Genomic DNA, 56,237 nt, shown 5'->3' on the forward strand with positions numbered 1-56,237 from the left:
ACCATGTGGGCGCTGGTGCTGCCCGGTGCGATCTCCGTGTTCAACCTGCTCGTCATGAAGTCCTTCTTCGAGAACCTTCCCCGTGAGCTCGAGGAAGCGGCGCAGATCGACGGTCTGGGCTGGTTCGGGATCTTCGGACGCATCGTGCTCCCGCTGTCGAAGGCGGTCATCGCGACGATGATCCTGTTCTACTCGGTGGCGATCTGGAACGACTGGTTCCCGGCGTTCCTCTACCTGGACAAGCAAGAGCTGTTCCCGGTGACGCTGTTCCTGCGCAACCTCGTCGCTGGCGCGTCGAGCACGGCCTCCGAAGGTGCCGCAGCAGCCGGCAGCACCACCGCGGCCATCTCGGCGAACATCCAGTCCGTGACGATGATCCTCACCATCATCCCGATCCTGTGCGTCTACCCCTTCGTGCAGCGGTACTTCGTCTCGGGCGTCATGCTCGGCTCGGTCAAGGGATGACCTCGCACCACCCCGGTCCCGGGACCGGTCCTGTCGGGACCGGTCCCGACAGGACCGGCCCCACGACAGCCTGACCCGCGCTCAGCCCGTCGTCGCCCCGACCGGCTCCGGCTCCGCGCCGAGCCGGCGGGCGATGACCGCGCACACGATGAGCTGGATCTGGTGGAAGATCATGAGCGGCAGGACCATGTACCCGATGGCGGCCGCCGGGAGCAGCACCGTGGCCATGGGGACGCCGCTCGCGAGGGACTTCTTCGAGCCGCACATGAGCAGGACCACACGGTCCTCGCGGGAGAAGCCGAGGACCCGGCCGATCGACCACGTGAGCCACAGGACGACGGTGAGCACGACCGCGCTGACAGCCACGAGCGCGACGATCGACCCGACGGACACGGTCGTCCAGATGCCGTCGACGACGCCGTGGCTGAAGGCCGCGTAGACGACGAGGACGACGGACCCACGGTCCGTGAGCGTCGTGAGCCGCTTGTGCCGCAGCACCCACGGCGCGAGCCACCGGCGGAGCAGCTGACCGGCGACGAACGGCGCGAGGAGCTGCAGTGCGATCTTGCCGATGGAGTCGGCGGAGAACCCGACCGTCCCACCGAGCAGGAGCGCGACGAGCAGCGGGGTGAGGACGACCCCCGCGAGGTTGGAGAACGACGCCGCGACGACGGCTCCCGCGACGTTGCCACGGGCGATCGACGTGAACGCGATGGACGACTGCACCGTCGAGGGCAGCAGCGACAGGAACAGCAGTCCACGGGCGAGGTCGGTGGGGATGACCGTGGGCGCGAGGAGCTGGCAGGCGAGCCCCAGCAGCGGGAACACGACGAACGTCACCCCGAGGACGGCGCCGTGCAGGCGCCAGTCCCGCAGGGCCGCGAGGGCCTCCCGGGTGGGCAGCCGCACCCCGTAGAGGAAGAACAGCCAGCCGACCGCCACGACGACGACGACGTCGAGCACCTCCGCCGCGTCACCGCGGGCGGGCAGGAACGACGCGACGACGACGGCTGCGAGCAGGGCGGCGATGAACAGGTCGACCCGCGCGACGACGCGTCTCGCGCGGTTCACGCGGTGCCCGCCGGGAGGCTGGTGAGGAGGGAGCTGCTGGTCGTGGTGAATCCGAAGCACTGGCGCACGTTGTACAGGGTCGCATCCATGCAGAACTGCGGGGACGTCGTGCCCGCCGCGTCGGTGACCAGCACGACGTCGTAGCCGAGGTTCGCGCCGTCCATGAGCGTCGCCAGGACGCACTGGTCGGCGTTGACGCCGGCGAGCAGGAGGGTGTCGACGCGCAGGTTCCGCAGGACGGAGTCGAGGACGGTGTCGACGAACCCGCTCATCCGGTACTTGTCGACCTGGAGGTCGGCGGAGAAGTCTGGGTCGTCGGCGAGCTCGTCGACGACGTCCGCGCCCCAGGAGTCGAGCTCGAGGACGCGGGAGCCTCCCGGTGGGCGGGCGGTACCGATGCCCCCGCCGGTGCCGTCGGGGTCGTAGACGTGGAGCACGCCGGGCGGGAGGTTGGCGCGGTCGGGACGGTTGCCCCAGCTCACCCAGACGACGGGGACGCCCTGCTCGCGCAGCGCGGGCAGGAGCTCGGCGAGGACGGGGATGGGCGCGCGCGCGGGCGTGACGTCGACGCCGATCCCGGCGAGCCAGCCGTCGGGGTGGCAGAAGTCGTTCTGCATGTCGACGACGAGCACGGCGGTGCGGGCGAGGTCGAGCGTGAGGGTCTGCGGCAGGGCGTCGATGCGCACGGCGTGCTCCGGCGGCGCTGGTCGCCGCAGGTCGACGTGGGTGGGGCTCAGGCCCCACGCGTTCCGGGCGTGCCGTCCGTGCGCGGGCTGCGTCATGGGGTGTCCTTCGTGACGAGGGCGAGCAGGGAGCGGTCCTGGCCCCGGCCGGCGACGAGGCACAGACCGAGGGGAAGAGCGCCGACGCGCGCCGTGGGGACGGAGAGTGCGGGCAGCCCGCCGACGCCCGCGACGCAGGTGAGTCGCAGGGTGCTCGCGCGGGCGGCGTCGATCTCGGCCGGGCCGGCGTCGCGTGGCAGAGCGGGGGTGGAGGAGCTCGGGAGGGCGAGGACGGACCCTGGCGCGAGGAGCGTGTCGAGGAGGTCGCGGGCGGCAGCGATGGTGTCGCGGGCGGTCGCCTCGTCGTGGGCCGAGACGTCGCCGCCGGTGAGGAAGCGGGACTCGACGGCGGGCTCGAACCGGCCGGGGTGGGCGGTGACGAACGCGCCGTGCTCGCGCCACGCCTCGGCCTGCTGGACGGTCCGGAACGCGCCGAACCATGCCTCCACGTGGTCGGTGGTGAGGGCGTCGGTGACCTCGACCGGTGCGCCCGTGCGCAGGGACAGGGCGAGGAGCGCCGCGTCGTGAGCCGCGCGCACGTCGGGCGTCACGAGGTCGAGGAGCGGGGGAGCGACGACGAGGCGCGTCACCGGGACGGTGTCCTGGGGAGGCAGGAGCGCGTGCGCCGCGCCGACGAGGAGGTGTGGTGTCGCAGCGAGGACACCGACCGTGTCGAACGTCGGCGCGAGCCCGACGAGCCCGGTGCGTGGGACGACGTCGTGCGTGGTGCGCAGGCCGTAGAGCCCGCAGTAGGACGCGGGGACGCGGACGGAACCGCCGGTGTCCGTGCCGAGGGCCACGTCGGCGAGGCCGGCGGCGACCGCCGCGGCCGGACCGCTCGTCGAACCGCCGCTGATCCGGCCCGGGGCGGCGACGTTGGGCGGGGTGCCGTAGTGGACGTTGGTCCCGGCGAGCGAGAAGGCCAGCTCGTCCGTGTGCGCGATGCCCGCCAGGGTTGCCCCTGCGCCGACGAGGGCGTCGACCGCCCACGCGTCCTCCTGCTCGACCGGGGCGCCCGCGAGCCAGGCCGGGTTCCCCCCGCCGATGCGCTGACCCGCGACGGCGAAGAGGTCCTTCACGGCGACGCGCGCGCCCGCCAACGCGCCCGCCAACGCGCCCGCCAATGCGCCCGGTGCGGGCGGGGGCGACGGCAGGGCGCCCGGGGCGACCCGCCAGATCGCGGCGAGGTCCGCATCCTCGAGGGGCACGGGCGCCGCTGGCGCAGGGGCCAGGGACACGTGCGCCGTCGTGACGGTCCACTGCCCGCCCGAGCGCTCCCACACCTGGGTCTGGACGCCGGTCCCACCGCCCTCGCGCACGGACTCCGCGACGACGACGGCCGCCTCCGGGGTGATCGTGCGGACGTGCACGCGGGCGAGGCGGCGCTGCGGGACGGGTCCGCGTGCGGCACGGAAGGCCGCGATGGAGTCGTGGCCGACGAGGGTGGTCCCCGTGTCGCTGCGGATGGTCTCCGGACCTGCGGCGAAGAGGGCGTCGAGCTCCGGCACGTCGTCCGTCATGAGAGCGCGCTCGTACCGCCAGAAGGCATCGAGCAGACCGGGCGGGGCGGGAGTGGGGTACATGGGGTCCTCGCTCTGTGGGGCGGGCAGGGGCCGAACCGCGGGGCGGGACGGGACGCGACCGTGGGACACGGGTCGGTGTGGTCGGGCGAGCGGAGGGCTCGCGTGGCGTCCACGCACGCTATCCGTGCGATGTTTCCGGCGCTTTTCCGAAACAGCGAGATCGGTCAGGGCAGGATCTCGCTGCGGGTCCATCCGCCGTCGGGCTGCTTGTCGAACCGTGTCTTGCGTGCGGCGACGTCGAGCCCGACGCCCTCCCACACGTCGACGCGGTCCGGGACGAACGCGATGGTCGTCCACGAGTCCGGCGCCGGGAGGGTCGCCGGATCGCGGGTGGCGTGCTCCGCGACGCTCCGGTCGATCCGCTCGGCGGAGGTCGCGACGTCCGACGCGACACGGCGCTTCGACGTGCCGGGCCCGGCCTCCCGCAGCACGTCGTCGTACGCCCACGCGACGAGCTGCAGCTGGCGCGGGCGGGTCGGGTACGCGGCGCGTGATGTTGCCTCGTCGAGCTCGTGAGCCGTGCCGTGGAGGATGACCTGCCGGGCGAGCGAGGGCCAGAAGAACACCCCGCTCGCGCGGGGGTTCTCCGCGAGGTCGCGCGTCTTGGCCGTCGGCCGGGAGCTGTGGAAGCGGACGTGCTCGTCGTCGATGAGAGTGCTGAGGACGGTCCGGGCGTGCGGGGCGCCCGTGGCGTCGACGGTCGCGAACGTCAGGGTCCGCGGGCTGGGCAGGCCCGCGGACTCGGCATCCTCGGCCCACTGCGCGAGAGTGGTGAGCGGGTTGCCGGTGCGGATCTCGTGCATGGGTCTCCTCGGGGGGAAGGTGTCAGTGAGGGTGCGGAGCGTCGGAGTAGTCCTCGGGGCCGGAGTGGACGACGAGGATGACGCACTCCTGCGGACCCACGCGGCGGTGGCGGTGGCGCACCGAGCCGGGGTAGCCCATGCTCTCCCGCGGGCCGAGGCGGTGGACCTGGGTGTCCGCGTCGTCGTCGCGCGGTGCCAGCTCGATCTCGAGCTCTCCGGAGACCACGTACACGAGCTCGTGCCGTCCGTGGCAGAAGTAGTGCTCGAACGTCGGGGGGACGTTGACGAACTCGGTGACGTCGGCGCCGTCCTCGACGTGGCTGAGCAGGCGCGCGGTCCCGGAGTCCGGGGCGCCCCGCTGGCCGACATCGATGGCGGAGGAGCCCGTCGCTGACGCCGGTGCGGCCTCCGCGAGGAGGGTCTGCTGCGTGGTGCCGAGCGCCCGGGCGATGAGGAAGAGCGACCGCATGGAGGGCCGCGCACGGCCGCGCTCGAGCTGGCTGAGGAACGAGTGGGAGAGCTCGCTCGCCCGCGCGATCTGCACGAGCGTGCTGCCCTGGGCGTGGCGGCGTGCCCGCACGACGCGGCCGAGCCGGAGGTCCGCCTCGGCCTCAGGGGCGGGCGCGCGCGTGGTCACGGACTCGGCGTCCGGGCGGTCCTGGGTGGTCTGGCTCAACGGTCACACATCCGGTTCGCAAGCGTTACGTGGCGGAAACAGCAGGTCTTTAGCGTTCTCGATGTTAGTCACATCAACATTCGCCCGTCGACCCGCCCAGGGCGTCCGGCGAGCCGCACCAGCCCCGGCCCCGGCAGGGGACCGCTGGAAGGACCATCATGGCGACACCGACGCTCAGCGCCGCAGGCACCTCCTGCGCCCGCGCCGACGAGTGGTTCCACGTCGAGGACCTCGGCGACGGCGTCCACCTCATCGCCGAGCCCGGCCACGTCAACACGTTCCTCGTCCTCGGGTCACGACGTGCGCTGCTCTTCGACTCCGGGACGGGGATCGCACCCATCTCCGAGGTCGTCCGCTCGCTCACCGACCTCCCCCTCGTCGTCGTGAACTCCCACGACCACGTGGACCACCGCGGCGGCAACGCCGACCTCGTGGCGCACGCCGAGGAGCTCGACCTCGTGGGGATCGCGGCGCACATCGCCGGCGCCGAGGGGCACGGAGCCGCGGACCCCGCGTTCCTCGCCTCGTACGGCGCGGCAATGGTCCGGGTCGTCGACCAGTACGACGCCTACGCCGCCCTCGACGAGCAGGCCTTCTACGTGCTGCCCGGGCTCGCCAGGATGCGCCCCATGCCCGACCTCACGGACTGGCACGTCCCGGCGGTCGCACCGACCATCGCGCTCGTCGACGGGGACGTCGTGGACCTCGGTGGCCGCACCTTCCGGGTCCTGCACACCCCGGGTCACAGCGCCGACTCGCTCTGCCTCTTCGAGGACGCCACCGGCATCCTCCTCGCCGGCGACACGATCATCGCCGCCGCGTTCTGGCTGCACAACGGCGGCTCGAGCACCGCGGCGTTCGCGCAGTCCAGCGCCCGCCTCGCCGACCTTCCGCTGCGCCGGATCCTCACCGCCCACAACCTCCTCCCCGAGCGCCCGCCGGCGTACGCCGCGCAGGTCGCGCACGCCGCCGCCGTCGTCCACTCCGGCCACTCCCACGGCACACCCGGCACCGACATGCTCGGGAACCCCGTCGAACGCCACGACGTCGGGGCCGTGACCCTCCTGCTGCCCGCCCCGCACGGGGCATCCATCGCGACCACCGACGAGGACCCCTCATGACCCAGACCATCCTCCCGGCCGCCACGGACGTCGTGAGCCTCGGTGCCCCCGACGCCCCCGCGCACGTGGCCGGGCTCACCGTGTCCGCGCTCCGCGGGGTCCGGCTCCTCGACGGCACCCTCGCCGACGTCCTGCTCGACGCCGGGACCATCTCCGCCGTGCTGCCCGCAGGCACGGCGCACCCGGCGGGCTCCGGACCCGCGACGCCCCCGCCCCCCGGCGCCGTCGAGCTCGACGCGAGCGGGTGGCGCCTCCTGCCCGCCGCATCCGAGCCGCACGCGCACCTCGACAAGGCCCTCAGCGCCGAGCGGGTGGACACCTTCGCCGGGACCGCGCAGAACGACCTCGCCGGTGCCATCGCGCAGTGGCGCGACCTGCTCTCCTCGATCGACGAGGAGGACATCCGCGTGCGGGCCACCCGCGCCGTGGAGCGGTACGTGGCCCGCGGCATCACGAGCATCCGTACCCACGTCGACTTCCCCCTCGTTAGGGACCCCCTGCGCGGGATCCGTGCCCTGCTCGCCGTCCGGGAGGCGCTCGCCGGGGTGCTCACCCTGCAGATCACCGGTCTCGCGAGCAGCGAGACCCCGGACTCCGTCGTCGACGAGGCCGTTGCCCTCGGCCTCGACGTCCTCGGCGGGTGCCCCCACATCTCCCCGGACCCGCACCGGGAGACCAGCCGCGTGCTCGACCTCGCCGATCGCACCGGCCTGCCCGTCGACCTGCACACCGACGAGCAGGTCCCCGCGCACGAGGTCGACATCCTCGACCTCGCCCGCCAGGTCATCGCGCGCGGGCTCGAGCAGCGCGTCACGGCGAGCCACTGCGTGCGCCTCGGCTCGCTGCCGCCCGACGAGCTCCGCCCGGTGCTCGACGTCGTCGCGCGAGCCGGCGTCGGGATCGTCACCCTGCCCATCACCAACCTCTACCTCCAGGGATGGGACGCCACCCACCTCCCGCCGCGCGGGCTCACCGCGGTGCGGGCCATCCTCGACGCCGGCATCCCGCTCGCCGCCGGTGCCGACAACCTCCGGGACCCCTTCAACCCCGTCGGCCGTGCGGACCCGTTCGAGACGACGTCCCTGCTCATCACCGCGGGGCACCTCACCCCGCGCGAAGCCCTGGACGCCGTGACGAGCGGCGCCCGCACCGTCCTCGGCCTGCCGCCGGCCGGCGTCACGCTCACCAGCGGCGTCGGGAACGCCGCCGACCTCCTTCTCGTCCCCGACGTCGACCTCGGTGACGTCCTCGCCGGCGCCACCGACTCGCGCGTCGTCCTGCACGCCGGTCGCGTCCTCGCCGACACCCGGACCGTCCGCACCCTCGCGCTCCAGCCCAGCGGCGGGTCTCCCGCAGCTGCCCCGTCCGTCCGTCCCGCCACAGCCCCAGCAACCGTGAGGTGAGACCCATGACCGCACCGATCGTCGAGGACTCCCGTCCCGCCGCCGCTCCGCCGAGCGAACGCATCCAGCACGTCTCCAAGACCCGCACCCTCGTCATGGAGAACGTGTCCAAGACCTTCAGCACCGGGACCGTCGCCCTCACGGGGGTGGACCTGCAGGTCAACGCCGGTGACTTCGTGTCCGTCGTCGGACCGTCCGGCTGCGGCAAGTCGACGCTGCTGCGCCTGGCCTCCGGGCTCGACGACGCGACGTCCGGCTCCGTCGAGGTGAACACCGACTCGACGAGCTACGTCTTCCAGGACCCGACCCTGCTCCAGTGGCGTACCGCGCTGCGCAACGTCGAGCTCATCGGGGAGCTGCGCAGCGTCTCCAAGCTCGACCGGCGCCGCGCCGCCATGGAGGCGCTCGAGCTCGTCGGGCTCGGCGGGTTCGAGAAGCAGTACCCCCGCCAGCTGTCGGGCGGCATGCGGATGCGGGTGTCCCTCGCGCGGGCGCTCGTCGCCGAGCCGGACCTCTTCCTCTTCGACGAACCGTTCGGTGCCCTCGACGAGATCACCCGGCTCAACATGCAGACCGAGCTGCAGCGGCTCTTCTCGCTCAAGCAGTTCGCCGGCCTGTTCATCACCCACTCCGTCTCCGAGGCCGTGTACCTCAGCACCCGCGTCATCGTCATGAGCGGTCGCCCCGGCACCGTCGTCGCGGACCTGCCCGTCCCGTTCAGCTACCCCCGTCCCCCCGAGCTCCGGTTCGACGCCGCGTTCGCCGAGCTGGCCGGCCAGGTCTCGGCAGCCCTGGAAGGAGACCACCGATGAGCACCGACACCACCGCCGCAGAGCTGTCCGAGCCGGGCGCACGTCCCGTGACACCCGGGACCCCGGAACCCCAGGGGCGTCCGGTGGCGCAACCGGCCGACGAGGCAGCGGAACCTGCTGCCACCACGACGAGTGCGAGCACGACGCCCGCGACGCCCGCTACCCCGCCGCCCACCAGCGCGACGACCCCGACGCGGGGCGCGGCGGCACCCGCCCGGATGATTGCCGCCGTCACGAAGGTCGCATCGACCGCCTGGCCGATCCTCCTGGCCGCCGTGTCGGCGCTCGCCCTGTGGTACTTCGTCTCCTACGTCGTCATCCCCGAGGGGCGCCGCTTCCTCCTGCCGCCGCCGCACCAGGTCCTCACGGAGTCGGTGCTCGAGTGGAGCAAGGTCCAGCCGATGCTCGAGGCGCTCGCACTCACCTCCCGTGTCGCGCTCACCGGGCTCGCGATCGCCGTCGTGCTCGGCATCTCGCAGGCGATCCTCATGAGCCAGGCCGGCTGGATCGAGAAGTCCCTCTACCCCTACGCCGTCGTCATGCAGACGATCCCGATCCTCGCCCTCGTGCCCCTCATCGGGTTGTGGTTCGGCTTCGGCTTCACCTCGAGGGTCATCGTGTGCGTGATCATCGCGTTGTTCCCGATGATCTCCAACACCCTCTTCGGGCTGCACTCCGCCGACGCCGCGGCCCACGACCTGCTCACCCTCAACAAGGCCACCCGTGCCCAACGGCTGTGGAAGCTGCAGCTCCCCGCGGCGGTCCCGTCGATCTTCGCAGGGCTGAAGATCTCCGCCGGCCTGGCCGTCGTCGGCGCGATCGTCGGCGACATGTTCTTCCGCCAGGGCGCACCCGGCATCGGCAGCCTGCTCGACGTCTACCGCGCCCGGGTGGAGTCAGAGAACCTCCTCACCGCCATCGGGATCGCCAGCCTCTTCGGCGTCCTCGTGTTCGCGTTCTTCACCATCGCGGACAAGGTCGTCATGACGAAGTGGTACGGCGTGCGCCGCTAGGCCGCTCCCGCGCTCACTGACGTCCCCCACCCTCCCCACCCCACGCCCGACCGCTCTCACCCCCCAAGGAGCCACCATGAACCGCCCCCACACCCTCCGGACCCTCGGCGCCACCCTCACCCTGTTCTCGCTCGTCACGCTCACAGCGTGCTCGGGCGAGGACGAGGCGAAGTCCGCCGAGCTGGACGTCGAGGCGGCCGAGGCCGGCTCCGACCTCGACCTCTCGGACGTCTGCCCCGCGACGGTCGTCATGCAGCAGGACTGGGAGCCGGAGGCCGAGCACTCGGGCATGTACTCGCTCGTCGGGTCCGACTACTCGATCGACACCGACAAGAAGCGCGTCTCCGGGTCGCTCGTCGCCCAGGGCGTCGACACCGGCGTCGACATCGAGGTGCGCCCCGGCGGGGCCGCGATCAGCTACCAGTCGGTCGCGTCCCAGATGTACGTCGACACCGACATCATGCTCGGTGCCGCCACCACCGACGCCGGGATCGCAGCGTCCAAGGAGCAGCCCCTCACCGCCGTCATCGCACAGCTGAACATGAGCCCGCAGATCGTCATGTGGGACCCCGAGTCCTACCCGGACGCGACGACCATCAAGGAGATCGCCGACGACGGTGCGACCGTCGTCGTCGCGGGCGGGGGCAGCAACCTCGGCGCGATGCTCTCCGGGAACGGAACGGTCCCCGCCGACCAGATCGACCCGAGCTACAACGGGGACCCCTCGCGCTTCGTCGGTGACCCGACCATCGCCCAGCAGGGCTTCGCGACGGCCGAGCCGTACATCTACGAGAACGAGATCTCGGCGTGGAGCAAGCCCGTCGCCTACCAGCTCGCGTCCGAGGTCGGCTACACCGTGTACCCCGAGCCGCTCGCGGTCCGCACCGGCGATCTCGAGGAGCTGCGCCCCTGCCTCACCAAGCTCGTGCCCATCCTCCAGCAGGCGCAGATCGACTACCTCGAGGACCCGGAGAGCACGAACGCCCTCATCGTCGAGCTCGTCGAGAAGTACAACACCGGCTGGGTGTACTCCAAGGACGTCGCCGACTTCTCGCACCAGGCGATGATCGACCTCGGCATCATCCAGACCGACACGTCCGGGATCTTCGGTGGCATGGACGAGACCCGCATCCAGGGCGTCATCGACTCCTTCGGCCCGATCCTCGAGGCGGGCGGCGCGGAGCTCAAGGACGGGCTCGTCCCGGCGGACCTCTTCACCAACGAGTTCCTCGACACGTCCATCACCTTCGAGTGACGCACCGCACCCACCGGACCTCCGAACGACAGGACTGACATGACTCTCACCCCCGAGAGGGCTGCCGCCTTCGTCGAGCTCGCCACGCGCGAGCTCGGCGAGGGCGTGGTCAGCACCGACCCCGCACTCATCCTCAAGTGCTCCTCCGACTGGTCGAGGATGTCCCCGATCCTCCAGGAGAAGCTCCCCCCGGGTCGCTTCCCGGCCGACCTCGTCGTGCGGCCCACGACGTCCGAGCAGGTCCCCGCCTTCCTCAAGCTCGCCTATGAGCACGACATCCCGGTCGTGCCCCGCGGTGCGGGCACCGGCAACTACGGCCAGGCGACACCGTTCACCGGCGGTGCGATCCTCGACCTGCGCGGGCTGGACGCGATCCTCGAGGTGGGCGACGGCTACGTCGTCGCCCAGGCGGGCGCCAAGCTCACCGCGGTCGACGAGGCCGTCCGCGCCTCCGGGCAGGACCTGTGGATGTTCCCGTCGACGAAGGGCTCCACGGTCGGCGGGTTCATCGCCGGGGGGAGCGCGGGCGCCGGCTCCATCGAGTTCGGCACGACGGCCGACGGGTTCGTCGCCGCCATGACCATCGCCCCGTGCGACGGGAGCGGGACGACGTTCCACGTGGAGGGCGCCGACACCATCCCGTACGTGCACACGTACGGGGTGACCGGGGTCGCCACGGAGATCACGCTGCGCACGAGCCCGGCCCGCGAGTGGGTCGCGATGTACGCGTCGTTCGTCGACTACCGGCAGGCGCTCGCGGTGCACCGGGCGCTGCCCGGCCTGTCGGTCCTGCCGCGGCTCGCGTCGCTCGACGAGCCCGGGCTCGTCGCGACGCTCCCGGCGGCGCTCCCGCTCGACGCGACCCGCTCGAGCCTGCGGATCATCCTCGAGGCGTCGACGGTCGAGGAGGCCACGGCACTCGTCGTCGCCGGCGGCGGCGAGGTCGTCGCGACGTACGACGACTACGCCGAGTGCGACCGCCTGTCCTCCATGTCCTACAACCACCCCGTGTACTTCCTCCAGCAGTCCGGGTACCCGTGCTTCCACCTGGAGGTCGGTGGGCTGCCCCTGTGGGACGAGCCCGAGCTCGTCCGGACGGTGTACCCGCGGTCGATGATCCACATGGAGCTGCGGGTCGAGGCGCCCATGGCCATGTACGTGGCGGACTACGAGTCCGAGGAGCAGGTCCTCGCCGGCTACCCCGTGCTCGACGACCTGGGCATCGGCTTCCACAGCCCGCACCAGTGGATGGTCGACAGGCACGTCGCCGAGGCGCTCGTCACCGCACCGAAGACCGACCCCAAGGGCCTGCTCAACCAGGGCAAGCTCGACCGCGACGGTGCCGTGCCCCCGCCGGCCGACACCAGGAACGAGGTGCTCATTGCCCGCACAGCCGTACGCTCCTAGCTTCATCGACCTCACCTATGAGGAGGTCGCCGCACTCCCGGCGGACACGGTGGCGGTCCTGCCGCTCGGGGCCATCGAGCAGCACGGGGCGCACCTGCCCGTCTCGACCGACTACCTCGTCGCGACGAGCGTGGCCCAGGGGGCGGTCGCGACCGTCGCCGAGGCGGGCGCCGCGAGCGTCGTGCTCCTGCCCGGGCTCGCGTACACGAAGTCCGACGAGCACCACTGGGCACCGGGCACCATCTGGTTGTCGTGGGAGACGCTCATGAACACGCTCATCGACATCGGCCGCTCCCTCGCCACGACGCCGGTCAAGCGGCTGATGTTCATCAACGGGCACGGCGGCAACTCCGCGCTCGGGCAGGTGGCGTGCCGCGAGCTGCACCGGCGGTTCGGGCTCATGACGTTCTTCGCGCATCCCTCGATGCCCAAGGACCAGGGCGGGTCGAGCAGCACCGACGTGGAGAACGGGTTCGGGATCCACGGGGGTCACGGCGAGACGTCGATGATCCTCCACCTGCGGCCCGAGCTCGTGCACATGGACCGGGCCACCCGGCAGGTGCCCGACGCCATGGCGGCCTACGAGCACATCGGGTTCGGCAAGGCCGTGAGCTTCGGCTGGACGTCGGACGACTTCGGTCCCGGTGGCGTCATCGGCGACCCGACGGGGGCGACGGCGGACATCGGCAAGGTCCTGTTCGAGGCGGCCGTGCAGCGGTGCGCCGCGGCGATCACGGAAGCCAGCCACTTCCGCATCGGCTGAGCCGGGCGACGGGCGTGCACCAGGGGTGCACGCCCGTCGGCGTGCGGGGGAGGCTCTCGCCGGATGGTGGTCGGCACGGGCGGGCCACCTGCGGCGGCGGTCACCGCCCGGCGGGCACCGGGACGAGCTCGGCCTCGGGCATCCGGGGCCCGGGCCCGGACGAGGCGAGCGCGGGGTCCTCCTGGCGACTCTCCCGTGCCTGGCGCACCCGGGAGACGAGGCGGTCCGCGACGATCCCGAGCGTCACGCCCCCGACGACGCCGACGACGACGGCGAGCACCGGTCGTCCGGAGAGCCAGGCCCCCGCCCCGACGCCGATGAGCGTGAAGTACACCGCCCAGGCGACCGTCCCGAGGGCGGACAGGAGGACGAACTGCCGGCGGGGGTACCCGAAGGCGCCTGCGGTGAGGTTCACCGCGACCCTGCCGACCGGCACGAAGCGCGCCCCGACGATGATCGTCGCTCCCCGCGCGGTGAGCTGCGCCTCCGCGCGGTCGAGCGCGCGCTGGGTCCGCGCGCCGCGCAGCACCCGTGTGCCGCGCAGGTCGATGCGCCGCCCGAGGGTGTAGGCGAGCTGGTCGCCCGTGAACGCGCCGGCGGCGGCGACGAGGGTCACGAGCCACAGGGCCGGCTGTCCTGCCGACGTCGTGAGGGCCGCCAGGGCGATGACGAGCGACTCGCTCGGGACGGGCGGCAGGAGGCCGTCGAGTGCAGCGAAGAGATACATCGCGAGATACACGGCGGGCGACGCCGCGAGCGTGAGCACCCAGTCCTCGAGCACCTCCACCACCCCCGCCCCTCGTGCCGCCGCGGGGTTCCTCCCCGCACCGTCGACACTACGAGGCCGCCACCGCCGGACACATCAGGGATCACCCTGGCCGGACCCCGGTCCCGTACCCCACCCAGGGCTGAGGTGCGGGCGGCCCGGGCTCCGTCCTGCTGGGGAGGTGGACGGGGACGTCAGGGCAGCAGCAGCTCCGCGAGGTCCGCCTTACGGATGACCCCGTGGACGCCGCTCACCCGGTCGACGACCTGCGACACCGCGAAGTTGCCGGCCGCTGAGAGGTAGGCGTAGGCGTGCGCCGGGTGCATGCCGGCGTCGACGAGCAGCCCGACGGCCGCCCGGGTCGCACTGCGCATCGCCTCGGCGAGGTCGACGTCGAGGCCGATCGGCACGAGGAGCTCCGGGGTCTCGCCCCACAGCGGACGTGCGGCGGCGAACGACTCCCGCGGGACGACGTCGAACCGGAGGTGGGCCTGGAGGGGGGCCTCGAACGCGGTGAGCGCGACCTCGCCGTCGCCCTGCGCGTAGTGCGGGTCGCCGACGTACGCGAGGGCGCCGTCGACCTGGACGGGCAGGTGCAGGGTCGAGCCGACACCGAGGAGTGAGACGTCGAGGTTCCCGCCGTGCGGGCCGGGCGGCACGGAGTGCGCGCGCTCGGACCCGGCGACGGCGACGCCCATGGTGCCGAGGAACGGGTTGAGCGGGAAGCGCACGCGGCGCTGGTCGTCCGGGCCCGCGGACATCGACCCGTAGAGCTGCCCGCCGGGAACCGGCTCGTCGACCGTGCAGAGGATCGAGACGGTGTCCGTCGAGCCGCCGAGCGGGAACTCGGCAGGCAGGGCCCCGCGCCCGTGCCGGTTGGAGACGATCCCGTACCCGGCGCGCAGCCGGAGGTCGAGCACCGTGATGGACAGGACGTCCCCGACGCGTGCGCCGCGCACCCGGATCGGGCCGGTGACGACGTGCGGACCGTCGACCTCCGGGTCGTGGGGCACCTCGGCCGCGACGCGCACGGCGTCCGGCAGCACGTCGGCGCTGCGGATGCCCCGAGCGCCGAAGAACGTGACCGGGTCGCGGCCCTGGTCCTCGAGGATGCCCTCGTGGCTCACGGTGTCGATCCATACGCTGTCCCCGGCGTCGACGGACAGCACCGCCGCGTCGTCGGCGCAGGGCAGCCTGCCCCACAGGACGGAGGCCGGCGTGGCGGGCAGGTACCCCGCGGCGCCCGGCGCGGCGCCGGTCGCCGGGCCCGGCCTGCTCAGGCTCCGCGCCGCGGGGTGCCCGCCGGTGCTCACGCGAGCGAGCTCACGAGGACCCCGAGGTCCTCGCGCGTGAGGGGGGTGGGCGTGCCGTCGGTGACGAGCTTGGCGAACCCTCCGTCGTTCGCCATGACCGTGATCGTGTAGAGACGCTCGGTGGCGGACGTGTTGAGGATCCGGTGCTCGGAACCGGGCTGCAGGATGAGGACGTCGCCGGCGGTCAGCGGCAGCTGGGCGTCGTCGCTGTGAGCCTCGGCCTCGCCCTTGAGGACGATGAAGATCTCGGCGGAGTCCTCGTGGGAGTTGAGGGGCTGGGCGCCGCCGGGCTCCCAGATCTCGAGGAACACGCTCGCGTTCGTCCCGTGCTGGGGTCCGGCGAGCTCGGCGAGCCGGACCGTGTCGTCGGGGGAGATGAGGAACCCGGGGATGTCGGTGAGCTTGCGGACGATGGGTGCGGCGCCGGTCATGGTGGTCCTTCCGGTGGTGGGGTGGCTGCGTGGTGCGTGCTGCGTGGTGCGTGGTGGGTGGTGCGTCGTGCAGGTGCGCGGCGTCGTGCGTCAGCGCAGGGGCAGCGGGTGGAACCCGCGGTCGAGGTAGCCGAGGCCGTGCGTCGCGTCGACCGCGGGCAGGTGCACGGCCTCGACGGCACCGAGGACGATGACGTGGTCCCCGGCGGGGATGACCTCGGTGATGGTGCACTCGACGGCCCGCACGCAGTCGTCGGGCAGCCACGGCAGGCCACGGGGCGTCGTGGCGCGGGCGATGGCCCCGACGGGCGGCGCGAACTTGTCCGCGGTCCTGCTCGCAAAGCTCGCTGCGACGTGGGCCGAGTCGCCGGCCAGGACGTTCGCGACGAAGGCGCCGGTCGCGAGGAGGGCGGGCAGCGTGCGGGAGGTCGTGTCGACGCACACACCGAAGAGTGGTGGGGTCATGGACACGCTGAAGCCGGTGGTGACGGTGAGGCCGGTGGGCGTGTGCCCGTCGGTGGTCGTGATGACGCACACGCCGCCGGCGAGCCGGGCCATGGCGTCGCGGAAGGCGGGGCGGACGTCGGTCTGCTGTGGCTCTGGGAGGGAGGCCGGTGCCATCGGCGCGGTCACGTCGTGCACTGCGGGGGAGTGGGCGAGCGCTGTCACGTGAACCTCCTCGGGGTCGTGATGGCGCGGAACGGATGTTGATGCCATCAACATTCACGGTAGACGCGGAATGTTTCGCCGAGATGACCCGCCCCCGTTTCGAGCACGTAAACCTTTGCGCCTCCCTGTGTAAGACGGCGCTGGACGGACCCCGGGCGACCGTAGGGTCGCAGAGCCGTCACCGCGAGCCCCCTACGCGACACAGCGACCTCAGCGGGGACGGAGCCAGGAGTCACCATGACCACACCACCCGGCACGACAGGTCCCGACGCGGCGACGGCGACCCGGCTCACCGTCGTCAACGCTCTCCTCCTGCCCATGGCCGACCCCGCACCCGGCGAACCCGACTGCTTCCTCGGGTGGCTCACCGTCGGGACCGACGGCCGCATCACCGGCATCGGCCCCGGCGAGCCGCCAGCCCCCGGCCCGGACCGCGCCGACGACGCAGAGGTGCTCGACGCCGGTGGCGCGATGGTCGGGCCGGGTTTCGTCTCCGCGCACAGCCACCTGTTCACGTCCGGGATGCGCGGACTCTCGCACTCCCAGACCCTCTACCCCTGGGTGCGCTCAAACGCCGAGCTGCTCCTCGGCGGCGGCGCCGAGGACATGTACTGGTTCACGCTGCACGGCAGCATCGACTTCCTCAACAACGGCATCACGTCCGCCTACAACTTCACGCACTCCCGGGTCTCGTGGCTCTACGACGCCGCGGCCGGGCACAACGAGCCGGCACGGATCAACGGCACCGACTACGTGACCCGGCAGTTCGACGGTGCCGTGGACGCCGGGCTCCGCGTCGTCCACAGCTTCCGGCTCGACGACGAGGCGTTCACCGAGCCCGAGACGCTCGACACCTTCGCGGAGCTCGTCCGCGCGAGCGAGGGCCGCACGCCGGCCGACCAGCTCCTCGGCACGTCCATCATGGGGTCCGTGCAGTGGTCGAGCACGCCCCGCACCGCCCAGCTCGAGGCGCAGATGATGCGCGAGCACGGCGTGTCCAACCAGGCGCACTTCGTGGAGACCGCCGAGGGCATCGCCTTCCAGCAGTCCAAGTTCGGGTGGTACGACGACGCCGGGGCGCTCGGCCCCGACTTCCTCTTCGGCCACTTCGTCCACCCCACCGACGCCATGGTCGAGCGGGCCGTCGCGGCCGGCTGCTCCATGGTGTGGCAACCCACCTCGAACGGGCGCCTGGGGTCGGGCATCGCCGACGTCGTCCGCTTCCGCGACCTCGGCATGCCCATCGGGATGGGGCTCGACGACCAGTCGTGCACCGACATCTCCGACCCCTTCCAGAACATGCGCATCGGCATGTACACGACGCGCGCCGTGCACTCCGACGCGTCGATCATGACGCCCCGGGAGGTGCTGCGGATGCACACGCTCGGGTCCGCCGAGGTCCTCGGCGTCGCCGACCGCATCGGCAGCCTCGAGGTCGGGAAGATGGCGGACTTCCTCGTCGTCGACCACCGGCGCCCCGACACCGGACCGGTGTGGGACGTCGTCGCGACCTACGTCATGGCGTGCGGGCTGCGCAACCTCCAGCACGTGTACGTCGGCGGGGTCCGCATGAGCACCGACGGCGTCGCGGCGTCACCCCTGGCCCGCGAGGTCGATGCCGAGCTCCTCGACCGCACCCTCGCCGCGGCCCGCCGTCAGGGCATGGCGCTCGCGGACGTCCGGGCCGCCGCCGCACCGCAGGAGGTGGCACCCGCACCCCGGTGACGACGGCGTGACGACGGCGTGACGACCGCGGTGACGACGGCCGCGTCGTCACCGCGGACGCCCACCTTGCAGGGTTAGAGTTCCTTCACCACGCCTTGCCGAAGGAGCTCCCCGATGTCGATGCCGGCTCCACCCCAGCAGCACGCGTCGCCGCAACCGTTCTCACCGCTCGGGGGGTGCACCCCGGCCGCGCCGGGACGCCGCGCGGGCGCAGCGGCGCTCGACGGGGTCCTGTCCGGGCTCCCGGCCGGTCTCGCGAGCGGCGCCCTCCAGGTGGGCCTCCTCCAGGACTCCACGGCCCTCGTCGTCGTCGGAGCGGTCCTCACGCTCGCCTGGCTCGTCGGCTACCTCCTCGTGGCGGTGCAGTTCGCGCGCACGGGTGTGAGCCCGGGGAAGAAGGCCATGGGCCTGCGGCTGGTCGACGCACGCACCGGCCGGGCACCGGGCATCGGACCGGCGTGGTCGCGCGCCATCCTCGCGAGCCTCGGTGGCGCGGTCGTCGTCGGGTTCGTCGTCGCCGTCGTCCAGATCCTGCAGAACCGTACCGGGGAGCGGCGGGCGTGGTACGACACGACGACGAACCTCGTGCTGCTCGACGTCGTCGCCGGCCGGGACCCGGTGGCCTCGCAGCAGGCCGCCGCGGCTGCCACGCCGGCGCCGCAGGCAGCGCCGGCCGCGCCGGTGATGGCGGCGACACCGACGCTCGTGACGATGGACGGCGCACCGCTGCACCCGCCGGTGCCCCCACCCCCACCCGCTGCGGCGCCCGCGGACGAGGACCCGGCCGACGACGACGTCGAGTCGACGGTCGTGACGATCGAGGTCGGCGCCGACGCCACCGGGACGCCCGGCATCGTCGTGGCGACGCTCACCTTCGACTCCGGCGCTGTCGAGGAGGTCAGCGGGCGCGGCGTCGTGGGGCGCAAGCCGCACCTGACGAAGGGTGCGGAGACCGGGACGGCGATCGTCGTCGAGGACGAGACCCGCACCGTGTCCAAGACGCACCTCGAGTTCGAGGTGCAGCGCACCGGCCTGCTCGTCACCGACCTGTGGACGACGAACGGCTCGGCCATCACCGACGTCCACGGGGCACGCAGCGCCCTCGAGCCCGGTCAGCCGACGCTCGCCGCCTACGGCTCCACGGTCACGGTCGGGGACCACTGGTTCACGGTCGACCGGGTGCTGTCGCCGCAGGAGGAGTACGAGGACGCCGGCGACACCGTCCTGCGAGGCCCCCGATGACCCAGCAGCACTCCCCGGTCGTCGCGCGATGGGGTGCGGCGACCGACCGCGGCGCCGTGCGCCGCCACAACGAGGACGCCCTGCTCGCCGCTCCGCCGTTCTTCCTCGTGGCCGACGGGATGGGCGGGCACGACGCCGGGGACGTCGCGTCCGCGATGGTCGTCGACTCGTTCGCCCAGTACGTGGAGCAGACGAGCGTCTCCGAGCTGGACGTACGGACCGCGATCCTGCGGGCCCGCGAGGCCATCGTCGAGTTCTTCCGGCCGTCGGGGATGTCCGGCGGCTCGACGCTCACCGGGGTCGCGGTGAGCACCATCGGCGACGAACCCGCCCTCGTCGTGGTGAACATCGGCGACTCCCGGACGTACCGGTTCAGGGAGGGACGCCTCGAGCAGCTGAGCAAGGACCACTCGACCGTCCAGGAGCTCATCGACGCCGGGCAGATCCTGCCGCAGGACGCCCGCACGCACCCGCAGCGCAACGTCATCACGCGAGCCATCAGCCCGACGGCCGACTCCGAGGCGGACGTGTGGTCCATCCCCGTGGCGGCGGGGGACCGTTTCCTCGCCTGCTCCGACGGGCTCACGGGGGAGCTCGTCGACGACGAGATCCGCGCGATCCTCGCCGAGTGCCCCGACCCCCAGGCGGCAGCGAGCCGGCTCGTCGCCGGTGCGCTCGCCGAGCGGGGCCGGGACAACATCACCGCGGTGGTCGTCGACGTCCTGCGGGTGACGCGGCCGGTGGCAGCCGGTGCCGAGGCCTACCTCCGAGGACCCGGGGGGCTCGCAGAACGACTGGGAGCGTCGTCGGACATCGACGACCTCGAGGACACGATCCCCACCCGTCGCTGAACCGCCTCGACCGGCGGGTCGCTCGGGGACACCGGCTCGTCGGGCTGGTCGGGCTCGACGGGGTCGAGCGGGAGGGGCCGTGTCGGCCGGGTGGCCAGGACGATGCACCCGGCGAGGGCGACGACGACGGCCGCGATGCTGGCGAGCTCCCAGCCGTCGCGCACGGCGTCCCCCAGCAGCCAGACGCCGACGGCGCCCGGGATGGCGACCTGGACGACGTTGACCATCGCCCGGGCCGGCCCGACGGTCCCGCGCTCCACGGCGCGCGAGAACGTGATGCTGCTGAGGATCCCGAACCCGATGGTCAGCCACGCGGTCGGGGTGAGGAAGAAGTCGGCCCAGCTGCCGCCGTGCGCCGCTCGCCCGCACATCGCCAGGCCCGCTGACGCGAGGCCGCTGAGCAGCGCCTGGACGGGGGCGCTCCCGCGCCGGTACGTGAGGGCCGTCGCGGCCACGAGGGCGAGGAGCAGAGCCAGCATCGCCATGCCGAACCAGCTGGGCGGTGCGGAGCGGGACTGGATCCCCGTGCCGAGCGCGAGGACGACGAGCCCACCCATCACCACGGAGGCGGCGACCCGGTCGATGGGGCGCAGGCGCGTGCCGAACACGAACCGGTCGAGCAGCACCGTGATGACGAGCGACGCCGAGAGGACGGTCTGCACCGTCAGCAACGGCAGGTAGCGGAGCGCGACGAGCGAGAAACCCCAGGCCACGAGCGTGATGACGGACCCGACGGCGTAGGTGGGCTGCGCGAGGACACGGAGCCCGGCCGCCTTGTTCGACGCCATCGCCTGCACGACAGAGCCGCCGCCATAGCCTGCGGCGGCAGCGAGGGCTGCGAGCATCGAGATGGACATCGGTCGCATTCTCTCAGGTGGACCTGAGAAGAGGCCTGCGGGTGAGGTTCGCCGCGGGTGAACCTGTCACGCGAGGTCGAGCGTCGCGACCTGGGCGAGGAGGGCGTCGATGACGGCGAGCACCGCGGCGGAGGGCTCGTGCCGGTTGGAGCGGTGCCGCGCGACGATGCGACGCATGCCGAGGCCCCCGATCGTGACGACGTCGACGCCCGTGAGGTCGGTGCCCGCGAGAGCGAGAGCGGGGAGGAGGGCGACGCCCTGTCCCGCGGCGACGAGGGCGATGGCCACCTCGTAGTTGTAGTAGCTGTGGCGTGCGGCCCGCGCGGTGCCGGTGGACCCGACGACGCGTGCGAGGGCGCGGGAGGCGGCCGTGCTCGCGTCGGCTCCGATCCACACGGCGTCCACGAGGTCCTGCAGGCTCGTGGGTGTGGCCATCGTCGTGGGGACCGCGAGCCGCCACGGCTCGTCGACGAGGGGCACCTCGCGGAAGCCCCGGGGGACGGGGCGGTCGGTCGCGACGTCCTGCTCGAGGACGACGAGGTCGAGGTCGCCGCTGCGCAGACGGCGGAGGGCGTCGTCGGACTCGACCTCGTGGAGGGTGACCTCGATCCCCGGGGCCGTCTCGGCGAGCGTGGCGAGCATCGGTGCGGCGACGGCGCGGGTGACGGTCTGGAAGGAGCCGACGGCCACCCGACCGCTGACGTGCGGGCCGAGGGTCGCGATCTGCTTGCGCGCCTCGACGAGCTCGGACTCGATGCGCTCGGCGGCCTCGGCGAGCATCGCCCCGACGGCGGTGAGGGTCACGCCGCGCGGTCCGCGGTGCAGCACGGGGACGCCTTCCTCGGCCTCGAGCTTGGCGATCTGCTGGGAGACGGCTGACGGGGTCAGATGCAGAAGGTCCGCTGCCGCAACCACGCCCCCGGCCCGGTGGACGGCAAGGAGCACGGCAAGCCTTCTCGGGTCCAAGGTCATGTAGCCACGCTACATGCCGCGTGGAGTTTCATTCGATTGTGCTAAACGCAAAAGAGGCCCACCATTGGCGTGTCAGACCCTTCCGGGAGCCCGCCGGTGGCACGGCCTGATCCCACCCACACCCCCTTTCTGGAGCACTGCCATGTCCGATCTCGCCTCGCTCACCCTCACTGCCATCGGCTGGATCGGCGCGCTCGCCGCCGTCACCGCGTACGGGCTCGTCACCGCGAAGCGCATCGACTCGGACTCGTGGACCTTCCAGGGCCTCAACATCGTCGGCGCCGGCCTGCTCTCCGTCAGCGCGTCCGTGTACGGCGCCTGGCCGTCCGCGGTCGTCAACGTCGTCTGGGTGGGGATCGGACTCTTCGCGCTCCGTGCCCTGGTCCAGCACCACAAGGGGTGCGTCGCCGCGTAGGTGGAGTGCCCGTGCGTACTGTGACCGCATGAGCATCCAGCGAGTGTCGAGCGGCGAGCTCACGGCGCCGTGGCGCGCCGTCGAGCAGCGTGCCAGTCTCGTCGTCGGAGTCATCGCCCTCGGGATGCTCGTCACGGGCGCGATCGGTGCCAGCGTGCCGGTCTGGTCCTCGGTGGGGTCCTTGCGTCTCGCCGCCAGCTCCTACCGCCGCGGGACCGGGTCGACGCTCGCGTGGGACGTCGCCGCGGACAGCGCCTGGTGCGTCGGGCTCCTCGTCCTCGGTCCTCCGGCGTGTGCCGCCCTCCTGGGCTGGGCGCGGTCCCGACGCAGGCTCTCCCGGGCGGTCGACGCCCTGGCCGCACCGGCCACGGCCCTGCCTGCCGGGGGCCGTCTCTCGGACGCCCAGCGCAGGGCGCGGGAGCGTGGGCAGCAGGAGGAGCGCGCGAGGCGGCTGCGCCACTACGCCCAGCAGCACCGCCCGAGGGCGAGCGTGTGGACGGTCCTCGGTGGGGCGTTCGCGGTCCTCGGCGGGACGTGGGCAGCCTGTGCCGTCGTGCTCGCCGCGGCGGGAGCCACCACGACCCCCGTCGGTGCGTTCGTCGCCGTGTACTCCTGGCTCCTCGCGGGGGCGGGGTACGTGCTCGGCGCCGCGCTCGTCGCCGCCCTCGGCTCGCTGCGACGGGCGGTCCGCAGGGAGCGAGAGGGTTGAGCCATGTCCACTGACGGTTCATGCCCCCGCTTGCGCCGGACGCGCCCCCTGCGTCACCGGCGCGTCGTGCCCGCAGAGCTACCAGGTCGTTGTGGCTAGCCCCGACCGACACTGAGCACGACCAAGCCCGGTACCTACAGGCACGCTCGATCACGCGGCTGCAGAACTCGCGGACCTGTTCGACCCGATGAGCGTCCGCGAGGCATGGCGGCGCCTGCGCGACGTCCCCGCGGCCACCGAAGCCGCCTGCTGGGTACACACCGACCTGTCCGCGGAGAACCTCCTCGCTCACCCCGACGGCCGGCTGGCCGGAGTGATCGACTTCGGCGGCGCCGGTGTCGGCGACCGGTCCGTGGACCTGCTCTACGCGTGGAGCATCTTCGACGCCTCTGCGCGCGAGGCGCTCCAGGTCGCATCGGCAGCGGATGACGAAACGTGGACCGTGCCCGCGCGTGGGCGTTCGTCGGCCCGGGCCTGCTCACCATCGCCCACTATCGGCACACCATGCCCCGGCGAACGGAGCGCCTCACCGCGATGGTCGAGACGATCGCAGCCGAGGTAGACGTCCAGCTCCGCTGGCAGCGGAAAGATTGAGTCTGGTGCGCTCAAGTTTCGGTGCTCCGCTTGCATGCGGGACGTCCCGGGTGCAGACTTGAGTCGAACAGACTCAATGACGCCGGACGGAGCACTCGTCCGGCAAGGCCGTCCCCCGCGGCACCCGCGAGACGCCCGCAACGAAAGGCATCACTGACATGGCACGTGCAGTCGGCATCGACCTCGGTACCACCAACTCCGTCGTCTCCGTCCTCGAGGGTGGTGAACCCACCGTCATCGCGAACGCCGAGGGCGCCCGGACCACACCGTCCGTCGTCGCGTTCTCCAAGACCGGTGACGTCCTCGTCGGCGAGATCGCCAAGCGCCAGGCCGTGACGAACGTGGACCGCACCATCAGCTCGGTGAAGCGCCACATCGGCACGGACTGGTCGGTCACGATCGACGACAAGAAGTACACGGCGCAGGAGATCAGCGCCCGCATCCTCGGCAAGCTCAAGCGCGACGCCGAGGAGTACCTGGGCGAGCCCGTCACCGACGCGGTCATCACCGTGCCCGCGTACTTCAACGACGCCGAGCGCCAGGCCACGAAGGACGCCGGCCAGATCGCCGGGCTCAACGTCCTGCGCATCGTCAACGAGCCCACCGCTGCCGCGCTCGCGTACGGCCTCGAGAAGGGCAAGGAGGACGAGCTCATCCTCGTCTTCGACCTCGGTGGCGGGACGTTCGACGTGTCCCTGCTCGAGGTCGGCAAGGACGAGGACGACTTCTCGACGATCCAGGTCCGCGCAACCTCCGGCGACAACCGCCTCGGTGGCGACGACTGGGACAACCGGATCGTCGAGCACCTCATCAAGGAGGTCAAGAACTCCTCCGGTGTCGACCTGTCCAAGGACAAGATCGCGCTCCAGCGTCTGCGCGAGGCTGCTGAGCAGGCCAAGAAGGAGCTCTCCTCCGCGACGAGCACGAACATCTCGATGCAGTACCTGTCGATGAGCGAGAACGGGCCCATCCACCTGGACTCCAAGCTCACCCGCGCCCAGTTCCAGCAGATGACGCAGGACCTCATCGACCGGACGAAGGCGCCGTTCCACTCTGTCATCCGCGACGCAGGCATCTCCCTCGGCGACATCGACCACGTCGTGCTCGTCGGTGGATCGACCCGCATGCCGGCCGTCACCGAGCTCGTCAAGGAGCTCACGGGCGGCAAGGAGCCCAACAAGAGCGTCAACCCCGACGAGGTCGTCGCCATCGGTGCGGCACTCCAGGCCGGTGTCATCAAGGGCGAGCGCAAGGACGTCCTGCTCATCGACGTCACGCCGCTGTCCCTCGGCATCGAGACCAAGGGTGGCGTGATGACCAAGCTCATCGAGCGCAACACGGCCATCCCGACCAAGCGCAGCGAGATCTTCTCCACGGCGGACGACAACCAGCCCTCCGTCCTCATCCAGGTCTTCCAGGGTGAGCGGGAGTTCGCGCGGGACAACAAGCCGCTCGGTACGTTCGAGCTCACGGGGATCGCTCCGGCGCCCCGTGGGGTCCCGCAGATCGAGGTCACGTTCGACATCGACGCGAACGGCATCGTCCACGTCGGCGCCAAGGACCGCGGCACCGGCAAGGAGCAGAAGATGACCATCACCGGTGGCTCCGCGCTGCCGAAGGAGGACATCGACCGCATGGTCCGCGAGGCCGAGGAGCACGCCGCGGAGGACAAGGCGCGCCGCGAGGAGGCCGAGACCCGCAACCAGGCCGAGGGCTTCGCGTACTCCACGGAGAAGCTGCTCAAGGACAACGACGAGAAGCTGCCCGAGGACGTCAAGACCGAGGTCCAGAGCGCGATCGACGAGCTCAAGAGCGCACTCGAGGGCACGGACATCGGTGCCGTCAAGGCCAAGCAGGAGGCGCTGACGACCGTGGCGCAGAAGATCGGCGAGGTGCTCTACGCCCAGCAGGCGGAAGCGCCCGCGGCCGACGCGCCCGCCGGCGACGCCCCCGGCGCCTCGGACGAGGACGTCGTCGACGCCGAGATCGTCGACGACGAGGATGACAAGAAGTGACGGCCCCTGAGCACGGCACCCCCGAGAACCCTGAGGGTGCCGGCGAGAACGTCGACCCGCTCGAGGGCCTCGACTTCGAGCCGTCCGAGGAGGCGTTCGACACGAACGCCCCCGCGGAGGCCGCAGCCGAGCCGACCGACCTCGAGAAGGCGCAGGCCGAGTCGGCCGACCGGCTCGCGGACCTCCAGCGGCTCAACGCGGAGTACGCGAACTTCTCGAAGCGCGCCAAGCGTGAGCAGGAGCTTGCGCGGACGCGCGGCGTCGAGGACGTCCTGGTCGGGCTGCTGCCCGTCCTCGACGACATCGCTCGAGCCAAGCAGGCGGGCGAGCTCACCGGCCCGTTCGAGGCGATCTCGGACAAGCTCACGGCGGCGCTCGTGCGATTCGGCGTCGAGATGTACGGCGAGGCAGGCGAGGAGTTCGACCCGATGAAGCACGAGGCGCTCATGCACTCGACGTCGTCGGACGCCACGACGACCACGGTGCAGAGCGTCATCGAGGTCGGGTACCGGATCGGTGACCGGGTGGTCCGTGCGGCGCGCGTCGCTGTGGTCGGCCCCGAGGCCTGATCCACCTGCGGGGCCGGACCACGAGGTCCGGCCCCGCAGGGGCTCCGGCGCAGGTTGCGCGTCGTCGCCCCACCCTGTGCACCATGACGGAAGGGAGGCGCCTTGACCGGTCAGGACTGGATCGAAAAGGACTTCTATGCTGCTCTCGGCGTCCCGAAGACCGCGGACGACGCCGAGATCAAGAAGGCATACCGCAAGCTCGCTCGTAAGTACCACCCGGACCAGAACTCCGGTGACACCAGCGCTGAGGGGAAGTTCAAGGAGATCGGTGAGGCCTACTCGGTGCTCTCCGACCCCGAGCAGCGCCAGCAGTACGACGCGATCCGGGCGATGGCCGGTGGCGGCCCCCGGTTCGCGGCCGGCCCAGGCGGGCGCGGAGGCGGCGCGGGCGGCTTCGAGGACCTCTTCGGCGGGATGTTCGGTGGCGCGAGCTCCGGCAGCCGCGGAGGCTTCCGGCCTGCCGGTGGTGCCTCCAGCAGCATGCCCGACGGCTTCGAGGACATCCTCTCCTCGATGTTCGGCGGCGGCGGCGGGGGCGGACAGACCGGTTTCCGGCCCAACGCTCGGGCACAGGCAGGGCAGGACGTCGCGGCGAGGACGACGCTGAGCTTCCGCGACGCGGTCCAGGGGACCACGGTGACGCTCGGCGTCGACGGCCGCCCCCTCACCACGCGCATCCCCCCGGGTGTGCGCGACGGCCAGAAGATCCGGCTCCGGGGGAAGGGACGCCCCGGCACCGGTGGAGGACCGGCCGGCGACCTGGTCATCACGGTCACCGTCACCCCGCACCCCGTGTTCACCCTCGACGGGCAGAACCTGCGCGTGACCGTCCCGGTGACGTTCCCCGAGGCGGCGCTCGGAGCCCAGATCCAGGTCCCCACCCTCGACGGGGCGACCGTGCGGCTGAAGATCCCCGAGGGCACCCCCGCCGGCAGGGTGCTGCGCGTCAAGGGCCACGGTGTGAAGTCCGCCAAGGGCACCGGGGACCTCCTGGTCACCGTCCAGGTGGCCGTCCCGCAGAAGCTCGACAAGACCGCGCGCGAGGCCGTGGAGGCGTTCGCTGCGGCGACCGCCGACGGCGACGTCCGGCAGGAGCTCTTCGCGCGCGCGAAGGACTGATCGGGGGTGCGCATGAAGGTCGTGTTCGACGACGGGACACCGCGCGAGGACGAACCCGTCTACGTCATCTCCCGTGCTGCCGAGCTCGCGGGGATGCACCCGCAGACGCTGCGCCAGTACGACCGGCTCGGCATCGTGTCGCCGCAACGCACACCGGGCCGGGGGCGGCGGTACTCGCGCCGTGACGTCGCGCAGCTCATCGAGGTCCAGCGGCTCAGCCAGGACGAGGGGATCAACCTCGCCGGGATCAAGCGGATCCTCGACCTCGAGGCCGAGGTGCGGCGCCTCGAGCACAAGGTCGACCTCCTCGCTGCCGCGGCGGACCCGGGCTCCCGCATCTTCGCTGCCGGTGCCTCGGGCGACGTCGTCGCCGTGCGCCGGGGCCAGCGGTTCCACCGGCGCGGCTGGCGACGCCAGGACCCGCCGCCGACGAGCGACGGCGACGGAGGTTCGGCTCTCGTCCTCTGGCGCCCGCCCCGCTGAGCGGCGCCACGCGAGCAGCGCGCGCAGGTCAGAGCCGGTCGAGCTCGTCCCGCACGAGGTCGCACGCCCGGGGGACGAGGGCCCTCTCCTCCGGGTCGACCGTGGGTCGGGCTGCGCGCAGGGCGGCGGCCGCGTCGAGCTGGGTGCCCAGCCCTGGCCCGACGGCGCGCAGGAAGGCGCGCAGCATGTGGTGCGCCGGGACGGCGAAGGGATTGTCGTCCACGGCCACCTCACCGAAGACGATGGCCGTCGTCGCGAGGTCCAGCTCCGCGGGCCCCCGGCGCGCCGAGTCCCAGTCGATGAGGTAGGGCCCGTCGTCGGTCATGAAGACGTTCGCGGGGTGCAGGTCGAGGTGGACGAGCACGTCGTCCGGACCCGACCCGTCTCCCGGGAGGAGGTCTGCCGGGAGGGGCAGGGCGTGCAGGCGTGTGTGCAGGTCGACGAGGACCTGCACACCCTCGTCCATCGAGAGCTCCCGGGCGTCGAGCGCCTGCAGGAGTGTCGGCCCGTGCAGGCGGACCATGACGAGGTCGGGTCCGACCGCGCGCACGATGCGCGGGGCAGGGAAGCCGACCTCGGTGAGGTACTCGAGGACCGCGACGTTGTGGTGGGTCGCTGACGGGTCGTGGAGGTGACGGACCGCGTGCGTGTCGTCGAGGAGATAGACGTTCGCGTGCCGGCCTGCCACGAGGAGGTGCGCCTCGTCCTCGATGAGGGACGGGTCGTCCATCGGGGACGCGCGGTCCGCCGGGGAATGGTCGTCGTCCATGTTCCGACGGTAGCCCCGCGCTGTGCGCGTCGCACTGCGGGGCGGCACGGCCGCCGGTGCGCGGGCCGTTCATGCACCAGGAGAGTGCCGAAAAGAATGCGGTTGTGCGCCCGTGTAAGGAAGTCCTGGCTGCCTATACGTGAATTGTCCTCCGGGTCTACCGTGGAATATCAGCACGTCCGCGTGCACCGGAGCCAGCTGGAGGAATCATGAGCGCACTGCTTGATCTGCCCCACGTGAGCACCTGTTCGGTCGAGACCTGCGGTTACAACCACGACGGCTGCCACGCCGGAGCGGTGACGGTCGGTGGCCGCGGCGTGGCCGCTGAGTGCGCCACGTTCATCCCGCTGTCGACCAAGGGCGGTCTCGACAAGGTCATCGCTCAGGTCGGTGCGTGCCAGCGTGGCGAGTGCGTCCACAACGAGTCGCTCGAGTGCCATGCAGATTCCATCCGCGTCGGTGCAGGCTCCGCTCCCGGGGACATGGCGGACTGCCTCACCTACGCCCCTCAGTGACGTGGCGGCCCGGCTCGCACGGCGCGCCGGGCTGCTGAGCTGGTCGTCGGGTTGTGCCGGATGCGTCGATGCCCGGCGCGGACGTCAGGCGCCCGTGCCGGGTTCCACGCCCTGGAGGCGTGCGAGCAGCGCGACCGCCCCGCCCCACGTCGCGGGCATCTCGTACGTCGTGACGCGCGGGGGACACCGGGTGGCGTACCCGATGTTGCGCGCCGCGGTCGCGCGCGAGATCCGCACCCCGAGCTCCGCGAGCCGGCCCGGAAGGTCGGTGTCCACCTCGGCGAGCACGACGAACCGGCCGTGGCCGAGCGCGGCTGCGGGGTGCCCCTCACCGAACGCCGCCATGATGCTCTGGCCGACGACGGCGGACCGCGCGATGCGGACCAGCGGCGGGAGCGCCCCGAGCTCGAGGTCGACGCACACGAGCAGGTGCGAGTGGTGCACGGGCACCTGCATGTCGGCCGCGCCGTAGGTCTCCCGGAGGCGCTGCCCGAGGTACGCGACCGTCGCGAGCCCTGACTCCGCATCGACGCAGAACATCTGGGCAGGCGGCGCGGCCTGCCCCTGGGCCCACCCAGCGCACACCGCCCGGAGCACGTCGGCGGGCGGTGGCCCGCCGCGCAGCGCGTAGAGGCACGCGACGTCGTCGATGGCCTCGCCGATGCCGCACCCGGTGCGTGCTCGGGCGAGGCCCAGTGCCGCGTAGGCACGCAGGAGCGCCGCCGAGCGGGTCTCCGCAGTGCCCGCCCCAGGTGAGTGCGCGGCGTCGAGCATGACGAGCTCGTGGACGACGTCGTCGACGGCCGTGTGCTCCCAGTCGTCGGGGTGCGACCACGCGGTGCGCGCGCTCGAGCGGCGCCACTGCTCGCGCAGGGCAGCAGCCGGCGTCGCGACGCCCTCGGCGAGGATCTCCACACAGATAGGGAGCCGCGAGGGTGACGGTCATGACGGCACTTGAGCAGTTTTTTGTGATCTGCGCAGCGGCGCGCGGGGTTCTCGCCAGAGAGTCGCGGGGCAGATCACCTATTCTTGGCGTGTCCGGGGTCACAGCGTCGTGAGCCGGACGTGCGGGGCGGGGTCTGCACCGACGTGGATCGCGGGTAGTGAGGGAGCGGCGTGACGGCAGCAGATACACCTGCGTGGGGAGAGGCGTCCTCGGACGCCGAGCTCATCGCGAGCGTCCGTGGCGGCGAGACCGGTGCGTTCGGCCTGCTCTACGAGAGGCACGCGGGTGCGGCACTGTCGGTCGCCCGGCAGCACGTCACGGATCCGGCCGATGCCGACGACGTCGTGGCCGGTGCCTTCGCGAAGGTTCTCGCGGTGATGTCCCGCGGAGGCGGGCCCGACGTGGCGTTCCGCGCGTACCTGTTCACCGTGGTGCGCCGGACGGCGTTCGACCTCGTCAACGCCTCGCGGCGGACGCGCCCCACCGATGACGACGCGGCGTTCGAGTCGGCCGTCGGGCCGATGGCCTCCACCGAGGAGCCGGTGCTGCGCGGGTTCGAGCGGTCCACGGTCGCCCTCGCCTTCCATTCGCTGCCCGAGCGGTGGCAGTCGATCCTCTGGTACACCGAGGTCGAGAACCAGGCGCCGGCAGCGGTCGCCCCGCTCCTCGGGCTCACGGCCAACGGTGCCGCAGCGTTGGCGTACCGGGCCAGGGAAGGGCTTCGGCAGGCCTATCTCCAGCAGCACCTCGGCGGAGCTCCGGACGAGTCGTGCCGGACGGCCAACGCCCTGCTCGGTGCCTATGCGCGCGGTGGCCTGGGGGCACGGGAGACCGCGACCGTCGACGCGCACCTCGAGGAGTGCGGCGAGTGCCGTGAACTCTTGCTCGAGCTCGCCGACGTGTCCCACGGCATGCGGGCCGTCGTGGCTCCGCTCGTGCTCGGCGTCGCTGCGGTGGGCGTCGCGGGCACCGGTCTGCCCCTGTGGGGGACGACGGCGCTCGTGGCGGGTGGTGTGGCCGTGGGCGGGGGTGCGGCGAGCGGCGCGGGCGCGGTTGGCGACGGGACCACAGGCGGCAGCGGTGCGAACGGAGGAAGCGGCGCCGACGGTGGGAGCAGCGCGAGCGGTGCCGGGAGCGGGACGGCCAGCACCGCCGGGGCGGCGGGTGGCGCAGCGGGCGTCGGCTCGGGGGCCGCGAGCTCCGGTGGCGTGCTCGCGGCGATCAGCGGTCTGCCGACGCTGCTCGTCGCCGTCGTGGGGATCGCGATCGTCGGCTCGCTCGTTGCCGCCGCGGTCCTGCTCGGGGTGCTCGGCGACGACCGTGAGCCGCCGACGGCGTCGGGTCCGAGCGCGGGCCAGCGTGACGTCTCGCCCGACACGGCCGGTCCGGGTGCCGACGGTCTCGGTCGTGACAGTGCTGGTCCCGACAGTGCTGGTCCCGACAGTGCTGGTTCCGACAGTGCTGGTGCCGACGGTGCCGATCCTCACGGTTCGGGTCCCGACGGGCCCGGCGGGGAGCCCGATGGTGGCGTCTCCCTGCCCGCTCCGGGAGGAGGCTCGGGCGCGGCCGAGGACGCGGGGTCCGGTCAGGTGCCACCCACCCTCCCCGCAGACTCCCGGACCACACCCGTCGGCGCTGCACCGCAGACGCCGTCGCGTCCGTCCGACCAGGCGACTCCGGGAAGCCCCGCGGCCCCGCCCGGCGCCGCGAACCCGCCCGGCGCCGCGAACCCGCCTGGCACCACCACCCCCGCGAACCCGACCACCCCCACCACGCCGACCACCCCGTCCGATCCCTCCCCACCGCCGTCGGCCGTCGCGGCGCTCGCGGTCGACCTCTCGGCCCCGGGAGGACTCGTGGCGCGGCAGGCCACGTCGCTCGAGATCGCGCTCACGAACGACGGCGACGCCCTCGCCTCCGACGTCGCGCTCGAGCTCGAGGTCCCGGACGTCCTGGAGCTCCTGCCTGCGGTGCTCGGCGGAGGTGGGACCGCGGTCCCCGTCCCGCTCGTCACGAGCCTCGGCGCCACGTGCGCCGCAGCGTCTGCGGACGGGGCGCTGTCTCCGGGCGAGGTGCCGTCCTCGACCGTGGTGCGGTGCGCCGTGGACGAGATCGAGGCCGGTGAGTCGGCGGTCGTCGTCGTCGATCTCTATCCGCGGCACAGCGCGACGGTCGAGATCGCCGCACAGATGTACCTGGGCAGCGCGCCGCACGGCGACCGCATGACGTTCACGCGGACGGTCGACCCGGCGCCCGCGGCGGTGTCGGTCGAGGTGATCCCGGTCGCCGAGCTTGTCGCCGGGGTCGACGGGCACGTCGCGGTGGTGGCGTCGAACACGGGCGACGTCGGGGCGGACGACGTCGTCGTGGAGCTCCCGCTGCCCGCGGGGATCGGGTGGCCCGGTGGGAGCCGCGTGGAGACGGCGCCGGGGAGCGACCCCGGGTGGGCGTGCGCCGTCACGCCCGTCGACACCGCCAGCTGCACGCACGCGCGGATCGACCCGGGCGCGACGAGAGAGCTCGTGCTCCCCGTGCAGGTGGCCGCCGGGACGCTGACCGGGGCGGTGGTGCAGCCCCTCGCATCGGTCGCGGGGGAGTCGCCCGTGGCGTCGCCGGCGACGACGTTGCCGGTCGTGGCCCGGGGACTGTCGGCGTCCACGATGCTCGAGGGATCGCTCCGCAGCGCGCAGGTCTCGGGCCTCGTCGGGGAGGACCGGTTGCTGTCGGTGCCGGCAGGCTCGAGCGTGCGGTTCGCGGAGCTCACCTGGGCCGGGCCGCTCGCGGGCAGCACCTCCGATCTCACGCTCGACGAGCTCACCGCTCTGGACCTCACGACCGACGCAGGCGGTGCGGGCTCCTGGTCGCTCGCCGGGACCCCCGCGCTGCTCGACCCCGTGGGAACCCCGGACCGGTCGTTCTGGGCTTCGGTGGACGTCACGCACCTCGTCGCTGCCCACCCCACCCAGGGGCGTTGGGCGGTCGTCGCGGGGTCGGGGCAACGCGTGCCGGCCGATCTCGCATGGTCGTTGACCGTCGTCTATGACGTCGCGGACCAGCCGGACGCGGCGGTGACGCTGCTCTCGGGTCCCACGGCGGGGGCCGCGGCGTCACGCCATGCGCTTCCTGCCTCGGGCGCCCGGCACGTCTCGGTGAGCGCCGCGACCGGTGCGGCGGGGTCGGTCGCGATCAACGGGCGCACGGTGGCGGGTGCTGCGTCAGCCGTGCCGGGTCGGAGCGTCTCGACGTTCCGGACCGACGGTCTGGCCGACCCGGAGGCTGACGCCGCCGCGCCGCTCCTGCTCACCGTCGGGCCGTTCGCGGGCACGTCGGGTGCACCGCTCGCGGCTGTCGTCCATGCGTCGTCGGACGCCCGCGCCGCGGGGGTGCTCGACCAGCCGCAGGATGCCGTGGCGGGGCGGGGTCTCGTCGTCGTCGAGCCGCTGCCGCCCGCTGCGGACCGGGACGGCGTCCCGCTGACGCTCCGCAACACCGGGTCCACAGCAGCGCGGGACGTGCTCGCGGTGTTCAGCATCCCGCCGGGGCAGTACGTTCTGGGCGACCTGGCGGACGGCGCGCACTGCACGGCGGTGGGGAGGACGATCGCCTGCGGTGTCCACAGCATCGCTGCGGGGGCCGTGGTCGAGCTGCCCGTGCACGTCACCACACCGGACGGACTCATCCGGGCCGGGGGACTCGGGTACCTGCTCACGGGCTGGTACCCGGAGAGTGGGACCCTGTTCGCTCGGGTGGGCGCGCTCGCCCTCGCTGACGTCTGACGTCTGCGTGACGTCAGGCGCTGACGCGGGCAGCGGTCGGGCTCCCGGTCACGGCCACGTCGTCTGAGTGGTGGAAGAGGTACCCGGCGCCGCGGATGGTGACGATCTGCTCCGCGAGGCCGAGCTTGTCCCGCAGGCGCCGCACGTGGACGTCGATCGTGCGGGACGTCCCGTCCCCGTCGCGCGCTCCCCAGACGGACCGGGTGAGCTCGTCCCGGGACACCGTCCGGCCGGTGGCGCCGATGAGGTAGGCGAGGAGCCCGAACTCCTTGGCGGTGAGGTGGCGCTCGGTGCCTCCGACGCTCACGCGCCGGGCAGCGAGGTCGATCTGCACCCGGGGTGGGACGTCGTCGAACTGCGGGAGGGCCCGGGGTGCGGGGACGTGCTCGACGACGTCGAGGTGTGCGAGCCGGTCCTGGAGCGAGGCGAGGTCGAGGTGCGGCGCACCGCGCCGTCGGGCCTGGGCGAGGGACAGCGCGATGAACGTCTCGGCGGTCGGGAGGAGCTCACGGGCGAGCTCGCCGAGTGTCTCAGCGAGCTCGACGAGCTCTTGCGCGTGGTGCCGCCGCTGTGGGTCGACGCCGACCCACAGGAGGAATCCGGGCTGGGACGTGGGGACGGGAAGGGCAGGGGTGGGGGCCGTCATGGCACTCTCCGGGTATGCGTGGGGTCCCCAGCAGAGGGGGACGTGTCGGGTGGTCTGAGGGAGGGTCAGAGCCGACAACACGCACAGCTGCACGCGGGCATGACAAGGCGCACCGGGGCGGTGGCGTCGGTCAGGCGCGTGCAGGTCATTCCAGAACTGTCGCAGCGGTGGGGTCAGATCTCAACAACAAGACCTGAATGTCTCATTCCCTGGTCAGTCGACGACGCCGTAGAGCCGGTCGCCCGCGTCGCCGAGGCCCGGCACGATGTAGGAGTTCTCGTCGAGGCGCTCGTCGATCGCCGCGACGACGATCGTCACGTCGGCCCGGTCGCCGATCGCGCTCTCGAGGACCTTGAGCCCTTCGGGGGCGGCGAGCAGGCACACTGCGGTGACGTCCCGCGCGCCGCGCTCGAGGAGGAAGTCGATGGCGGCGACGAGCGTCCCGCCGGTCGCGAGCATCGGGTCGAGGAGGAAGCACTGACGGCCGGTGAGGTCGTCGGGCAGCCGGTTGGCGTACGTGATGGCCTCGAGCGTCTCCTCGTTGCGCTGCATGCCGAGGAAGCCGACCTCGGCCGTGGGCAGCAGGCGGGTCATGCCGTCGAGCATGCCGAGGCCGGCGCGCAGGATCGGCACGACGAGGGGGCGCGGGTCCGCGATGGCCGTCCCGACCGTCTCGGCCACCGGCGTGCGGATGGTGCGCGGCACGGTGCGCACGTCACGGGTCGCCTCGTAGGCGAGCAGCGTGACGAGCTCGTCGACGAGGAGCCGGAACGTCGGTGACGACGTCTCCTCGTTGCGGAGGACGGTGAGCTTGTGGGCGACGAGCGGGTGGTCCGCGACATGCAGGCGCATGGGCCCACCGTACCGTGCGGTAACCCGCGTCAGGCTGCAACCTGCAGTGATAATGGCGACCATGCACGACGACGGGCGGTACCGCAGCGCGATGGGTCTCGCCCTCGACGAGGCGCGGCTCGCGCTGGGCACGGGCGACGTGCCGGTCGGGGCCGTCGTGCTCGGTCCGGACGGGTCCGTCGTCGGGCGCGGGCACAACGCGCGCGAGGCCACGGGGGACCCGACGGCGCACGCCGAGGTGCTCGCGCTGCGCGAGGCGGCGGCGGCCGTGGGGGAGTGGCGGCTCGAGGGCTGCACGCTCGTCGTGACGCTCGAGCCGTGCGCGATGTGCGCGGGCGCGATCCTGCTGGCCCGCGTGCCGCGGCTCGTCCTCGGGGCGTGGGACGACAAGGCGGGCGCGACCGGGTCGGTGTGGGACATCGTCCGGGACCGCCGGATGAACCACCGCGTCGAGGTGCTCGGGGGAGTCCGGGAGGACGAGTGCGCGGCGCTGCTCAGGGAGTTCTTCGGAGCGCACCGCGCAGGTACGTGAGGACCTCGGTGGCGCCGGCGTCGAGCCTCAGGGTCGCGAGCGGGTCGCCGCGGGTGGTGCCGCGGTTGACGATCACGACCGGCATCCCGGCCTTCGCGGCGTGCTTGACGAACCGCAGGCCCGAGTGGACCGTGAGCGACGAGCCCGCCACGAGCAGGGCGTCCGCGGCGTCGACCATCGCGAACGCCCGCGCGACCCGCTCCTTGGGCACGCTCTCCCCGAAGTAGACGATGTCCGGCTTGAGGATCCCACCGCACACCTCGCAGTCCACGGGGCGGAAGTGGGCGGTGGACTCGATGACGGCATCGGCGTCGGGCGCGATCTCGATGTCCGCGACGTCACCCACGGACTCGACGAACCCCGGGTTGGCCTCCTCGAGCCGGACCGCGAGGGACGCCCGGGAGACGATCCGGTGGCAGGACAGGCAGATGACGCGGTCGTACGTGCCGTGCAGGTCGACGAGGTTCCGGCTGCCCGCGTCCTGGTGGAGCCCGTCGACGTTCTGCGTGATGAGGCCGGTGAGGACACCGTCGCGCTCGAGGTCGGCGAGGGCGAGGTGCCCGGCGTTCGGCTCGGCGCGCCGTACGTGCTGCCAGCCGACGTGGTTGCGCGCCCAGTAGTGCCGGCGGAAGGAGGGGTCGCCGATGAACTGCTGGTACGTCATGGGGGTGCGCGGCGGTGAGTCGGGGCCGCGGTAGTCGGGGATGCCGGAGTCGGTCGAGACGCCCGCGCCGGTGAGCGCGGCGATCGTCCGGCCGTCGAGGAGGTCGACGAGTCGCTCGAGGTCTGCGGTGAGACCGGGAGCCAGGTCGGGGGCAGTACGGAGGCTGACGGTATCCACGTCATTCAGGCTACGACTCCCACCTGCGAGGCGCTCAGGCGTGCCGGGCGGCGCCCCGCGAGCCGCACAGCCCCGCCGATTGGGAGCTTGGGGGCACCGGCAGGTACTGTTCTCGGCGAGGTAGCGTGTCCGAGTGGCCTAAGGAGCACGCCTCGAAAGCGTGTGTGGGTGAAAGTCCACCGTGAGTTCGAATCTCACCGCTACCGCCAGTGGGTCCTGACGAAGCTCAGGACTGCGCAGTGACAGAACCCCCTGTGAGGGGCCCGGAAGGGCTCTGAGCAGGGGGTTTCGTCGTGTCGGGTGTTCTCACCTCTGCGGGTCACGCGTCGTCAGGATCCGCGACTCGTCCGCGCCGTGGCCATGTATTGACGCGGCGCTCTCCTGTGGTCGTCGTGAAGGAGACCTCGGCGTACATCTTCTTCAGTTCGCGCTTGGAGTCGAATGGCATGGCGAGTCGTCGCTTCCATGACCGATCGGAATGCGCCGCGATCACGGGGGCGTAGAGCTTGAGAGTCTGTGTCGGGGTTCCAAGACGGCCGCTGTAGCGCACGCGCCGGGCCGTCGTCGGCAGATGCACTGTTGCCTCGACTTCGTCGATGGGCAGACCGCCGGGGTTGTCGACGCGGAACTCGTAGAGCCACTGAGCGGATCCATCCTGCGCAGGGTGGTCGGGCGCCTCGAGGGTCACCCATGAGACGCTGACGCCGTCCCGCTCTCGATCGCGCTGAGCGCGACGGTCCTGAGTCGCTTGGCGCACCTGACGGCCTGTAAAAGCAAGGGCGCCAGCCGCAGCGAGCCCTCCTACCAATGACCCGAACGCGGAGATGAAATCGACTGTCCATATGGTCATGCACTGGAGTGTGGTTGCGCGGGGCGGCACAGGCAAGCGCAGTCCCGAGTCGGCCCACGCCCTCATACCGGCCAGGGAAGCCCGCCGGGCAGTGGGTCGGTGCGAGGCGCAGCGCTTCCATCTACGTGTCACATTCGTGGGCCTGCTGCGCCGCCCTCTGATGGACCTTGCGGAGTAGCACAATCGCAGGGGCAACTGCGAGCATGAGGCGCCGACCGACGACGAAGTGGGAGTCGCTCGGCCAGCCAGCGAGCCCAGCGGAGGCAGACGCACTTGGGCGTCCGCGCGCTGTCGTCTGCGCGACCCCGCTGGCCTACGGCTGGACGAACGTCACGTTCGTTGACCTTCATGGTCGAACCGCTGAGCTGGATCCTGACATCGTCACCCCGGCCCGCGTGTGGGTCGTCGAGCTCAAGGAGTGGCACGGGGCCACCGGTGGCAACCAGCAGACCTGGCGTGTAACGAGTGCGGGTGGGTGGGGGGGGCTGAGACCAATCTCCTGTGGTTGACGGAGCTGAAGGCCAAGCGGTTGAAGAGCCTGCGAGGGGCAAGGGGAAGACCCCGACGGTCGATCTAGCATTCCTGACCGATGCATGGGTGGATCGAGCGCCAGTGCTCTACATCGGCAAGGCCGGTGGCGAGGACGCGTGGCTTGCGGAATCGGCTCGACGAGTACCGCCGGCACGGCGCTGGCAAACCCGTCAGCCGCTGGGGCGGCCGCTACATCTGGCACCTCGCCGACGCAGACGAACGCGTTGTCGCGTGGCGGCCGACGCCGCAAGCAGACCCAAGGACGTCGAGTCTGCGCTGTTGACCCAGTTCGCGAATCGCTACGAATCTCGCCCGTTTACAAACCGGAAGGTGGGCCGTTCTGCCCCCGCAGGCTGATCGGGGCCGATCTCTTCCGCGTGTCGCCTGGGACGGACAGCGCGAACGTGCGCACCCGGATCCGAGCCGGTGTGGACCGGCGCCTCGCCTGCGGCTGAGCGCTCCCGTCGGTCCCGACTAGCTCGATCAGGGGGAACCCGCGCCACGATATGTGACACTCGAGACATGCACGATGTCTCCGTCGACACCGACCAGCTCGAGCTCGTCCCCGTCTACGTCAGCGTCGAACCGCGGGACCCGCGCGGTGAAGGGGCTCTCTCGGAGGACGCGATCGAGCACGTGCCTGCCGCGACGCCCGGTGAGGTCGCCGACGTCCTCACGCAGCTGGGTATCCCCGCGGAGGTCCTCGACGGCACGCTCCTCGGCGCCCCCGGGTGGATCGTCGCGCGGACCCTGGGGTGGAGCGACGGCCGGGTGCTGCGCTGGGCGCCGGACGAGAACCCCGTCAGCGGCCCGTACCCCTCCCTCACGCGCGACGACGTCGTGACGTACCTCGGGCGGGCGCTCGACGTCGCGTGCTCGATCGGGGACGAGCTCGAGCTCCCCGACGAGCCCACCCACGACGATGCCGTCGGTCTCGTCATCCATCAGCGGTCGGGTGCGGTCGTCGGACGGTGGCGCTCCACCGAGGCCCCGCACGTCGCGCGCGTCGCGGACTCGGCCCTGTGGTTCGCGACGATCGACGGAGCTGCCGTCGTGGCCGGCGTCGAGCCCGGTGCGGACCTCGGGGCTGTGGCGACCTACCCGTCGCGCAGCGCGCACGTCGGTCTCGAGCGCAACGGCGCGTGGCGCCGCCTCGGCGTCATGCGGGACGGCACGATCCTCGCCGCCCACGAGTGGGGTCCGCGCTGGATGCGCGTCGAGCCGTCGGAGGGCGTCGAGCCCGAGGCGGACGTGACGACGCTCGTCTTCGACTTCTACGACCCACCCCGTGCCGACCCCGTGCCGCTCGCGCGCGAGTTCGGGCTCGGACCCGTCGCGGCGGCGCAGCTGCGCGACGTCCTCGACGACCCGGACCGGGACGACCCGTTCACCGACGTGCTGCGCCTCCTCGGCCTGCCCGAGCAGGCGGCCGAGGTCGCCGAGGGCTGGCTCGACCCGTCGGACCTGCCCGGCGTGCGTCGGGTGGAGCCCCAGACGTTCGTGCGCAGCGTGTGGTCGTCCCTCACGACCGAGCCGGCCGAGCCGGCCGAGCGGAGCGTGCTCGACGACCTGCAGCGGATGTGGATCCACCGGCCCGCCGCCTACTGGGTGCTGTCCGGAGTGGAGCTCGTCGCGCTCGTTGCCGGCGCGGCTGCGCTGCTCCGACGGGGCGCGTCGGAAGGTCGCAGCGGACGGTCGCGGCGCGTCCTCGGGTGGACGCTCGTGGCACACGCTGTGGTGACGGTGGCCGACATGGCCGTGCCCCGCAGGTGGCGGGGGCTCGAGCGGCGTCCGGCGGAGCGCGCCTAGGCTGGTCCGATGGACCTGAGAATCTTCACCGAACCCCAGCAGGGCGCCTCGCACGCCGACCTCCTCGCCGTCGCCCGCGCGACGGAGGAGCTCGGCTACGACGCCTTCTTCCGCTCCGACCACGTGCTCACCATGAGCGGGGACGGGCTCCCCGGCCCGTCCGACGCCTGGCTCACCCTCGCAGCCCTCGCCCGCGAGACCTCCCGCATCCGCCTCGGCACCCTCGTCACGCCCGTGACGTTCCGGCACCCCGGCCTGCTCGCGATCCAGGTCGCGCAGGTCGACGACATGAGCGGCGGGCGCGTCGAGCTCGGGCTCGGCACGGGGTGGTTCCAGCGTGAGCACGAGGCGTACGGGGTGCCGTTCCCCGCGAAGCGCTTCGGCATCCTCGAGGAGCAGCTCGAGATCATCACAGGGCTGTGGGAGACGCCTGTCGCGGAGACGTACTCCTTCAGCGGGGACCACTACACGCTCACCGACGCCCCGGCATTGCCCAAGCCCGTCCAGGAGCGCGTCCCCGTGATCGTCGGCGGCGGCGGGCCCAGGCGGACGCCGGCGATCGCCGCGCGGTTCGCGACGGAGTTCAACGCCGCGTTCCCGGAGATCGACGCGATCGCCGGGCAGTTCGCGCGCGTCCGGTCGGCGTGCGACGAGATCGGCCGCGCCGCCGACGACCTCACGTACTCGGCTGCGCTCGTGCTGTGCGTCGGCAAGGACGAGGCGGAGTTCGTCCGGCGCGCCGAGGCGATCGGCCGTGAGCCCGCAGAGCTGCGGGAGCACGGGATCGCCGGCACCGTCGACGAGGCTGTCGAGCGCCTCGCCCACGTCGCCGGCCTGGGCGCGACACGCGTCTACCTCCAGGTGCTCGACCTGCACGACCTCGACCACCTCGAGCTCGTCGCCCGCGAGGTCGCTCCCCAGCTGTGACCCACGCCGCTGCCGACCCCCCCCGCGTGGTGCCTCGTGGGGGTCGGCAGCCCGGGCCGTGAGCCCCGACGCGTCCACATGATGGACGCGCTTCCACGCGCATCCGCGGCGCCATGTGCGCGTCCGGAGCACTCACGCACCGGACATACGTCGCGCGCCGGACGACGCCCGTGGGCCGCAACCCGTTCCAGGCCGCTCCCGAGCGTTCCTCAACAGTGCTGGTCAGCGTCCGAGTAAACGCTCTCATGAGGGGTTGTTGAAGAAGCCCTTATATCGCGACGCGCGGGAGGATACTGCCAGATCGCGGGTGGAATCTCTGTGACGTTTGTCACGTCCTAAAACCCTCATGGCCAACGTTATCGAGTTACGTTTCCTGCCTAGCGACGAGCCGCAGGGCTCACCGCACACAACTCAACCTCCACCGCCGAGGGTCCCGACAGGAACCGCCACCACGCACCTGTCGCCCGTCGCAACCGACGTCGCCAGAGCTGCCGCCGTCCCCCAGTCGCTGACTCGCTCAGAACGAGCCCGGACCAGTTAGGGGGCCACAGTGGCCGTCTCCGAATTCGAACGACTCGTCGTCACCCCACGCCGTACCGAGAACATCTCGGGCGACGTGCTCGCCCAGAAGCGTCTGCACAGTGCGCTCGGCGTCGCGGACGACGCGTCAGCCCTCCCCGACTCCGACGACTCCGGCGCCACCCACGTCGGGCACTCCCCGTCGCTCATGATGGTCGTGCTCCTCGCGACCCTCGGCGTCCTCGCCTACTCGATCTTCCTGCTCAACCCTGCCAACGTCGGTGACGCCCTGCCCTACGCGCTCGTCATCACGGCCGAGACGATCCTCGTCCTCCAGGCACTCCTCGCCATGTGGACGATCCTCTCCAGCGGCTACAACCCCCGGGACTTCGCGTTCTACGACGCGCAGGACCGGCTCCACGACGTCGCGGAGATCATCCGCGACAAGGCCGAGACGCGCCCGTGGGACTGGACCCTCTACCTCCACGACAAGCCGATCGTCGTCGACGTGTTCATCACGACGTACGGCGAACCCCTCGACGTCATCCGCAAGACCGTCACGGCGGCCCTGCAGATCCGCGGCCGCCACACCGTGTGGATCCTCGACGACGGCAAGTCCGACGCCGTCCGCGACCTCGCCGGGGACCTCGGGGCGCGGTACGTGCGCCGGTTGTCGAACAACGGCGCCAAGGCGGGCAACGTCAACCACGCCCTCGCCCTGAGCAAGGGCGACTTCTTCGCGATCTTCGACGCCGACTTCGTGCCCAGGCCGAACTTCCTCGTCGAGACGGTGCCGTTCTTCATCAACGACCACGTCGCGTTCGTCCAGACGCCGCAGACCTACGGCAACCTCAACAACCTCATCTCCCGCGGCGCGGGGTACATGCAGGCCGTGTTCTACAAGTTCATCCAGCCCGGTCGCAACCGCTTCAACGCGGCCTTCTGCGTGGGCACGAACGTCATCTTCCGGCGCGCCGCGATCAACGACATCGGCGGCATGCACACCGACTCCAAGTCGGAGGACGTGTGGACCTCGCTCATGCTCCACGAGCGGGGATGGCGCTCCGTCTACATCCCCATGACCCTCGCCGTCGGTGACACCCCGGAGACGATCGAGGCGTACACCAAGCAGCAGCTGCGGTGGGCGACCGGCGGGTTCGAGATCATGCTCCAGCAGAACCCGCTCGGCCTGCGCCGCAAGCTCACCATGGACCAGCGGCTGCAGTACACGGTGACCGCGACGCACTACCTGGCCGGGATCACGCCCCTGCTCCTGCTCATCGTCCCGCCGCTGCAGATCTTCTTCGACCTCACACCGATGAACCTCACCATCGGAACCGGGACCTGGTTGCTCTACTACGCCGGCTTCTACGTCATGCAGATCGCCATCGCGTTCCTCACCCTCGGGTCCTTCCGCTGGGAGGTCCTCATGCTCGCGAGCGTCTCGTTCCCCATCTACACCAAGGCCCTGTGGAACGCGATCTGCCGCAAGGAGCAGAAGTGGCACGTCACCGGCGCCGCCGGCCGCGCCAAGTCCCCGTTCAACTTCATGGTCCCGCAGGTGCTGTTCTTCTGGTTCCTCCTCCTCACGACGATCGTCGGGGCATGGAAGGACTGGAACGACGGGTCCCTCAGTCTCGCCCTCGCATGGAACGCGACCAACGCCCTCATCCTCGGTGCGTTCGTCGTCACCGCGATGAAGGAGGCGCACTCCATCGCTGCGGCCAACCGTGCCGAGAAGCGTGCCGCGAAGCCCGGCCGGGCCTCGTCGGCCGGCCGCCGCGTCGCCGCCCCCGCACAGACCGTGACCGCCCCTACCGGAGGTGCCCGATGACCTGGTCCAACCGTTTCCGTGTCCTGCTCGGCCTCGTCCTCATCCTCGCCGTCGTCGCCGCGTTCACCATCATCCTCAACCGCCGCATCACCCAGGTGAGCAGCGGCAGCGCGTCCATCGGAGCTGCGGAGGTGGAGCTCGGCACCGACTACGCGGGCACCGTCGTCGAGCGGTTCGTGGAGCCCGGCGACGTGGTCGCCGAAGGTGACGTCATCGTGTCCGTGCAGAGCCAGGCGCTGGCCCACGACCTCGCGATCGGCCTCGTGCGCGCCGACGCCGCACCCTTCAAGGTGACGCCCGACGGGACCATGATGTTCACCGCCCCCGAGGCGGGCATCGTCAAAACCATCGACGTTGCACCGGGTGCGTTCGTCCAGGCCGGCCGCGTCCTCGCCAGCATCGAGCGCGCCGACTCGCTGTTCGTCCGCGCCGAGTTCTCGCTCGACCCCACGGACTACGAGCGCCTCGAGCCCGGCGCCGACGTCACGCTCGTCCTGCCCAACCAGACCGAGATCGAGGGGAGCGTCGACACCATCGAGGTCGTGACGAACGCCAACCGTGCCGAGGCCGTCATCCAGATCGTCAGCCCCGCGCTCGAGCGCGGCGCAGAGAACGGCCTCATCACGCCGGGCGTCCCCGTCACGGCGAGCGTCCAGCTGCGCGACGACGGCGTCATGGCCGACGTGCAGCACAGCGCCGAGTCCTTCCTGCGAAAGATCGGCATCTGATGCGGGCCCTCGCGACAGCCCTCCCTGCCACCGTTCTGGCCGGAGTGCTGCTGACGATGACCGCCTGCGGCTCGGACGATGCGGAGAGCGCACCCAAGCCGCCGGACGGGCCCGTGGCTGAAGCATCGATCGACGACGTGGACGCCCTCGTCGCGGCCCTCCCGGTGCGGCAGTGGGAGGAGGAGGAGAAGGAACCACCGACGATGCGGCTCGACGACGGGCTCCTGCCGCCGACGAACAGATGGTTCTCCGGACTCGTGTTCGGCGACAAGCCGATGCCCGTGTTCCCCATGCCGCTCGCCTACACCCCCACCGCCTCCGGGTTCGCAGTGGGTCTCCCGACGCCCCTGACGAGCGAGAAGGGCATCATCGCTCCCGCTCTGGAAGACGTCGGCCTCGACGTGGGGGCGGCGTCGTTCGCGGTCACCGCGTACGACACGGCGAGCGTGACGATGACCCTGCGCGACGACGCCGGCGCCGACCTCGGCAGCGTGATCGTCGTCGAGGGGTCGCCGTTCGTCAGCTACACCGCGGCCGTCGACCAGGACGTCTCGCTCTCCGTCCCGTTCTCGGACGGGGACGTCCCGAGCGCGACCGTCGGGGAGCAGACCTACGGGCTCTCCACGACAGGCACGCTGAAGGGTTCTACCCTGGCGCTCACCGCCGGTCAGGTCGCGACGGTCGTCGTCGCGCCCGACGCCGCCGACGGAGCGTCGGACGACGAGGCGCTCGCGGCTCTCGTCGAGCTGGCGGCGAGCCCCGTCACGGGCACAGGCTCCAGCTACGGCATCGATGACGGTGCGTCGACCACGACCGTCACGTACACCACGGCGTCCGGCGACCCCACGGCGATCGTCCGGATGCCCCACCAGGAGCAGTCGACCGGCGAGGGGGACGACTGCGACCTCGGCACGTACGACACCGTCTACGGCACCGTGCAGCTGTGCTCCGGCACGGAGCTGTCGTGGGGCGTGCCCGTCGTGGAGCCGCAAGGGACCCTCGACCTCGAGGGCCTGAGCGACGAGCACCGGGCCGAGCTCGCCGAGCAGGTCCGTGCGGACATCGCCGCGATCCCCGCTGCCCCCTCCGACACCTACTTCGGCGGCAAGGCGCTGTACCGCGACACGAACCTCCTCGTCCTCGCCGAGGAGCTCGGTCTCGACGACGTCGCTGCACCCCTGCGGGAGGAGCTCGAGGCCCGCATCTCCGAGTGGGCCGAGCCCGACGGGTGCGACACACGCGAGGCGCGCTGCTTCGTCTACGACGACGTGATGCGCGGCGTCGTGGGCCTCACGCCGTCGTTCGGGTCCGAGGAGTTCAACGACCACCACTTCCACTACGGGTACTTCCTCTACTCCGCGGGCGTGCTCGCCGCGGACGACCCTGCTCTCGCGGAGCAGCTGCGACCGGTGATGGACGTCCTCGCCGCGGACATCGCGTCGCCCGTGACGTCAGCGGAGGTGCCGGCGCTGCGTGCGTTCGACGTCTACAAGGGCCACTCGTGGGCGTCCGGGACCTCGCCGTTCGCCGACGGCAACAACCAGGAGTCGAGCTCCGAGGCGGTCACCGCCTGGAACGGCCTGGGTCTGTGGGCGTCGGCCAGCGGCAACGACGGCCTCGCGGAGCAGGCCCGGTGGATGCTCTCCGCCGAGGCCGCGTCGTCGTCGGCCTACTGGACGAACTTCCCGCTCGACGAGCCCGTCTACGACGGCTTCGACTACACCGTCACGAGCCTCGTGTGGGGCGGAAAGCGTGACTACGCGACGTGGTTCAGCGCCGAGCCGGGCGCCATGCTCGGCATCGTCGTGCTCCCCATGAGCCCCGTGAGCGAGTACCTGGCGAGCGACCCGGAGCGCATCGCGGTGAACCTCGAGTCCGAGCTCGGCGGATCGGACAGCTACGAGGTCATGTTCGGCGACTTCCTCCTCATGTACTCCGCGCTCGCCGGGCCGGAGGCTGCCGAGGAGGCCCTCGTCGCAGCGCGTGGGCTGTCCGACGACACCATCGACGACGGCAACACCCGCAGCTACATGCTCGCGTCGATCATGGCCCAGCTCGGCTGACGGCGCAGCACCCGACACGGCACGGGCCGGACCGCTGAGAAGCGGTCCGGCCCGTGCCGTGTCGTGCAGGTGCCCGGTCGCGCTACATGAACCCGAAGCTCAGCCCGAAGATCACCATGCCGAGCAGGAACACGATCCCGACGACGAGGAACAGGCTCACGTAGCTGATCACCAGTCCGGCCACAGCGAAGCCCGCGCCCTGCTCGCCGCTCGTGCGCAGCTGGGAGCGCGCGATGTGCCCGAGGACGATGCCGACGATCCAGCCCAGGACAGGGACGAGCGTCCAGCCGGCGATGGACGCGACGAGCGACCCGATCGCCATGGCGTTCGTCGGCCTGCCCACGTAGCCCGGACCGCCGGCGGGGGACTGGTAGGTGGGCGGGTCATAGCTCGGCGCCTCGTACGTCGGGACCTGGGGAGCGGCCGGCTCGTCCCACGCTGACGGGCCCTGACGGTAAGGGCTGAACGCACCGCCGGTCGGGTCGGGGTACGACCCGGACGCGCCCGCACCGGGGCGGGGATCCTTGCTCAGGTTCGGCTCGGACATTGCACTCCTCGGGTCATGGGGACGGTCATGCGGCGGGCTCGCCCTCAGCTGGTGCCTCTTCTGTGGTGGGCTCCGGGGTGGGTAGCTGCTCGGGCGCGATCTGGTCGAGCGGGAGGCAGCCTTCGCGGGAGATCATCGCGATCGCGGGATCCAGGGCGACCTCCTCGCTGAGCGACTCGAACTCGTCGCCCAGCGTGACGTCGATCGTCGCGTCCGCGCGTGCGTCGTAGTAGAGGTCGCTCTCGCTGAAGTGGGCCGCGACCGTGTACGCCTGGGCGAGCCCGGCCGCCCCGAAGGAGATGCGGACGCTCGCGAGGTCGACCGAGGCGTTCCCGGTGGTCGCGACAGCGAACCCGCGCTCGGCGAGGGTCTCGGCGGCGACGGTGGCGAGGCCCGCACGGTCGGTGGCGTTCAAGACGTTGAGAGTGATGTCACCGCTGGGCACCGGCATGGTGCCGTCGGGCAGGCACGCCTGCGGGTACTGCTCGTCGGTCTGCTTCGTGGCGTAGGTGAAGTCACGCTCGAACGGTGGGTCGACGGTGCCGGTGTACACGGCGAGCGCCCCGAGGCCGGTGACGGCAAGGAAGGCGATGAGGACGCCGAATATCACAGCCTGGCGTTCCTGCTTGTGGCGTCTGCGCAGCGTGCGCGCACGCTTGACGTCGTCCGGCGTGGTCATCTGAGAAATTTACCGCCCGTCGGGATCAATCGAGCACGAGGACGCGCGCGTGCAGGAGGCCACGTTGCTGCAGCGCTGCGCGGACGGCGCGGTGCAGGCCGTCCTCGAGGTACATGACGCCCTCGTACTGCACGACGTGCGCGAAGAGGTCCCCGTAGAACGTCGAGTCCTCCGCGAGGAGGTTGTCGAGGTTGAGGGTGCGCTTGGTCGTGACGAGCTCGTCGAGGCGGACCTGCCGTGGGGCGACGGACGACCAGTCCTTCGCCGTGACGAGTCCGTGGTCGGGGTAGGGCCGGCCGTCCCCGACGCGCTTGAAGATCATGGCCGCAAGTCTAGACGGGGCGGGATGTCCCTCGTGTGGAGATCTGGTGGTCACGGCATGACCCGAGCGACCCAGGTGCGCGGCATATGACGAAGGGCCTGTCTCCTCGGTGGGAGACAGGCCCTTCGTCGCGGCGGAGGATGGGGGATTCGAACCCCCGAGGGCGTGAACCCAACCGCCTTTCCAAGACGGCGCCATAGGCCACTAGGCGAATCCTCCGTGACGCACCGGGCGGACCCAGCCTGACGAGGATACCCAAGAACCGGGCGGACACCGAATCGCCCCTGCGCGGCCGCACGTTTGGGCGGGGCCCGCGCTCCGGGTTAGTGTTTCCCCAGACCCCTCGTGCGGCGTCATCTCGCTGAACTCCCCCAGGGCCGGAAGGCAGCAAGGGCAGGTGAGCTCTGACGGGTGTGCGGGGGGTCCTTTTCATGCCCGGGGCCATCCGGGGCGCCCGCCATCGCGGTGCCCACCATGTGGCCCGCGTCACGTCCGCATGCTGGAACCGGGTGTCCGCGGAGTGGAAATGGCGGTCGAACGCCGCGCATGATGTGACTCATGGTCACCACCAGCACCCGCACGCGACGAGCCAGCACCCTGTGCCGCTCGCCGCAGGCGTGCTGCCGCCCGGGCATGATGCCCGGCGGGTGTTGTCGCTGACCCGAGCGTCACACCCGGATCGGGGGAGGACCCCGACACACGCCGCGCAGCGGCGCCCCACTGCGACGACACGGGCCGGGCCCCGGGCCCGCCGGACAGGGCCGCAGCCCTGAGTCGTCCGACGTCGTCCGCCGACAACCGCCCCGGCCCGGCCGTCGGCCACCCACCTCCGCGACCTTTGCCCCCGCGCGCACCTGCGCACACCGGAAGGAACACCATGTCCCGCACCGCCCGCACCGCCCGTTCGAAGACGTTCGCCGCCCTTGCTGCCTCCGCTCTCGTGCTCGGTCTCGCCGCCTGCGGCACCGACGAGGACGAGTCGGAGCCCATCCGCATCGGCGTCGTCAACGACTCCGACGAGCAGTGGCCGATCTTCATCGAGAAGGCGCAGGCCGAGGGCATCGAGGTCGAGCTCGTGAACTTCACGGAGTACACGCAGCCGAACCCCGCGCTCGCACAGGAGGAGCTGGACCTGAACCAGTTCCAGCACCTGCTCTACCTCGCGGACTACAACGCCACCTCGGGGGAGGACCTCACGCCCATCGGCGCCACCGCGGTCTACCCCCTCGCCCTGTACTCCACCCAGTACAGCAGCGTGGAAGACATCCCCGAGGGCGGCGAGATCGCCATCCCGAACGATCCCACCAACCTCTCCCGGGCCCTGCTCGTCCTCCAGGACGCCGGCCTCGTCGAGCTCGAGGACGGCGGGTCACCCTTCTCCGACGAGACCGAGGTCCTCGAGTCCTCACGCGTGAGCGTCATCCCCGTCGACGCCGCGCAGACCGCGATCAGCCTGCCGTCCGTCGCCGGGTCGATCATCAACAACGACTTCGTGCTCGACGCCGGGCTCACACCCGAGAACGCCCTCTACCAGGACGAGGCGGACTCCGAGGGTGCGCGCCCCTACATCAACATCTTCGTGGCGCGGGCCGAGGACAAGGACAACGAGACGTACCTCAAGCTCGTCGAGATCTTCCACGACTCCGAGGTCGAGGCCGCTCTCCTCGAGGCCTCGGGCGGCTCCGCCGTCATCGCGAACCAGAGCGCGGAGGAGCTCCAGGGCTACCTCGCGGAGATCACCGCCGACATCGAGTCCCAGGGCTGACGTCGCCGCACGGCGCAACGCACGGTCGGGGGTGGCCCGGCGGTACCGGACAGGATCCGGACCGTCCGGGCCGCCGTCGCGCACGGCTGGCAGGATGACTGGCGACGGACGAGGGATGGAGCACCGATGAGCGGCACCGCGCCCGCGATGGTGAGTTTCAAGGACGCGACGAAGATCTTCCGGACCTCGTCGGGCGAGGTGCGTGCCGTGGACGGCGTGACCCTCGACGTCGCCGCGGGGGAGATCTTCGGCGTCATCGGGTACTCCGGCGCCGGCAAGTCGACCCTCGTGCGTCTCATCAACGCCCTCGAGCCGGTGACGTCCGGCCAGGTCCTCGTCGACGGCCAGGACGTGAGCCGGTTGCCCGAGAAGGAGCTGCGGTCCGTCCGCGCGGGCATCGGCATGATCTTCCAGCAGTTCAACCTCCTGTCCTCGCGGACGGTCGCCGGGAACGTCGCCTACCCGCTCGAGGTCGCCGGGTGGCCGAGGGCCAGGCGCAAGGAACGCGTCGCGCAGCTGCTCGAGTTCGTCGGCATCTCCGACAAGGCCCGGCAGTACCCGGGGCAGCTCTCGGGTGGACAGAAGCAGCGCGTCGGCATCGCGCGCGCCCTGGCGACCGACCCCAAGATCCTCCTCGCGGACGAGTCGACGAGCGCCCTCGACCCCGAGACGACGCAGGACGTCCTCAACCTCTTGCGTCGCGTCAACCAGGAGCTGGGCGTCACGGTCGTCGTCATCACGCACGAGATGGACGTCGTGAAGTACATGTGCGACCGCGTCGCAGTCATGGAGAACGGCAAGGTCGTGGAGTCCGGCGAGGTGTACCGGGTGTTCGCCGACCCGGAGCACCCGGCGACGAAGCGCTTCGTCGGCACCTCCCTCAAGGACCGGCCCAGCCCCGCGGCGCTCGAGCGCCTGCGGCGACGCCATCCCGGGCGGATGGTCACCATCGGGGTCCGGGAGGACGGGGCGTCGAGCACCGACCTCACCCGGGCGCTGCGTGAGCACGCCGTCGACGGCACCATCGTCTACGGCGGGATCACCGAGATCTCCGAGCGGCCCTTCGGCAGTCTCACCGTCGCGCTCGAGGGGGACGACGCGCAGATCCGCGCGTTCCTCACGGACCTGCGCCGTTCGACGACGGTCATCGACCTCGGGACAGCGGCCGCGCCGCTCACCGACCCGGACGCCACAGGCCCCCGGAGCTCCGCGGCATCGACCGGGACGACCGTCGGGAAGGCGTCATGAACCTCGCCGCGCGGGAGACCGACTGGGACCGGCTGGGCCCACAGCTGCTCGAATCGGTGGGCGAGACCGCCTTCATGGTCTCCGTCAGCCTGCTCGCCGGCGGGTTCTTCGGGCTCCTGCTCGGGCTCGCGCTCTACGGGACCCGCAAGGGCAACCTCTTCAGCAACTCCCCGGTGTTCGCGGTGCTCAACATCATCGTGAACATCGTCCGACCGATCCCGTTCGTCATCTTCCTCGCGCTCGTGGGCCCGCTCACGCTCGAGGTGGTGGGGACGACGCTGGGTACGGGCGCGGCGACGTTCCCGCTGTCGATCATGACGACGTTCGCGGTCTCCCGGATCGTCGAGCAGAACCTCGTCTCGCTCGACCCGGGCGTCATCGAGGCTGCGCGCGCGATGGGCGCCTCGCGCCTGCGCATCGTGTGGTCTGTGCTCATCCCCGAGGCGCTCGCCCCGCTCATCCTCGGGTACACCTTCATCTTCGTCGCGATCGTCGACATGTCCGCGATGGCCGGCATCATCGGCGGAGGAGGGCTCGGCGACTTCGCCATCCGGTTCGGCTACCAGCGCCTCAACTGGGAGGTCGTGCTCGTCGTCGTCGTCGTCATCGTGCTCATCGTCCAGCTCGCCCAGCTGCTCGGGAACTGGCTGGCGCGCAAGGCCCTGCACCGCTGACTGGCCCAGGCTGCGGCGCAGCCTCGTCCACACCGTGCTGTTCGTCGGACTCCTCGAGGTGCACGCTCGACACGCTGCGGCACAGCCCAGTGCTGCGACCCGTGGTGCCCGGCAGGTCGGCCGAGAGGGCACCCGGGGCGCGGTGATGCTGCTTCAGCGCTGGACGATCGTGCGGACGGCACCCACGACCGCGCTGGCGCCGCCGCCGTCGGGCCGCCCGGACCTGGGGGGCTCGGCGGCCCTCTCGGCCCGGTGCCCTGTCAGCGCCGGCGTCTAGAGTGGCGTCCGTGAGCACAGCCCTGTACCGCCGCTACCGTCCCGAGAACTTCGCCGAGGTGATCGGGCAGGAGCACGTCACCGTGCCGCTCATGCAGGCGCTGCGCTCGGACCGCGTCAACCATGCCTACCTCTTCTCGGGTCCGCGCGGGTGCGGCAAGACGACCTCGGCCCGGATCCTCGCGCGCATCCTCAACTGCGCCCGCAACACGCCTGAGTCGCCGTCGGACACCCCGTGCGGGGAGTGCGAGTCGTGCGTGGAGCTCTCCCGCGGGGGCCCGGGCAGCCTCGACGTCGTCGAGATCGACGCAGCCAGCCACGGCGGGGTCGACGACGCCCGGGAGCTGCGCGAGCGGGCCACGTTCTCCCCGTCCCGGGACCGCTTCAAGATCTTCATCCTCGACGAGGCCCACATGGTCACGGCGCAGGGCTTCAACGCGCTGCTGAAGATCGTCGAGGAGCCGCCGGAGTACCTCAAGTTCATCTTCGCGACGACCGAGCCCGAGAAGGTCATCGGGACGATCCGCTCACGCACCCACCACTACCCGTTCCGGCTCGTGTCGCCGACCACGCTCCAGGAGTACCTCGGCGAGCTGTGCGAGAGCGAGGGAATCAGCGTCGGCGCAGGCGTCCTGCCCCTCGTCGTGCGCGCCGGAGGTGGCTCCGTCCGTGACTCCCTGTCCGTCCTCGACCAGCTCATGGCCGGGGCGCAGGACAGCGCGCTCGACTACGAACGCGCCGTCTCCTTGCTGGGATACACGCATGTCACGCTGCTCGACGACGTCGTGGAGGCGCTCGCGGCACGGGACGGCGCGAGCATGTTCCGTGTCGTCGACCACGTCATCGCCACCGGTCACGAGCCGCGGAGGTTCGTCGAGGACCTGCTCGAGCGGTTGCGCGACCTCATCGTCCTGTCCGTCTCGGGGGACGCCGCGCAGGCGGTGCTCCGCAACGTGCCCGCAGACCAGATGGCGCGCATGCAGGCGCAGGCGTCGAACCTCGGCGCGGGCGAGCTCTCCCGCTCGGCGGACACCGTGAACGCTGCGCTGTCCGAGATGAGCGGAGCGACCTCGCCCCGGCTGCACCTCGAGCTGTTGTGCGCCCGGCTCCTCCTGCCCGCCGTCGACGACACGACCGCGGGTCTGGCCGCCCGCCTCGACCGGCTCGAACGGGGCGCGGCAGTCCGCCAGGCCCCTGTCCCGGCCAGCACCGCGCCCGTCCCCGCCAGCACCGCGCCCGTCCCGACCAGAAGTGCACCCGCTCCGGTGACGGCGACGACCGCGGAGGTGGGCTCCGCGTCCCCCGCGCCCGCGTCTCCCGCGTCCGCCTCCTCGGCCCCTACGCCCGTCACGTCCCATGACGACCCGCCATGGGAGACCGCTCCGGCGGTCCAGGCGCACGCCGAGCCGCCGACACAGGGGCAGGCATCGCCACACGCAGGCTCGCAGCCGGACGCGCAGCGGCAGCCGGACGCGCAGCCGGAGCCGGCCCCGCAGCCGGACCCGCAGCCGCGGCAGGACACGCGGGAGCGGGCAGTGTCGCAGGGTCAGCCCGCCGCGCGCCCTGGCGCCGGCTCCCCGGCTGTTCCAGCACCCCAGGCTGCCCCGGCGTCGTCGGCGCCCGCAGCGGGTGCGCCTGCCTCCGCTGCCGTGCCTGCCTCCGCCGCCACGCAGGCCACGAACACCGAGATGCTGCGGCGGAGGTGGCCTGAGGTGCTCGACACGCTGAGCAGGCTCCGCAAGGCGACCTGGGCCCTGGTGAGTCAGAACGCCCAGGTTGCGGAGCTCACCGACACGACCCTGTCCCTGACCTTCTCCTCCGCGGGGCTCGCCACGACGTTCCGTAACAGCCCCGGTGCGGAGCTCGTGCAGCGTGCCGTGCGCGAGACCCTCGGCTTCGACGTGCGGGTCGAGGGTGGCGTCGACGACGGCGCCCGCCCGGCGGCGCGCGCGACGAACGACCGGGCGTCGTCCGCGACCGGCGGGGGCGGGGCGGGCCCACGGATCGCGGGCGTCGACCCTGCGGCGGCCGCCGCCTCCTGGGACGCGCCGGCGGCACCGGTGGCGCGCGTCGCTCTTCCGACCCCGCCGGACCCCCAGGCGCCCCGCGGGCCGGTCGCGGCGCCCGCACGGGTGGTGGACGAGGACGCCCCCGAGCCACCGGCCGACTACGACGCCGGCCCCGAGTACGCGCCGGGTGGGGGCGAGACCCCGCGCCAGGCGGCGGAGCGGCGTGCGGCGGAGTCGCGGCAGGCGCTCGACGCGCGCTCTCGTGTCGTCGACGACCCCCAGCCCGACGACGAGGACCTCGCGTCGTCGGGTCTCGTCGGTGTGCCGCTCGTGACCCAGATGCTCGGTGGACGGGTCATCGACGAGATCATCGACGGGCAATAAAAACATTCACCTTCACATACCGCTGTTCATACTTGCGGTCAGTGGATGTGTTAGCCTGAAACGGCACGAGGGCGCGGCAACGAGCATGCTGCGAATACCCATTCGTCGGCATTTATGCCCCTTTGTCAGGACATGTACCCACCCATCGCGAAGAACGATGATCAATCATGATGAATGACGATTGATCGCGATGCATCGCGACGTTTCCCGCCACGGCGGCGGATGTCGTCGTTTCCCGCGCTATGCGCCCCGGTGTCAGGATCCGTCCCGTCCCGTCCCGTGCCGCTCGTGTCCGGCCCTCTCGGAGCGCCCGCGTAGGCTGGGGGTGTGTATGAAGGAGTGGTCCAGGACCTCATCGACGAGCTCGGCCGGCTGCCCGGCATCGGGCCCAAGAGCGCGCAGCGGATCGCCTTCCACCTGCTCGCGGCGGAGGCGTCCGACGTCCGTCGCCTCGCGGAGGTGCTCACCGAGGTCAAGGCGCGGGTGCGGTTCTGCGACATCTGCGGCAACGTCGCGGAGGACGAGCTCTGTCGCGTGTGCCGGGATCCCCGGCGCTCCCTGACGGCCATCTGCGTCGTCGAGGAGGCCAAGGACGTCGTCGCGATCGAACGGACCCGCGAGTTCCGGGGTCGGTACCACGTGCTCGGCGGCGCCATCAACCCGATCGACAACGTCGGACCCGACGACCTGCGCATCAAGGAGCTGCTCACGCGGCTCGCGGACGGCACCGTCCAGGAGGTCATCCTCGCGATGGACCCGAACGTCGAGGGAGAGGCGACAGCCACCTACCTCGCACGGATGCTCGGTCCGATGGGCCTGCGCATCACGCGCCTGGCGTCCGGTCTGCCCGTCGGGGGAGACTTGGAGTACGCCGACGAGGTCACGCTCGGCCGAGCTTTCGAGGGCCGTAGGCTGGTCGGAGGATGACACACACCACGGGGGACGCAGTGAGCGCAACGAGCATGACGGACGAAGGCCCGACGAACCCGCGCACCCCGACCGAGTCCGACCCGGCGGACGTCGCCTCGGTCGCGCGCGCGGTAGCGCCCCAGGCGGCCCGGTTCGTGCAGACCTGCGCGGAGGTCGCCTCCGGCGGTGCCCCCGAGGCGGCGATCTCCCTGCTGCTCCTCGCGACGTCGGACATCCTCGGAGCGGGCGCCCGCCTGGGTGCCATGGTCGACGTCGTCCCGGCCCACCGGTTCGAGCCCGACGACGGCGAGGACGTCGACCTCGACCCGCTGCGGGTGGGGCTCGCTCGGGTCCTCGACGGGCTCGACGAGTACGTCGAGGTGATCGACCCCGTGCTCGGGGTCGAGGTGGGCGGGGCCAGCCTCTCCGCGGACCTCGCGACGGTGGCGTCCGCGCTGACCCAGGGGCTCCAGCACTACGACGCCGGCCACGAGGTCGAGGCCCTGTGGTGGTGGCAGTTCTCCTACCTGTCCTCCTGGGGCGAGCGCGCTGCCAGCGCGCTGCGCGTGCTCCAGCTCATCCTCGCCCACCTGCGCCTCGACGTAGACGACGACGTCGCCGCCGAGGCGGAGTACGACGCGCTCCAGTCCTGACCCTCAGGCGACGCGGGTCCCACGTGCCAGCCTGTGCTGCGGGATCCGGATGCGCCGGACGGTGACGAACAGCGCGCCCGCCCCGAGCAGCAGGTAGAACGCCAGCCCCCACGGCCACACGGGACTCATGCTGGACAGCTCGGTCTCGCGGTCTCCCGCGTCGGCCACGTCGACGAACTCCTCGCACTCGTTCCCGGTGTCCGCCCCCGCACGGGCGAGGCGCACGCCGTCGCGGATCCCGGCGAGCGGGTCGGGTCCCCCACGGCCGAACGCCTCACCGCCGGGTGCGGCGTCCGCGACGAGGACGAACGGGTTCACCGCGAGCAGCCACCAGGTCCACTCCGTGTGGATGAGCGTCGTGCGGTACGTCTGCAGCTCGCACTCCGTGACCCTGCCGGTGCTCTGGTCCCACTCCGTCGGTCGGTAGGTCGTCACCTCGACGTTCTCCTCGGTGACGATCAAGATCGTGAGGAAGAAGACGGCGACCGTGACGAAGCTCAGGGTCGCCACGGACAGGTAGGACAGCAGGGCGGACCCGCTCGTCTTGCTCACGAGCGACGAGAACGCCAGGCTGACCGCGCAGACGACGAGCAGCAGCAGCGCGAGGATGACGAGCGTGGTGAGGAGCGCCAGGAAACGTACCCCTCCCGCCAGGAACGCCCAGACCATGAACGGGACGCTGACGGCGAGGAACGCCATCGACGCGAGCCAGCCGGCGGCGATCTTGCCGAGCGCGATCTCCACGGGCG

General features: G+C 71.7%; 54 protein-coding genes, 2 tRNA genes and 1 other RNA gene (1 of these 57 running past the window's edge). 35 read left to right on the forward strand and 22 right to left on the reverse strand.

Translation table 11 applies throughout. The features are described from left to right. Positions 1-465: carbohydrate ABC transporter permease (locus AC2AXK_RS10935; protein ID WP_484345419.1), on the forward strand; the 465-nt coding region annotated here is incomplete at its 5' end. Between the two features lie 81 nt (positions 466-546). Here AC2AXK_RS10935 and AC2AXK_RS10940 read toward each other — a convergent pair. From AC2AXK_RS10940 to AC2AXK_RS10960, 5 genes are all read right to left on the reverse strand, one after another. Beyond that, on the reverse strand, positions 547-1,536 hold the full coding sequence (locus AC2AXK_RS10940) for a bile acid:sodium symporter family protein (RefSeq protein ID WP_484345420.1): 990 nt from the start codon (positions 1,534-1,536) through the stop codon (positions 547-549). Next, positions 1,533-2,318, reverse strand: a complete 786-nt coding sequence (locus tag AC2AXK_RS10945) for a cysteine hydrolase family protein (protein ID WP_484345421.1) — start codon at positions 2,316-2,318, stop codon at positions 1,533-1,535. Before AC2AXK_RS10945 ends, AC2AXK_RS10940 begins: the two co-directional genes overlap by 4 nt. Next, the gene (locus AC2AXK_RS10950; RefSeq protein WP_484345422.1) at positions 2,315-3,901 is read right to left on the reverse strand and encodes an AtzH-like domain-containing protein; all 1,587 of its coding nucleotides are present in this window, start codon (positions 3,899-3,901) and stop codon (positions 2,315-2,317) included. The genes AC2AXK_RS10945 and AC2AXK_RS10950 overlap by 4 nt, the downstream gene beginning before the upstream one ends. A gap of 164 nt (positions 3,902-4,065) precedes the next feature. Next, positions 4,066-4,704 (reverse strand): pyridoxine/pyridoxamine 5'-phosphate oxidase, encoded by a 639-nt coding sequence (locus AC2AXK_RS10955; protein ID WP_484345423.1) that lies wholly within the window; start codon positions 4,702-4,704, stop codon positions 4,066-4,068. A 22-nt stretch (positions 4,705-4,726) separates the two neighbouring features. Beyond that, a complete protein-coding gene (locus AC2AXK_RS10960; protein WP_484345424.1) occupies positions 4,727-5,380 on the reverse strand; it encodes a helix-turn-helix domain-containing protein in 654 nt (217 codons plus the stop codon). Positions 5,381-5,538: 158 nt separating this feature from the next. Between AC2AXK_RS10960 and AC2AXK_RS10965 the strand changes: the two genes are divergently transcribed. From AC2AXK_RS10965 to AC2AXK_RS10995, 7 genes are all read left to right on the forward strand, one after another. Next, entirely contained in the window at positions 5,539-6,501 is a 963-nt protein-coding gene (locus AC2AXK_RS10965) for an MBL fold metallo-hydrolase (protein WP_484345425.1), read from the forward strand. Then, positions 6,498-7,904, forward strand: a complete 1,407-nt coding sequence (locus AC2AXK_RS10970) for an amidohydrolase family protein (protein ID WP_484345426.1) — start codon at positions 6,498-6,500, stop codon at positions 7,902-7,904. The genes AC2AXK_RS10965 and AC2AXK_RS10970 overlap by 4 nt, the downstream gene beginning before the upstream one ends. 5 nt (positions 7,905-7,909) lie before the next feature. After that, positions 7,910-8,716, forward strand: a complete 807-nt coding sequence (locus AC2AXK_RS10975; protein WP_484345427.1) for an ABC transporter ATP-binding protein — start codon at positions 7,910-7,912, stop codon at positions 8,714-8,716. Beyond that, entirely contained in the window at positions 8,713-9,729 is a 1,017-nt protein-coding gene (locus tag AC2AXK_RS10980) for an ABC transporter permease (RefSeq protein WP_484345428.1), read from the forward strand. The genes AC2AXK_RS10975 and AC2AXK_RS10980 overlap by 4 nt, the downstream gene beginning before the upstream one ends. A gap of 76 nt (positions 9,730-9,805) precedes the next feature. Further along, positions 9,806-10,984: a hypothetical protein gene (locus AC2AXK_RS10985; protein ID WP_484345429.1), complete on the forward strand. Its 1,179-nt coding sequence runs from the start codon at positions 9,806-9,808 to the stop codon at positions 10,982-10,984. A 39-nt stretch (positions 10,985-11,023) separates the two neighbouring features. Continuing rightward, positions 11,024-12,391: an FAD-binding oxidoreductase gene (locus AC2AXK_RS10990; RefSeq protein WP_484345430.1), complete on the forward strand. Its 1,368-nt coding sequence runs from the start codon at positions 11,024-11,026 to the stop codon at positions 12,389-12,391. Continuing rightward, a complete protein-coding gene (locus tag AC2AXK_RS10995; RefSeq protein WP_484345431.1) occupies positions 12,366-13,154 on the forward strand; it encodes a creatininase family protein in 789 nt (262 codons plus the stop codon). Before AC2AXK_RS10990 ends, AC2AXK_RS10995 begins: the two co-directional genes overlap by 26 nt. Before the next feature lie 100 nt (positions 13,155-13,254). Here the strand turns inward: AC2AXK_RS10995 and AC2AXK_RS11000 are convergent, their stop codons facing one another. From AC2AXK_RS11000 to AC2AXK_RS11015, 4 genes are all read right to left on the reverse strand, one after another. Further along, positions 13,255-13,941 carry a DedA family protein gene (locus AC2AXK_RS11000; protein ID WP_484345432.1) on the reverse strand — a complete coding sequence of 229 codons (687 nt, stop codon included), beginning with the start codon at positions 13,939-13,941 and terminating at the stop codon, positions 13,255-13,257. Between the two features lie 173 nt (positions 13,942-14,114). Continuing rightward, positions 14,115-15,233 (reverse strand): acetamidase/formamidase family protein, encoded by a 1,119-nt coding sequence (locus tag AC2AXK_RS11005; protein WP_484345433.1) that lies wholly within the window; start codon positions 15,231-15,233, stop codon positions 14,115-14,117. Continuing rightward, positions 15,230-15,664, reverse strand: coding sequence for a cupin domain-containing protein (locus AC2AXK_RS11010; RefSeq protein ID WP_484345434.1), 435 nt, complete (start codon positions 15,662-15,664; stop codon positions 15,230-15,232). The genes AC2AXK_RS11005 and AC2AXK_RS11010 overlap by 4 nt, the downstream gene beginning before the upstream one ends. A gap of 90 nt (positions 15,665-15,754) precedes the next feature. After that, complete coding sequence (locus tag AC2AXK_RS11015) at positions 15,755-16,333, reverse strand: flavin reductase family protein (RefSeq protein WP_484345435.1); 579 nt, start codon at positions 16,331-16,333, stop codon at positions 15,755-15,757. A gap of 237 nt (positions 16,334-16,570) precedes the next feature. On the opposite strand from AC2AXK_RS11015, the gene AC2AXK_RS11020 reads away from it, so the two are divergent. The 3 genes from AC2AXK_RS11020 (at position 16,571) to AC2AXK_RS11030 (ending at position 20,151) form a co-directional block, all read left to right on the forward strand. Then, the gene (locus AC2AXK_RS11020; RefSeq protein WP_484345436.1) at positions 16,571-18,058 is read left to right on the forward strand and encodes an amidohydrolase family protein; all 1,488 of its coding nucleotides are present in this window, start codon (positions 16,571-16,573) and stop codon (positions 18,056-18,058) included. A 114-nt stretch (positions 18,059-18,172) separates the two neighbouring features. Next, a complete protein-coding gene (locus AC2AXK_RS11025; protein WP_484345437.1) occupies positions 18,173-19,300 on the forward strand; it encodes an RDD family protein in 1,128 nt (375 codons plus the stop codon). Next, positions 19,297-20,151: a PP2C family protein-serine/threonine phosphatase gene (locus tag AC2AXK_RS11030; protein WP_484345438.1), complete on the forward strand. Its 855-nt coding sequence runs from the start codon at positions 19,297-19,299 to the stop codon at positions 20,149-20,151. The genes AC2AXK_RS11025 and AC2AXK_RS11030 overlap by 4 nt, the downstream gene beginning before the upstream one ends. Here the strand turns inward: AC2AXK_RS11030 and AC2AXK_RS11035 are convergent. Continuing rightward, entirely contained in the window at positions 20,061-21,008 is a 948-nt protein-coding gene (locus AC2AXK_RS11035) for a hypothetical protein (RefSeq protein WP_484345439.1), read from the reverse strand. The two genes, AC2AXK_RS11030 and AC2AXK_RS11035, sit on opposite strands and share 91 nt — an antisense overlap. Before the next feature lie 66 nt (positions 21,009-21,074). Next, positions 21,075-21,980 (reverse strand): LysR family transcriptional regulator, encoded by a 906-nt coding sequence (locus AC2AXK_RS11040; protein ID WP_484345440.1) that lies wholly within the window; start codon positions 21,978-21,980, stop codon positions 21,075-21,077. Positions 21,981-22,122: 142 nt separating this feature from the next. Between AC2AXK_RS11040 and AC2AXK_RS11045 the strand changes: the two genes are divergently transcribed. From AC2AXK_RS11045 to AC2AXK_RS11075, 7 genes are all read left to right on the forward strand, one after another. Next, positions 22,123-22,395 (forward strand): CBU_0592 family membrane protein, encoded by a 273-nt coding sequence (locus tag AC2AXK_RS11045; RefSeq protein ID WP_484345441.1) that lies wholly within the window; start codon positions 22,123-22,125, stop codon positions 22,393-22,395. A gap of 28 nt (positions 22,396-22,423) precedes the next feature. Then, positions 22,424-23,104, forward strand: coding sequence for a hypothetical protein (locus AC2AXK_RS11050; protein ID WP_484345442.1), 681 nt, complete (start codon positions 22,424-22,426; stop codon positions 23,102-23,104). Between the two features lie 187 nt (positions 23,105-23,291). After that, positions 23,292-23,666 (forward strand): phosphotransferase, encoded by a 375-nt coding sequence (locus tag AC2AXK_RS11055; RefSeq protein WP_484345443.1) that lies wholly within the window; start codon positions 23,292-23,294, stop codon positions 23,664-23,666. Positions 23,667-23,856: 190 nt separating this feature from the next. Continuing rightward, positions 23,857-25,713, forward strand: a complete 1,857-nt coding sequence (dnaK, locus tag AC2AXK_RS11060; protein ID WP_484345444.1) for a molecular chaperone DnaK — start codon at positions 23,857-23,859, stop codon at positions 25,711-25,713. Next, positions 25,710-26,282, forward strand: coding sequence for a nucleotide exchange factor GrpE (grpE, locus tag AC2AXK_RS11065; RefSeq protein WP_484345445.1), 573 nt, complete (start codon positions 25,710-25,712; stop codon positions 26,280-26,282). The genes dnaK and grpE overlap by 4 nt, the downstream gene beginning before the upstream one ends. Before the next feature lie 102 nt (positions 26,283-26,384). Continuing rightward, on the forward strand, positions 26,385-27,401 hold the full coding sequence (locus tag AC2AXK_RS11070) for a DnaJ C-terminal domain-containing protein (protein WP_484345446.1): 1,017 nt from the start codon (positions 26,385-26,387) through the stop codon (positions 27,399-27,401). A 12-nt stretch (positions 27,402-27,413) separates the two neighbouring features. Beyond that, the gene (locus tag AC2AXK_RS11075) at positions 27,414-27,884 is read left to right on the forward strand and encodes a heat shock protein transcriptional repressor HspR (protein ID WP_484345735.1); all 471 of its coding nucleotides are present in this window, start codon (positions 27,414-27,416) and stop codon (positions 27,882-27,884) included. Positions 27,885-27,912: 28 nt separating this feature from the next. Here AC2AXK_RS11075 and AC2AXK_RS11080 read toward each other — a convergent pair whose 3' ends face one another. Then, on the reverse strand, positions 27,913-28,653 hold the full coding sequence (locus AC2AXK_RS11080; RefSeq protein WP_484345447.1) for a phosphotransferase: 741 nt from the start codon (positions 28,651-28,653) through the stop codon (positions 27,913-27,915). 209 nt (positions 28,654-28,862) lie between these two features. Here AC2AXK_RS11080 and AC2AXK_RS11085 point away from each other — a divergent pair, with 209 nt between their 5' ends. Next, positions 28,863-29,168 (forward strand): DUF1540 domain-containing protein, encoded by a 306-nt coding sequence (locus tag AC2AXK_RS11085; protein WP_484345448.1) that lies wholly within the window; start codon positions 28,863-28,865, stop codon positions 29,166-29,168. 84 nt (positions 29,169-29,252) lie between these two features. On the opposite strand, the gene AC2AXK_RS11090 is transcribed toward AC2AXK_RS11085, so the two are convergent. Beyond that, on the reverse strand, positions 29,253-30,083 hold the full coding sequence (locus AC2AXK_RS11090; RefSeq protein WP_484345449.1) for a hypothetical protein: 831 nt from the start codon (positions 30,081-30,083) through the stop codon (positions 29,253-29,255). Between the two features lie 201 nt (positions 30,084-30,284). On the opposite strand from AC2AXK_RS11090, the gene AC2AXK_RS11095 reads away from it, so the two are divergent. Continuing rightward, positions 30,285-33,890, forward strand: a complete 3,606-nt coding sequence (locus AC2AXK_RS11095) for a sigma-70 family RNA polymerase sigma factor (RefSeq protein ID WP_484345450.1) — start codon at positions 30,285-30,287, stop codon at positions 33,888-33,890. Positions 33,891-33,903: 13 nt separating this feature from the next. Here AC2AXK_RS11095 and AC2AXK_RS11100 read toward each other — a convergent pair whose 3' ends face one another. Both AC2AXK_RS11100 and upp read right to left on the reverse strand, forming a co-directional pair. Then, positions 33,904-34,536, reverse strand: coding sequence for a winged helix-turn-helix domain-containing protein (locus AC2AXK_RS11100; protein WP_484345451.1), 633 nt, complete (start codon positions 34,534-34,536; stop codon positions 33,904-33,906). A 213-nt stretch (positions 34,537-34,749) separates the two neighbouring features. Further along, positions 34,750-35,388: a uracil phosphoribosyltransferase gene (gene upp / locus AC2AXK_RS11105; protein ID WP_484345452.1), complete on the reverse strand. Its 639-nt coding sequence runs from the start codon at positions 35,386-35,388 to the stop codon at positions 34,750-34,752. 91 nt (positions 35,389-35,479) lie between these two features. On the opposite strand from upp, the gene AC2AXK_RS11110 reads away from it, so the two are divergent. Further along, entirely contained in the window at positions 35,480-35,920 is a 441-nt protein-coding gene (locus tag AC2AXK_RS11110) for a nucleoside deaminase (protein WP_484345736.1), read from the forward strand. Here the strand turns inward: AC2AXK_RS11110 and AC2AXK_RS11115 are convergent. Continuing rightward, on the reverse strand, positions 35,883-36,728 hold the full coding sequence (locus tag AC2AXK_RS11115; RefSeq protein WP_484345737.1) for an NAD-dependent protein deacetylase: 846 nt from the start codon (positions 36,726-36,728) through the stop codon (positions 35,883-35,885). The two genes, AC2AXK_RS11110 and AC2AXK_RS11115, sit on opposite strands and share 38 nt — an antisense overlap. A gap of 152 nt (positions 36,729-36,880) precedes the next feature. Between AC2AXK_RS11115 and AC2AXK_RS11120 the strand changes: the two genes are divergently transcribed. Then, a tRNA-Ser gene (locus AC2AXK_RS11120) sits at positions 36,881-36,970 on the forward strand. Between the two features lie 110 nt (positions 36,971-37,080). Here AC2AXK_RS11120 and AC2AXK_RS11125 read toward each other — a convergent pair. Then, entirely contained in the window at positions 37,081-37,449 is a 369-nt protein-coding gene (locus AC2AXK_RS11125) for a hypothetical protein (RefSeq protein WP_484345453.1), read from the reverse strand. A gap of 365 nt (positions 37,450-37,814) precedes the next feature. On the opposite strand from AC2AXK_RS11125, the gene AC2AXK_RS11130 reads away from it, so the two are divergent. The 6 genes from AC2AXK_RS11130 (at position 37,815) to AC2AXK_RS11155 (ending at position 46,022) form a co-directional block, all read left to right on the forward strand. Continuing rightward, positions 37,815-38,120, forward strand: a complete 306-nt coding sequence (locus AC2AXK_RS11130; RefSeq protein WP_484345454.1) for a nuclease-related domain-containing protein — start codon at positions 37,815-37,817, stop codon at positions 38,118-38,120. Positions 38,121-38,664: 544 nt separating this feature from the next. Further along, on the forward strand, positions 38,665-39,951 hold the full coding sequence (locus AC2AXK_RS11135; RefSeq protein WP_484345455.1) for a hypothetical protein: 1,287 nt from the start codon (positions 38,665-38,667) through the stop codon (positions 39,949-39,951). A gap of 9 nt (positions 39,952-39,960) precedes the next feature. After that, entirely contained in the window at positions 39,961-40,878 is a 918-nt protein-coding gene (locus AC2AXK_RS11140) for an LLM class F420-dependent oxidoreductase (RefSeq protein WP_484345456.1), read from the forward strand. Between the two features lie 550 nt (positions 40,879-41,428). Continuing rightward, positions 41,429-43,231: a glycosyltransferase family 2 protein gene (locus tag AC2AXK_RS11145; RefSeq protein WP_484345457.1), complete on the forward strand. Its 1,803-nt coding sequence runs from the start codon at positions 41,429-41,431 to the stop codon at positions 43,229-43,231. Further along, a complete protein-coding gene (locus AC2AXK_RS11150; protein WP_484345458.1) occupies positions 43,228-43,959 on the forward strand; it encodes an efflux RND transporter periplasmic adaptor subunit in 732 nt (243 codons plus the stop codon). The genes AC2AXK_RS11145 and AC2AXK_RS11150 overlap by 4 nt, the downstream gene beginning before the upstream one ends. After that, the gene (locus AC2AXK_RS11155; RefSeq protein WP_484345459.1) at positions 43,959-46,022 is read left to right on the forward strand and encodes a glycosyl hydrolase; all 2,064 of its coding nucleotides are present in this window, start codon (positions 43,959-43,961) and stop codon (positions 46,020-46,022) included. The genes AC2AXK_RS11150 and AC2AXK_RS11155 overlap by 1 nt, the downstream gene beginning before the upstream one ends. 82 nt (positions 46,023-46,104) lie before the next feature. On the opposite strand, the gene AC2AXK_RS11160 is transcribed toward AC2AXK_RS11155, so the two are convergent. The 4 genes from AC2AXK_RS11160 to AC2AXK_RS11175 form a co-directional block, all read right to left on the reverse strand. Beyond that, entirely contained in the window at positions 46,105-46,569 is a 465-nt protein-coding gene (locus AC2AXK_RS11160) for a DUF4190 domain-containing protein (protein ID WP_484345460.1), read from the reverse strand. A gap of 25 nt (positions 46,570-46,594) precedes the next feature. Further along, the gene (locus AC2AXK_RS11165) at positions 46,595-47,248 is read right to left on the reverse strand and encodes a LytR C-terminal domain-containing protein (protein ID WP_484345461.1); all 654 of its coding nucleotides are present in this window, start codon (positions 47,246-47,248) and stop codon (positions 46,595-46,597) included. A 25-nt stretch (positions 47,249-47,273) separates the two neighbouring features. Next, on the reverse strand, positions 47,274-47,570 hold the full coding sequence (locus AC2AXK_RS11170; RefSeq protein ID WP_484345462.1) for a type II toxin-antitoxin system VapB family antitoxin: 297 nt from the start codon (positions 47,568-47,570) through the stop codon (positions 47,274-47,276). Positions 47,571-47,704: 134 nt separating this feature from the next. Further along, positions 47,705-47,789: transfer RNA gene (locus AC2AXK_RS11175), tRNA-Ser, on the reverse strand. Between the two features lie 115 nt (positions 47,790-47,904). Between AC2AXK_RS11175 and ffs the strand changes: the two genes are divergently transcribed. The 7 genes from ffs (at position 47,905) to AC2AXK_RS11210 (ending at position 55,488) form a co-directional block, all read left to right on the forward strand. Next, an RNA gene (gene ffs, locus AC2AXK_RS11180) (signal recognition particle sRNA small type) lies at positions 47,905-48,001 on the forward strand. Between the two features lie 446 nt (positions 48,002-48,447). Further along, the gene (locus AC2AXK_RS11185) at positions 48,448-49,335 is read left to right on the forward strand and encodes a MetQ/NlpA family ABC transporter substrate-binding protein (protein WP_484345463.1); all 888 of its coding nucleotides are present in this window, start codon (positions 48,448-48,450) and stop codon (positions 49,333-49,335) included. Positions 49,336-49,461: 126 nt separating this feature from the next. Further along, a complete protein-coding gene (locus AC2AXK_RS11190; RefSeq protein ID WP_484345464.1) occupies positions 49,462-50,583 on the forward strand; it encodes a methionine ABC transporter ATP-binding protein in 1,122 nt (373 codons plus the stop codon). Beyond that, positions 50,580-51,257, forward strand: a complete 678-nt coding sequence (locus AC2AXK_RS11195; RefSeq protein ID WP_484345465.1) for a methionine ABC transporter permease — start codon at positions 50,580-50,582, stop codon at positions 51,255-51,257. Before AC2AXK_RS11190 ends, AC2AXK_RS11195 begins: the two co-directional genes overlap by 4 nt. Before the next feature lie 287 nt (positions 51,258-51,544). After that, on the forward strand, positions 51,545-53,926 hold the full coding sequence (locus tag AC2AXK_RS11200; RefSeq protein ID WP_484345466.1) for a DNA polymerase III subunit gamma and tau: 2,382 nt from the start codon (positions 51,545-51,547) through the stop codon (positions 53,924-53,926). A gap of 327 nt (positions 53,927-54,253) precedes the next feature. Beyond that, on the forward strand, positions 54,254-54,853 hold the full coding sequence (gene recR, locus AC2AXK_RS11205) for a recombination mediator RecR (protein ID WP_484345467.1): 600 nt from the start codon (positions 54,254-54,256) through the stop codon (positions 54,851-54,853). Between the two features lie 35 nt (positions 54,854-54,888). Continuing rightward, a complete protein-coding gene (locus AC2AXK_RS11210; protein ID WP_484345738.1) occupies positions 54,889-55,488 on the forward strand; it encodes a DUF5063 domain-containing protein in 600 nt (199 codons plus the stop codon). 3 nt (positions 55,489-55,491) lie between these two features. Here AC2AXK_RS11210 and AC2AXK_RS11215 read toward each other — a convergent pair whose 3' ends face one another. Continuing rightward, positions 55,492-56,237, reverse strand: partial view of an ABC transporter permease gene (locus AC2AXK_RS11215; protein ID WP_484345468.1) — the 3' portion only. 394 nt of this gene lie beyond the right edge of the window; the window shows 746 of its 1,140 coding nt (coding positions 395-1,140); its start codon lies off the right edge, out of view — the gene reads right to left on this strand; its stop codon occupies positions 55,492-55,494.

The sequence above is a fragment of the Sanguibacter sp. Z6_81 genome (assembly GCF_057180625.1).

Excerpts from the sequence above, each read along its gene's own strand:
- AC2AXK_RS10945 (WP_484345421.1), bottom strand. The coding sequence starts at position 2,318 with ATGACGCAGCCCGCGCACGGACGGCACGCCCGGAACGCGTGGGGCCTG.
- AC2AXK_RS10950 (WP_484345422.1), bottom strand. The coding sequence starts at position 3,901 with ATGTACCCCACTCCCGCCCCGCCCGGTCTGCTCGATGCCTTCTGGCGG.
- AC2AXK_RS10955 (WP_484345423.1), bottom strand. The coding sequence starts at position 4,704 with ATGCACGAGATCCGCACCGGCAACCCGCTCACCACTCTCGCGCAGTGG.
- AC2AXK_RS10965 (WP_484345425.1), top strand. The coding sequence starts at position 5,539 with ATGGCGACACCGACGCTCAGCGCCGCAGGCACCTCCTGCGCCCGCGCC.
- AC2AXK_RS10970 (WP_484345426.1), top strand. The coding sequence starts at position 6,498 with ATGACCCAGACCATCCTCCCGGCCGCCACGGACGTCGTGAGCCTCGGT.
- AC2AXK_RS10975 (WP_484345427.1), top strand. The coding sequence starts at position 7,910 with ATGACCGCACCGATCGTCGAGGACTCCCGTCCCGCCGCCGCTCCGCCG.
- AC2AXK_RS10980 (WP_484345428.1), top strand. The coding sequence starts at position 8,713 with ATGAGCACCGACACCACCGCCGCAGAGCTGTCCGAGCCGGGCGCACGT.
- AC2AXK_RS10985 (WP_484345429.1), top strand. The coding sequence starts at position 9,806 with ATGAACCGCCCCCACACCCTCCGGACCCTCGGCGCCACCCTCACCCTG.
- AC2AXK_RS10990 (WP_484345430.1), top strand. The coding sequence starts at position 11,024 with ATGACTCTCACCCCCGAGAGGGCTGCCGCCTTCGTCGAGCTCGCCACG.
- AC2AXK_RS11010 (WP_484345434.1), bottom strand. The coding sequence starts at position 15,664 with ATGACCGGCGCCGCACCCATCGTCCGCAAGCTCACCGACATCCCCGGG.
- AC2AXK_RS11020 (WP_484345436.1), top strand. The coding sequence starts at position 16,571 with ATGACCACACCACCCGGCACGACAGGTCCCGACGCGGCGACGGCGACC.
- AC2AXK_RS11025 (WP_484345437.1), top strand. The coding sequence starts at position 18,173 with ATGTCGATGCCGGCTCCACCCCAGCAGCACGCGTCGCCGCAACCGTTC.
- AC2AXK_RS11030 (WP_484345438.1), top strand. The coding sequence starts at position 19,297 with ATGACCCAGCAGCACTCCCCGGTCGTCGCGCGATGGGGTGCGGCGACC.
- AC2AXK_RS11035 (WP_484345439.1), bottom strand. The coding sequence starts at position 21,008 with ATGTCCATCTCGATGCTCGCAGCCCTCGCTGCCGCCGCAGGCTATGGC.
- AC2AXK_RS11040 (WP_484345440.1), bottom strand. The coding sequence starts at position 21,980 with ATGACCTTGGACCCGAGAAGGCTTGCCGTGCTCCTTGCCGTCCACCGG.
- AC2AXK_RS11045 (WP_484345441.1), top strand. The coding sequence starts at position 22,123 with ATGTCCGATCTCGCCTCGCTCACCCTCACTGCCATCGGCTGGATCGGC.
- AC2AXK_RS11050 (WP_484345442.1), top strand. The coding sequence starts at position 22,424 with ATGAGCATCCAGCGAGTGTCGAGCGGCGAGCTCACGGCGCCGTGGCGC.
- AC2AXK_RS11055 (WP_484345443.1), top strand. The coding sequence starts at position 23,292 with ATGAGCGTCCGCGAGGCATGGCGGCGCCTGCGCGACGTCCCCGCGGCC.
- dnaK (WP_484345444.1), top strand. The coding sequence starts at position 23,857 with ATGGCACGTGCAGTCGGCATCGACCTCGGTACCACCAACTCCGTCGTC.
- AC2AXK_RS11075 (WP_484345735.1), top strand. The coding sequence starts at position 27,414 with ATGAAGGTCGTGTTCGACGACGGGACACCGCGCGAGGACGAACCCGTC.
- AC2AXK_RS11080 (WP_484345447.1), bottom strand. The coding sequence starts at position 28,653 with ATGGACGACGACCATTCCCCGGCGGACCGCGCGTCCCCGATGGACGAC.
- AC2AXK_RS11085 (WP_484345448.1), top strand. The coding sequence starts at position 28,863 with ATGAGCGCACTGCTTGATCTGCCCCACGTGAGCACCTGTTCGGTCGAG.
- AC2AXK_RS11100 (WP_484345451.1), bottom strand. The coding sequence starts at position 34,536 with ATGACGGCCCCCACCCCTGCCCTTCCCGTCCCCACGTCCCAGCCCGGA.
- upp (WP_484345452.1), bottom strand. The coding sequence starts at position 35,388 with ATGCGCCTGCATGTCGCGGACCACCCGCTCGTCGCCCACAAGCTCACC.
- AC2AXK_RS11110 (WP_484345736.1), top strand. The coding sequence starts at position 35,480 with ATGGGTCTCGCCCTCGACGAGGCGCGGCTCGCGCTGGGCACGGGCGAC.
- AC2AXK_RS11130 (WP_484345454.1), top strand. The coding sequence starts at position 37,815 with ATGAGGCGCCGACCGACGACGAAGTGGGAGTCGCTCGGCCAGCCAGCG.
- AC2AXK_RS11135 (WP_484345455.1), top strand. The coding sequence starts at position 38,665 with ATGCACGATGTCTCCGTCGACACCGACCAGCTCGAGCTCGTCCCCGTC.
- AC2AXK_RS11140 (WP_484345456.1), top strand. The coding sequence starts at position 39,961 with ATGGACCTGAGAATCTTCACCGAACCCCAGCAGGGCGCCTCGCACGCC.
- AC2AXK_RS11150 (WP_484345458.1), top strand. The coding sequence starts at position 43,228 with ATGACCTGGTCCAACCGTTTCCGTGTCCTGCTCGGCCTCGTCCTCATC.
- AC2AXK_RS11155 (WP_484345459.1), top strand. The coding sequence starts at position 43,959 with ATGCGGGCCCTCGCGACAGCCCTCCCTGCCACCGTTCTGGCCGGAGTG.
- AC2AXK_RS11160 (WP_484345460.1), bottom strand. The coding sequence starts at position 46,569 with ATGTCCGAGCCGAACCTGAGCAAGGATCCCCGCCCCGGTGCGGGCGCG.
- AC2AXK_RS11165 (WP_484345461.1), bottom strand. The coding sequence starts at position 47,248 with ATGACCACGCCGGACGACGTCAAGCGTGCGCGCACGCTGCGCAGACGC.
- AC2AXK_RS11170 (WP_484345462.1), bottom strand. The coding sequence starts at position 47,570 with ATGATCTTCAAGCGCGTCGGGGACGGCCGGCCCTACCCCGACCACGGA.
- AC2AXK_RS11185 (WP_484345463.1), top strand. The coding sequence starts at position 48,448 with ATGTCCCGCACCGCCCGCACCGCCCGTTCGAAGACGTTCGCCGCCCTT.
- AC2AXK_RS11190 (WP_484345464.1), top strand. The coding sequence starts at position 49,462 with ATGAGCGGCACCGCGCCCGCGATGGTGAGTTTCAAGGACGCGACGAAG.
- AC2AXK_RS11195 (WP_484345465.1), top strand. The coding sequence starts at position 50,580 with ATGAACCTCGCCGCGCGGGAGACCGACTGGGACCGGCTGGGCCCACAG.
- AC2AXK_RS11210 (WP_484345738.1), top strand. The coding sequence starts at position 54,889 with ATGACGGACGAAGGCCCGACGAACCCGCGCACCCCGACCGAGTCCGAC.